Annotated in this window: 54 protein-coding genes and 6 pseudogenes (1 of these 60 cut by a window edge); 40 read left to right on the forward strand and 20 right to left on the reverse strand. The window is 52.6% G+C overall.

Going from position 1 to position 57,409, the window contains the following annotated elements:
• Positions 1-149: 149 nt before the first annotated feature.
• A complete protein-coding gene (gene rne / locus WG891_RS05495) occupies positions 150-3,422 on the reverse strand; it encodes a ribonuclease E (RefSeq protein ID WP_337261836.1) in 3,273 nt (1,090 codons plus the stop codon).
• A gap of 555 nt (positions 3,423-3,977) precedes the next feature.
• Between rne and rluC the strand changes: the two genes are divergently transcribed.
• Positions 3,978-4,937: a 23S rRNA pseudouridine(955/2504/2580) synthase RluC gene (gene rluC / locus WG891_RS05500; protein ID WP_337261837.1), complete on the forward strand. Its 960-nt coding sequence runs from the start codon at positions 3,978-3,980 to the stop codon at positions 4,935-4,937.
• A gap of 2 nt (positions 4,938-4,939) precedes the next feature.
• Here rluC and WG891_RS05505 read toward each other — a convergent pair whose 3' ends face one another.
• On the reverse strand, positions 4,940-5,521 hold the full coding sequence (locus WG891_RS05505; protein ID WP_337261838.1) for a Maf family protein: 582 nt from the start codon (positions 5,519-5,521) through the stop codon (positions 4,940-4,942).
• A gap of 141 nt (positions 5,522-5,662) precedes the next feature.
• Between WG891_RS05505 and yceD the strand changes: the two genes are divergently transcribed.
• From yceD to ptsG, 14 genes are all read left to right on the forward strand, one after another.
• A complete protein-coding gene (gene yceD, locus WG891_RS05510; protein WP_076939834.1) occupies positions 5,663-6,184 on the forward strand; it encodes a 23S rRNA accumulation protein YceD in 522 nt (173 codons plus the stop codon).
• 16 nt (positions 6,185-6,200) lie between these two features.
• Positions 6,201-6,368, forward strand: coding sequence for a 50S ribosomal protein L32 (rpmF, locus tag WG891_RS05515; protein ID WP_004943042.1), 168 nt, complete (start codon positions 6,201-6,203; stop codon positions 6,366-6,368).
• 12 nt (positions 6,369-6,380) lie between these two features.
• On the forward strand, positions 6,381-7,415 hold the full coding sequence (plsX, locus tag WG891_RS05520) for a phosphate acyltransferase PlsX (RefSeq protein ID WP_337261839.1): 1,035 nt from the start codon (positions 6,381-6,383) through the stop codon (positions 7,413-7,415).
• A gap of 7 nt (positions 7,416-7,422) precedes the next feature.
• Complete coding sequence (locus WG891_RS05525; RefSeq protein ID WP_337261840.1) at positions 7,423-8,376, forward strand: beta-ketoacyl-ACP synthase III; 954 nt, start codon at positions 7,423-7,425, stop codon at positions 8,374-8,376.
• A gap of 18 nt (positions 8,377-8,394) precedes the next feature.
• The gene (gene fabD / locus WG891_RS05530; protein WP_076939837.1) at positions 8,395-9,324 is read left to right on the forward strand and encodes an ACP S-malonyltransferase; all 930 of its coding nucleotides are present in this window, start codon (positions 8,395-8,397) and stop codon (positions 9,322-9,324) included.
• A 12-nt stretch (positions 9,325-9,336) separates the two neighbouring features.
• Positions 9,337-10,071: a 3-oxoacyl-ACP reductase FabG gene (gene fabG, locus WG891_RS05535; RefSeq protein ID WP_076939838.1), complete on the forward strand. Its 735-nt coding sequence runs from the start codon at positions 9,337-9,339 to the stop codon at positions 10,069-10,071.
• A gap of 154 nt (positions 10,072-10,225) precedes the next feature.
• Positions 10,226-10,462, forward strand: a complete 237-nt coding sequence (acpP, locus tag WG891_RS05540; RefSeq protein WP_004719003.1) for an acyl carrier protein — start codon at positions 10,226-10,228, stop codon at positions 10,460-10,462.
• A gap of 81 nt (positions 10,463-10,543) precedes the next feature.
• On the forward strand, positions 10,544-11,785 hold the full coding sequence (gene fabF, locus WG891_RS05545; protein WP_156293835.1) for a beta-ketoacyl-ACP synthase II: 1,242 nt from the start codon (positions 10,544-10,546) through the stop codon (positions 11,783-11,785).
• A 129-nt stretch (positions 11,786-11,914) separates the two neighbouring features.
• Complete coding sequence (gene pabC, locus WG891_RS05550) at positions 11,915-12,712, forward strand: aminodeoxychorismate lyase (protein WP_337261841.1); 798 nt, start codon at positions 11,915-11,917, stop codon at positions 12,710-12,712.
• A 13-nt stretch (positions 12,713-12,725) separates the two neighbouring features.
• Positions 12,726-13,751 carry an endolytic transglycosylase MltG gene (mltG, locus tag WG891_RS05555; protein WP_337261842.1) on the forward strand — a complete coding sequence of 342 codons (1,026 nt, stop codon included), beginning with the start codon at positions 12,726-12,728 and terminating at the stop codon, positions 13,749-13,751.
• Positions 13,741-14,379, forward strand: a complete 639-nt coding sequence (gene tmk, locus WG891_RS05560; protein ID WP_156293833.1) for a dTMP kinase — start codon at positions 13,741-13,743, stop codon at positions 14,377-14,379. The genes mltG and tmk overlap by 11 nt, the downstream gene beginning before the upstream one ends.
• Positions 14,379-15,386, forward strand: coding sequence for a DNA polymerase III subunit delta' (gene holB / locus WG891_RS05565; RefSeq protein ID WP_337261843.1), 1,008 nt, complete (start codon positions 14,379-14,381; stop codon positions 15,384-15,386). Before tmk ends, holB begins: the two co-directional genes overlap by 1 nt.
• Before the next feature lie 14 nt (positions 15,387-15,400).
• Positions 15,401-16,177, forward strand: coding sequence for a metal-dependent hydrolase (locus WG891_RS05570; protein WP_337261844.1), 777 nt, complete (start codon positions 15,401-15,403; stop codon positions 16,175-16,177).
• Between the two features lie 338 nt (positions 16,178-16,515).
• Positions 16,516-17,949, forward strand: a complete 1,434-nt coding sequence (gene ptsG / locus WG891_RS05575) for a PTS glucose transporter subunit IIBC (protein WP_337261845.1) — start codon at positions 16,516-16,518, stop codon at positions 17,947-17,949.
• A 78-nt stretch (positions 17,950-18,027) separates the two neighbouring features.
• Here ptsG and WG891_RS05580 read toward each other — a convergent pair whose 3' ends face one another.
• On the reverse strand, positions 18,028-18,186 hold the full coding sequence (locus WG891_RS05580; protein WP_337261846.1) for a hypothetical protein: 159 nt from the start codon (positions 18,184-18,186) through the stop codon (positions 18,028-18,030).
• A gap of 35 nt (positions 18,187-18,221) precedes the next feature.
• On the opposite strand from WG891_RS05580, the gene hinT reads away from it, so the two are divergent.
• The 8 genes from hinT (at position 18,222) to WG891_RS05620 (ending at position 24,640) form a co-directional block, all read left to right on the forward strand.
• Positions 18,222-18,572, forward strand: a complete 351-nt coding sequence (gene hinT / locus WG891_RS05585) for a purine nucleoside phosphoramidase (RefSeq protein ID WP_337261847.1) — start codon at positions 18,222-18,224, stop codon at positions 18,570-18,572.
• A gap of 13 nt (positions 18,573-18,585) precedes the next feature.
• Positions 18,586-18,975, forward strand: a complete 390-nt coding sequence (locus WG891_RS05590) for a YcfL family protein (protein WP_337261848.1) — start codon at positions 18,586-18,588, stop codon at positions 18,973-18,975.
• Between the two features lie 26 nt (positions 18,976-19,001).
• Complete coding sequence (gene lpoB / locus WG891_RS05595) at positions 19,002-19,580, forward strand: penicillin-binding protein activator LpoB (RefSeq protein ID WP_156293829.1); 579 nt, start codon at positions 19,002-19,004, stop codon at positions 19,578-19,580.
• Positions 19,561-20,430, forward strand: a complete 870-nt coding sequence (gene thiK, locus WG891_RS05600) for a thiamine kinase (protein WP_337261849.1) — start codon at positions 19,561-19,563, stop codon at positions 20,428-20,430. The genes lpoB and thiK overlap by 20 nt, the downstream gene beginning before the upstream one ends.
• Positions 20,431-20,462: 32 nt before the next feature.
• The gene (gene nagZ, locus WG891_RS05605) at positions 20,463-21,482 is read left to right on the forward strand and encodes a beta-N-acetylhexosaminidase (protein ID WP_337261850.1); all 1,020 of its coding nucleotides are present in this window, start codon (positions 20,463-20,465) and stop codon (positions 21,480-21,482) included.
• A gap of 74 nt (positions 21,483-21,556) precedes the next feature.
• On the forward strand, positions 21,557-22,099 hold the full coding sequence (gene ycfP / locus WG891_RS05610; protein WP_337261851.1) for an alpha/beta hydrolase YcfP: 543 nt from the start codon (positions 21,557-21,559) through the stop codon (positions 22,097-22,099).
• Between the two features lie 331 nt (positions 22,100-22,430).
• The gene (locus tag WG891_RS05615; protein ID WP_337261852.1) at positions 22,431-23,735 is read left to right on the forward strand and encodes an NAD(P)/FAD-dependent oxidoreductase; all 1,305 of its coding nucleotides are present in this window, start codon (positions 22,431-22,433) and stop codon (positions 23,733-23,735) included.
• Positions 23,736-24,103: 368 nt separating this feature from the next.
• Positions 24,104-24,640 carry a glycine zipper 2TM domain-containing protein gene (locus tag WG891_RS05620; protein WP_167370506.1) on the forward strand — a complete coding sequence of 179 codons (537 nt, stop codon included), beginning with the start codon at positions 24,104-24,106 and terminating at the stop codon, positions 24,638-24,640.
• 83 nt (positions 24,641-24,723) lie between these two features.
• Here the strand turns inward: WG891_RS05620 and mfd are convergent, their stop codons facing one another.
• Complete coding sequence (mfd, locus tag WG891_RS05625) at positions 24,724-28,203, reverse strand: transcription-repair coupling factor (protein ID WP_337261853.1); 3,480 nt, start codon at positions 28,201-28,203, stop codon at positions 24,724-24,726.
• A gap of 295 nt (positions 28,204-28,498) precedes the next feature.
• Here mfd and lolC point away from each other — a divergent pair, with 295 nt between their 5' ends.
• The 6 genes from lolC to pepT all read left to right on the forward strand — a co-directional run bounded on the left by lolC (position 28,499) and on the right by pepT (position 34,989).
• Positions 28,499-29,701 carry a lipoprotein-releasing ABC transporter permease subunit LolC gene (lolC, locus tag WG891_RS05630; protein ID WP_337261854.1) on the forward strand — a complete coding sequence of 401 codons (1,203 nt, stop codon included), beginning with the start codon at positions 28,499-28,501 and terminating at the stop codon, positions 29,699-29,701.
• Positions 29,694-30,398 (forward strand): lipoprotein-releasing ABC transporter ATP-binding protein LolD, encoded by a 705-nt coding sequence (lolD, locus tag WG891_RS05635; RefSeq protein WP_156293822.1) that lies wholly within the window; start codon positions 29,694-29,696, stop codon positions 30,396-30,398. The genes lolC and lolD overlap by 8 nt, the downstream gene beginning before the upstream one ends.
• Positions 30,398-31,645: a lipoprotein-releasing ABC transporter permease subunit LolE gene (gene lolE, locus WG891_RS05640; RefSeq protein ID WP_076939857.1), complete on the forward strand. Its 1,248-nt coding sequence runs from the start codon at positions 30,398-30,400 to the stop codon at positions 31,643-31,645. The genes lolD and lolE overlap by 1 nt, the downstream gene beginning before the upstream one ends.
• Before the next feature lie 184 nt (positions 31,646-31,829).
• Positions 31,830-32,744, forward strand: coding sequence for an N-acetylglucosamine kinase (gene nagK, locus WG891_RS05645; protein WP_337261855.1), 915 nt, complete (start codon positions 31,830-31,832; stop codon positions 32,742-32,744).
• A gap of 9 nt (positions 32,745-32,753) precedes the next feature.
• Entirely contained in the window at positions 32,754-33,605 is an 852-nt protein-coding gene (gene cobB / locus WG891_RS05650) for a Sir2 family NAD+-dependent deacetylase (protein WP_076939859.1), read from the forward strand.
• 148 nt (positions 33,606-33,753) lie between these two features.
• Positions 33,754-34,989, forward strand: a complete 1,236-nt coding sequence (gene pepT, locus WG891_RS05655) for a peptidase T (protein ID WP_337261856.1) — start codon at positions 33,754-33,756, stop codon at positions 34,987-34,989.
• 43 nt (positions 34,990-35,032) lie between these two features.
• Here the strand turns inward: pepT and WG891_RS05660 are convergent, their stop codons facing one another.
• The 3 genes from WG891_RS05660 to phoP form a co-directional block, all read right to left on the reverse strand.
• Positions 35,033-36,154 carry a ribosomal protein uL16 3-hydroxylase gene (locus tag WG891_RS05660; protein WP_337261857.1) on the reverse strand — a complete coding sequence of 374 codons (1,122 nt, stop codon included), beginning with the start codon at positions 36,152-36,154 and terminating at the stop codon, positions 35,033-35,035.
• Positions 36,155-36,235: 81 nt separating this feature from the next.
• The gene (gene phoQ, locus WG891_RS05665) at positions 36,236-37,693 is read right to left on the reverse strand and encodes a two-component system sensor histidine kinase PhoQ (protein ID WP_337261858.1); all 1,458 of its coding nucleotides are present in this window, start codon (positions 37,691-37,693) and stop codon (positions 36,236-36,238) included.
• A 5-nt stretch (positions 37,694-37,698) separates the two neighbouring features.
• Positions 37,699-38,370 carry a two-component system response regulator PhoP gene (phoP, locus tag WG891_RS05670; protein ID WP_337261859.1) on the reverse strand — a complete coding sequence of 224 codons (672 nt, stop codon included), beginning with the start codon at positions 38,368-38,370 and terminating at the stop codon, positions 37,699-37,701.
• A gap of 321 nt (positions 38,371-38,691) precedes the next feature.
• On the opposite strand from phoP, the gene WG891_RS05675 reads away from it, so the two are divergent.
• Positions 38,692-39,393 carry a GNAT family N-acetyltransferase gene (locus tag WG891_RS05675; protein ID WP_337261860.1) on the forward strand — a complete coding sequence of 234 codons (702 nt, stop codon included), beginning with the start codon at positions 38,692-38,694 and terminating at the stop codon, positions 39,391-39,393.
• Between the two features lie 46 nt (positions 39,394-39,439).
• Here the strand turns inward: WG891_RS05675 and purB are convergent, their stop codons facing one another.
• The 5 genes from purB to rluE all read right to left on the reverse strand — a co-directional run bounded on the left by purB (position 39,440) and on the right by rluE (position 43,844).
• A complete protein-coding gene (gene purB / locus WG891_RS05680; RefSeq protein WP_337261861.1) occupies positions 39,440-40,810 on the reverse strand; it encodes an adenylosuccinate lyase in 1,371 nt (456 codons plus the stop codon).
• 22 nt (positions 40,811-40,832) lie between these two features.
• On the reverse strand, positions 40,833-41,459 hold the full coding sequence (gene hflD, locus WG891_RS05685) for a high frequency lysogenization protein HflD (RefSeq protein ID WP_337261862.1): 627 nt from the start codon (positions 41,457-41,459) through the stop codon (positions 40,833-40,835).
• 2 nt (positions 41,460-41,461) lie between these two features.
• A complete protein-coding gene (gene mnmA, locus WG891_RS05690) occupies positions 41,462-42,565 on the reverse strand; it encodes a tRNA 2-thiouridine(34) synthase MnmA (protein ID WP_337261863.1) in 1,104 nt (367 codons plus the stop codon).
• A 188-nt stretch (positions 42,566-42,753) separates the two neighbouring features.
• Positions 42,754-43,200 carry an NUDIX hydrolase gene (locus WG891_RS05695; RefSeq protein WP_076939868.1) on the reverse strand — a complete coding sequence of 149 codons (447 nt, stop codon included), beginning with the start codon at positions 43,198-43,200 and terminating at the stop codon, positions 42,754-42,756.
• A gap of 17 nt (positions 43,201-43,217) precedes the next feature.
• Positions 43,218-43,844, reverse strand: coding sequence for a 23S rRNA pseudouridine(2457) synthase RluE (rluE, locus tag WG891_RS05700; protein ID WP_337261864.1), 627 nt, complete (start codon positions 43,842-43,844; stop codon positions 43,218-43,220).
• A 139-nt stretch (positions 43,845-43,983) separates the two neighbouring features.
• Here rluE and icd point away from each other — a divergent pair, with 139 nt between their 5' ends.
• Positions 43,984-45,237 (forward strand): NADP-dependent isocitrate dehydrogenase, encoded by a 1,254-nt coding sequence (gene icd / locus WG891_RS05705; RefSeq protein ID WP_337261865.1) that lies wholly within the window; start codon positions 43,984-43,986, stop codon positions 45,235-45,237.
• Between the two features lie 118 nt (positions 45,238-45,355).
• On the opposite strand, the gene WG891_RS05710 is transcribed toward icd, so the two are convergent.
• Complete coding sequence (locus WG891_RS05710) at positions 45,356-46,216, reverse strand: tyrosine-type recombinase/integrase (RefSeq protein ID WP_337261866.1); 861 nt, start codon at positions 46,214-46,216, stop codon at positions 45,356-45,358.
• A gap of 17 nt (positions 46,217-46,233) precedes the next feature.
• On the opposite strand from WG891_RS05710, the gene WG891_RS05715 reads away from it, so the two are divergent.
• Both WG891_RS05715 and WG891_RS05720 read left to right on the forward strand, forming a co-directional pair.
• Positions 46,234-46,665, forward strand: coding sequence for a DUF1133 family protein (locus WG891_RS05715; protein ID WP_337261867.1), 432 nt, complete (start codon positions 46,234-46,236; stop codon positions 46,663-46,665).
• A 699-nt stretch (positions 46,666-47,364) separates the two neighbouring features.
• Positions 47,365-47,565, forward strand: a complete 201-nt coding sequence (locus WG891_RS05720) for a putative holin (protein WP_337261868.1) — start codon at positions 47,365-47,367, stop codon at positions 47,563-47,565.
• 94 nt (positions 47,566-47,659) lie between these two features.
• Here the strand turns inward: WG891_RS05720 and WG891_RS05725 are convergent, their stop codons facing one another.
• The 3 genes and pseudogenes from WG891_RS05725 to WG891_RS05735 form a co-directional block, all read right to left on the reverse strand.
• Positions 47,660-49,183, reverse strand: coding sequence for an ISNCY family transposase (locus WG891_RS05725; RefSeq protein WP_337261869.1), 1,524 nt, complete (start codon positions 49,181-49,183; stop codon positions 47,660-47,662).
• A 204-nt stretch (positions 49,184-49,387) separates the two neighbouring features.
• Positions 49,388-49,567, reverse strand: a pseudogene (locus WG891_RS05730) (IS481 family transposase); the annotation flags it as partial.
• An 83-nt stretch (positions 49,568-49,650) separates the two neighbouring features.
• A pseudogene (locus WG891_RS05735) lies at positions 49,651-50,715 on the reverse strand (IS110 family transposase); the annotation flags it as partial.
• 43 nt (positions 50,716-50,758) lie between these two features.
• Between WG891_RS05735 and WG891_RS05740 the strand changes: the two are divergent.
• The 4 genes and pseudogenes from WG891_RS05740 to WG891_RS05755 all read left to right on the forward strand — a co-directional run.
• Positions 50,759-50,956 (forward strand): annotated as a pseudogene (locus tag WG891_RS05740) (transposase domain-containing protein); the annotation flags it as partial.
• 76 nt (positions 50,957-51,032) lie between these two features.
• Positions 51,033-51,167: pseudogene (locus WG891_RS05745) on the forward strand (DNA polymerase III subunit theta); the annotation flags it as partial.
• A gap of 444 nt (positions 51,168-51,611) precedes the next feature.
• The gene (locus WG891_RS05750) at positions 51,612-52,415 is read left to right on the forward strand and encodes a hypothetical protein (RefSeq protein WP_337261870.1); all 804 of its coding nucleotides are present in this window, start codon (positions 51,612-51,614) and stop codon (positions 52,413-52,415) included.
• Positions 52,416-52,976: 561 nt separating this feature from the next.
• Positions 52,977-53,156: pseudogene (locus WG891_RS05755) on the forward strand (DinB/UmuC family translesion DNA polymerase); the annotation flags it as partial.
• Here the strand turns inward: WG891_RS05755 and WG891_RS05760 are convergent.
• Positions 53,154-53,360 (reverse strand): annotated as a pseudogene (locus WG891_RS05760) (integrase); the annotation flags it as partial. The pseudogenes WG891_RS05755 and WG891_RS05760 sit on opposite strands and share 3 nt — an antisense overlap.
• An 18-nt stretch (positions 53,361-53,378) precedes the next feature.
• Between WG891_RS05760 and lysC the strand changes: the two are divergent.
• On the forward strand, positions 53,379-53,684 hold the full coding sequence (lysC, locus tag WG891_RS05765) for an Rz1-like lysis system protein LysC (protein ID WP_443006050.1): 306 nt from the start codon (positions 53,379-53,381) through the stop codon (positions 53,682-53,684).
• A gap of 69 nt (positions 53,685-53,753) precedes the next feature.
• Complete coding sequence (locus tag WG891_RS05770; RefSeq protein WP_337261871.1) at positions 53,754-54,227, forward strand: ricin-type beta-trefoil lectin domain protein; 474 nt, start codon at positions 53,754-53,756, stop codon at positions 54,225-54,227.
• A 1,641-nt stretch (positions 54,228-55,868) separates the two neighbouring features.
• On the opposite strand, the gene WG891_RS05775 is transcribed toward WG891_RS05770, so the two are convergent.
• Positions 55,869-56,246 carry a DUF4354 family protein gene (locus WG891_RS05775; RefSeq protein WP_337261872.1) on the reverse strand — a complete coding sequence of 126 codons (378 nt, stop codon included), beginning with the start codon at positions 56,244-56,246 and terminating at the stop codon, positions 55,869-55,871.
• Positions 56,247-56,517: 271 nt separating this feature from the next.
• Between WG891_RS05775 and WG891_RS05780 the strand changes: the two genes are divergently transcribed.
• Positions 56,518-56,820 (forward strand): hypothetical protein, encoded by a 303-nt coding sequence (locus WG891_RS05780; protein WP_337262006.1) that lies wholly within the window; start codon positions 56,518-56,520, stop codon positions 56,818-56,820.
• Here WG891_RS05780 and WG891_RS05785 read toward each other — a convergent pair.
• Together WG891_RS05785 and WG891_RS05790 are read right to left on the reverse strand one after the other, a co-directional pair.
• Complete coding sequence (locus WG891_RS05785) at positions 56,768-56,932, reverse strand: YnfU family zinc-binding protein (RefSeq protein ID WP_337261873.1); 165 nt, start codon at positions 56,930-56,932, stop codon at positions 56,768-56,770. The two genes, WG891_RS05780 and WG891_RS05785, sit on opposite strands and share 53 nt — an antisense overlap.
• Before the next feature lie 378 nt (positions 56,933-57,310).
• A protein-coding gene (locus WG891_RS05790) for an NAD(P)/FAD-dependent oxidoreductase (protein ID WP_337261874.1) crosses the window boundary here: on the reverse strand, positions 57,311-57,409 show its 3' end. Its footprint extends 1,182 nt past the window's final position; 99 of the gene's 1,281 nt are visible here — the last part of the coding sequence; the start codon falls outside the window, past its right edge; the stop codon is at positions 57,311-57,313.

Genomic DNA, 57,409 nt, shown 5'->3' on the forward strand with positions numbered 1-57,409 from the left:
TGATATTGCTGAGGAGAGGGTGTTTTGAGCATGGCAGTCAGTCCATTTTTTGCACTGACCTTATTAGATCAAAGTCCTGGCCTCACGGCCAGGACTTTGTCATCAATCTGAACCCGCCAGAGGCGGGTTTTTTATCGGAGCAGAGCCAGTTAATCGTTAACTGGCTGTGGCTTAGTGGCCGGGGCAGTGGCCTGATTCGCCGCTGCATGCCCACCAGCGGAACCTTTGCCTTCGAAGTTGAAGGAAGGGCGCTGCCAATCACTGTGCTTCGGTGCTTCCGGCTCGTAGCTAGGGGCTGGAGCTTTGGTCATCGGCGCGGTAGCAATATGCTTATAGAGCACTTCTGCTGCCTGTTGAACAGGAGCTGGCAGTGGCTGTTCAACCTCTGGCTTTTCCTGCTCAGCGGCTGCAACCGCTTCTTGCATCACGTAAGCAGATTCAGTGTCTACTGCTGGCTGCACGGTCAGTTCCTCTACAGGAACTTCAACGAATGCTGGTGATTCGACTTCTGCTTGAGTAGTTTCTACAACGCTAACCCACGTTTCTGCAATCGTTTCTACCGGAGCTTCTGCCGCTGGGGAAACATCTTCAACCACAGGGTTGCTGATAGCGGCCTGAACGGCGGCGATTTGCGGCGCAACATATTCAGCAACGGCTTGAGCCTCAACGACTGTCACTTGCTCCGTCACCACTGGCTGCGGTTCCTGCACTGCTTCAGCAATAACGGGTACAGCAATGCTGGCTACCGTTACGACTGCTGGAGAGGCTGCGATTTCAACCGATTCTACCGGAACTTCTGCTTGCTCAGTCGCTTGTGTTGCCTGAGTGACAGGGTAACTTATCCAAACCTTACCTGATGCCATTTCTGGTGAGGCAAAAGCACCGGCCAGCGGCATTGGCGAATGGTTAGGGTAACGCTCGTCACGGTAACGGCGGCGGCGCTGGCCGCTAACACGCAGGTGGCGCGGTGAACGGCGTGAACGGCGTGGCATGCCGTTTTCACCGTTATTACGGTCTACCTGTGCATTATCTTCAGAAGACACAGCAACAGCTTCAGGCAGCAGTTTCACGCTTTCTGCCACTGCGGCAACCTGAACCACTTCAGCTTTCACTGGGAGTGCTTTCGGTGCCAACAGTTCTTCAGCTGCGCGATGCAGTTCTTCTTCCGCAGACAGGACGCGAACCTTCTGCGCTAACGGGCGACGCTGACGGCGCTGCATTGGCTGCTGATGACGTTCTTCCTGCTCTTCATCGCTGCCGGCAACATCACTGTCGTTTTCCAGTGCTTTAACGTCTTGCGGAGCCTGGCGTTTCTCTTCCTGGCGGCGGCGTTGACGTTCAGCGCGCTGATCGCGACGTTGCTGCTGCTCATCACGTTGCGCTTTTGCAGCTTCTTCGGTTTGCACTTCATCAGCAACAGGTACCGCTTGCTGCGCGTTGCGGCGGTTGTTACGACGTTGATCGTCACGGCCTTCACGTGATTCGCGGCCCTCGCGATTTTCGCGTGGCTCACGGTTATCACGGCTTTCGCCACGTTCTTTACGATCGCCTCGTTCACCACGCTCTTTACGGCCAGAACCCTGGCGGCGTTGGCCACGGCGATCCTGACGACGGTTGTCGCTGCTTTCTGTCTGAGCAACTTCGGCTGGTTTGGCCTCAACTTTTGGCTCTTCTTCGCTGGCGAAGAAGGCTTTCAGGCCACCGAACAGACGGCTCAACAGGCCCGGTTTGGCTTCAACGGCAGCAGGAGCGGCAGGCTTAGCTGCGGCCACAGGCTTGCTAACGACAGGCTCTTCATCCGGCGGTGGAGCATCAGCAGAGAGAGAGAAGGAGGCCAGCGCCGGTTGTTCAGGACGTTTACGCTCCATCGGCGCATCTTCCTGCGGTTGTGCCATTTCCTCTTCGTGCAGCTTCGGCAACAGATAGCTCAGCGTTGGGGTTTCTTCACCCTTACGCACGCGCAGTACCGAATAATGCGGAGTTTGCATCTGATCGTTAGGCACGATGATCGCTTTCACGCCACCCTGACGCTTTTCGATCGCACTGACAGATTCACGTTTTTCGTTCAGCAGGTAAGACGCTACTTGAACAGGAACGATGGCATGAACTTCTTTGGTGTTCTCTTTCAGCGCTTCTTCTTCGATCAGGCGCAGAATAGACAGTGCCAGAGACTCGTTATCACGAATGGTCCCAGTGCCGCTACAGCGTGGGCAGACGTGATGGCTGGATTCACCCAGTGACGGGCTGAGACGTTGACGCGACATCTCCAACAGGCCAAAACGCGAGATACGGCCAATCTGAATACGGGCACGATCCTGGCGGACCGCATCACGCAGGCGGTTTTCCACTTCGCGCTGATGGCGCACTGGCGTCATGTCGATAAAGTCGATCACGATCAGGCCACCCAGATCGCGCAAGCGTAACTGGCGGGCAATTTCGTCTGCCGCTTCCAGGTTGGTATTAAATGCGGTCTCTTCGATATCGCCGCCGCGGGTTGCGCGTGCGGAGTTGATATCAATAGCGGTCAGGGCTTCGGTGGTGTCGATAACGATGGAGCCACCAGAAGGCAGACGCACTTCACGCTGGAAGGCAGATTCGATCTGCGATTCGATTTGATAATGGCTGAACAGTGGGATCTCACCGCTGTACAGCTTGATTTTGCTGCTGAAATCCGGGCGGCCCAAAGCAGCGATATGCTCTTTGGCCAGATCGAGAACTTTTGGGTTGTCGATCAGGATCTCGCCGATGTCCGGGCGCAGGTAATCGCGGAAGGCACGCACGATAACGTTACTTTCCTGATGGATCAGGAATGGCGCAGGGCGGCCTTCTGCGGCTTTTTTAATCGCTTCCCAGTGCTTCAGGCGGAAAGAGAGGTCCCATTGCAGCGCGTCAGCGGATTTACCGACGCCCGCGGTGCGGACAATCAGGCCCATGCCATCGGGTAACTGCAGTGAAGAGAGGGCTTCTTTCAGTTCGGTACGATCATCCCCCTCAATACGGCGGGAAATCCCCCCGGCGCGCGGGTTGTTTGGCATCAGCACCAGATAACTACCGGCCAGGCTGATGAAGGTGGTCAAGGCTGCGCCTTTGTTACCACGTTCTTCTTTATCAACCTGAACAATGACTTCCTGGCCTTCGCGCAGCACATCTTTGATGTTCGGGCGACCATGAGAAGAGTAATTGCTGGGGAAATATTCGCGAGCGATTTCTTTCAGAGGGAGGAAACCATGTCGTTCTGCGCCGTAGTCCACAAACGCTGCTTCAAGACTGGGTTCAATTCGGGTGATTTTGCCTTTGTAAATATTCGCTTTTTTCTGTTCGTGACCCGGGCTTTCAATATCCAGATCATACAGCCGCTGTCCATCTACAAGGGCAACACGCAACTCTTCTTGCTGAGTTGCGTTAATCAACATTCTTTTCATCTTAACTTACTCGTTATTTTTACATTATCGACAAAGCTGCGGGCAAAATAACCTCATGGCCGGGTTAAAAACCGAAAACCCCGTGTCTTCTCGCAAAGTCGTCAACCTCACGGTTGTCGCCTGCATAGGGGCGCATTATCTCGGTAAGCCTGTATTTCTTTGTGAAAACAGCGCTTTTTGACTCAGGGAATAGCCTCTGATTTACGTCGACAGATCTGATTCCATTTGCCGGCCAAGCTGCAACCCGCAGCCCGCTAATTGTTTGATTTCACATTACGTCTTACGCCATTGCTGCGTTTTTGTGCGACCAGACAAACTGTATAATTCCACACTTCTCCTTGTTTTAACGAGGATCAGCACGGAAAGTCACTTCATTATTCCATTGCTGACACCGTTATAGCAAGGTGACTTTTCCTTAACTGCGGAAGAAATCGCAAACGTTCAAACCGGCTTGCTGCCTTATTGTTCGCTGTGATTTACCCTGCAGCCAGAATCACAGTTAAGCACATAAAAAGAGGTGGCGCTATTTACTCGCTCTATTTAGAATCCCGCCTCATGAAAACGAACAATCCCGCAGTACAATTAATCACGATTTCTGACGATGAAGCCGGTCAAAGAATCGACAACTTTTTGCTGGCCCGTCTTAAAGGCGTACCAAAGAGCATGATCTATCGCATGGTGCGTAAGGGCGAGGTGCGGGTGAACAAAGGCCGTATCAAGGCCGAATATAAACTGGCCGCCGGTGATGTGGTGCGAGTGCCGCCGGTACGCGTGGCCGAACGTGAAGATGCCCCGGTTTCTGCCAAGCTGGATAAAGTCGCGGTGCTGGCCGATTGCATCCTTTATGAAGACGACCATCTGTTGCTGCTGAACAAACCCTCAGGTACCGCGGTGCACGGCGGCAGTGGCCTGAGTTTTGGCGTGATCGAGGGGTTGCGTGCGTTGCGGCCAGAGGCGCGCTTTCTGGAATTGGTACACCGTCTGGATCGCGATACCTCCGGGGTGCTGATGATCGCGAAGAAACGTTCCGCGTTGCGTTCACTGCATGAGCAACTGCGCCTTAAAGGGATGCAGAAAGATTATCTGGCCTTGGTGCGTGGCCAGTGGCAGTCGCACTGCAAGGTGGTTCAGGCACCACTACTGAAAAACATCCTGCAGAGTGGGGAGCGTATTGTACGCGTCAGCAGCGAAGGCAAACCCTCGGAAACCCGTTTTAAGGTGGAAGAGCGCTTTGAGCATGCCACGCTAGTGAAAGCCAGCCCGATTACCGGGCGTACTCACCAGATCCGCGTACATACTTTACATGCCGGGCATCCGATCGCGTTTGACGATCGTTACGGTGACCGTGAATTTGATCGTCAATTGGCCGGTACGGGTCTGAAACGCCTGTTCCTGCATGCGGCGGCATTGCGCTTCGAACACCCGGCCACTGGCGAAACGATGCGTATCGAAGCGCCGATGGACGATGAATTGCGGCATTGTTTACAGGTTTTGCGTAAACAAACCGCAAAATAACCTTATACCAGCGGGTTGATCCCTTCAGCCCGCAGCATTTCCAGCAGTGCAATTAGCGGTAAGCCAACCAGTGTATTCGGATCGCGCCCTTCAAGGCGATCAAACAGCGCAATACCCAAGCCTTCACTTTTAAAGCTGCCAGCACAGTTGAGCGGCTGTTCCAGACGCACGTAAGTGGCGATCTCGGCCTCGCTCAGTGAACGGAAATGGACATGGAATGGCTCACACAGCGCCTGCAGATGGTTGCTGTGGCTATTATAAAGCGCCAGCCCGGTATAAAAAGTCACTTTCTGGCCGCTGGCTTGGCGCAGCTGTTCGCGAGCGTTCTCCTCGGTATGCGGTTTGCCGGTGATATTTCCGTTGATGACGCAGACTTGATCGGAGCCGATAATCAGGCGATCGGGATAAGCCATGGCAAGCGCTTGGGCCTTTGCCACCGCAAGCCGTAATACTAATGCTTCGGCATTTTCACCGGGTAATGGCGTTTCATCCACTTGTGGCGCTGCGCAAATAAAAGGCAGCCGTAACTTCTCCAGCAGCATTTTGCGGTAGGTCGATGTTGAGGCAAGTAATATTCTTTGCATAATTTTTTTCGTAAACCGTAGCGTAAATAAGGCGACCATTTTAAACTGTCGGCCGCTGTGGAAGCGAATATTGGTGAAAGGTGCCGTTTTACGGCCTTTTTCTTTGACTCTATGTCGTTACAAAGTTAATATGCGCGCCCTATGCAAAAGGTAAAATTACCCTTGACCATTGATGCGGTACGTACCGCTCAGAAACGCCTGGACTATGTTGGTGTCTATACGTCTGAGCAGGTAACACGTGTTGCCGACTCCGTGGTCAGTGTGGACAGTGATGTTGAGGTTTCGTTGTCGTTTGATATCGACAACCAGCGCCTCGCGGTGATAACAGGGCAGGCAGATGTCGCGGTAACGCTGATGTGTCAACGCTGTGGAGTTCCGTTCGCGCATCACGTTCATACAACGTATTGTTTTAGCCCGGTCGTCAATGATGAGCAGGCTGAGGCATTACCGGAAGCGTACGAACCGATCGAAGTTGACGAGTTTGGCGAAGTCGATCTGTTGGCAATGATTGAAGATGAAATTATTCTCTCACTGCCTGTCGTTCCGGTACATGAATCTGAACACTGTGAAGTGTCCGAAGCGGACATGGTCTTTGGTCAACTGCCTCCCGAGGCGGAAAAACCAAACCCATTTGCCGTATTAGCCAGTTTAAAGCGTAAGTAATTGAGGAGTAAGGTCCATGGCCGTACAACAGAATAAACCAACCCGTTCCAAACGTGGCATGCGTCGTTCACATGATGCGCTGACCACCACCACTTTGTCTGTAGATGCGACTTCTGGTGAAACTCATCGTCGTCACCACATCACTGCCGACGGTTTCTACCGCGGTCGCAAGGTTATTGGCTAAGTTAGCGATACCTTGAATCGTCTAACCCTGGCGTTAGATGCTATGGGCGGGGACTTCGGTCCCTGCGTCACAGTGCCTGCTTCATTGCAGGCACTGGCCTCTAATTTACAGCTTCATCTCCTGCTCGTCGGCGATCCCGACATCATCTCTCCTTTACTTGCCAAAGCCGATCCGCTGCTGTTGGAACGTTTGCAGGTTGTGCCCGCTGAGTCGGTTATTGCCAGCAATGCCAAACCTTCACAAGCGATCCGCGCCAGCCGTGGGACTTCCATGCGCATTGCGCTGGAACTGATTAAAAGTGGTGATGCGCAGGCCTGTGTCAGCGCAGGCAACACCGGGGCTTTGATGGGGCTGGCCAAGCTGCTGATCAAGCCGCTGGCCGGCATTGAGCGCCCGGCACTGATGACGGTGCTGCCGAATCAGCGCCGCAGCAAGACCGTGGTGCTGGATCTGGGGGCCAACGTGGAGTGCGACAGCACGATGCTGGTGCAGTTTGCGGTAATGGGCGCGGTGATGGCGGAAGAGGTGTTGGGTATTGAGCAGCCCCGTGTGGCGCTGCTCAACATTGGTGAAGAAGAGACCAAAGGTCTGGATAATATCCGCGAAGCAGCGCTCGTACTAAAAAATACTCCGGCAATCAACTATATTGGTTATCTGGAAGGAAACGATCTGCTCACCGGTAAAACCGATGTCATGGTCTGCGACGGCTTTGTGGGTAACGTCACCCTAAAAACCATGGAAGGTGTGATAAGGATGTTCTTATCACTGCTGAAGTCTTCCTCTGAGGGGGGCAAGCAGGCATGGTGGTTGAAATTGTTGGGCCGATGGTTGCAAAAAAGGGTGGCAAAGCGTTTCGGTCATCTGAACCCCGACCAGTATAATGGTGCATGTCTGTTAGGATTGCGGGGCACCGTAATCAAAAGCCACGGCGCGGCGAACCAAAGTGCGTTCGCGGTTGCCATCGAACAGGCTGTGCAGGCGGTGCAGCGGCAAGTTCCCGACAGAATTGCTGCGCGCCTTGAAGCTGTATTACCCAAGAGTGACTGAATCGTTCATGTATACAAAGATTCTCGGTACGGGGAGTTATTTACCCGTACAAGTGCGCACCAACGCTGACTTAGAAAAAATGGTGGATACCTCTGACGAGTGGATCGTCACACGTACCGGTATCCGCGAGCGTCGTATTGCTGCCGCAGATGAAACTGTGGCAACCATGAGTTTCCATGCCGCAGCTCGCGCCATGGAAATGGCCGGTGTGGCTAAAGAAGATATTGGTCTGATCGTTGTGGCGACCACAACCTCAAGCCACGCGTTCCCAAGTTCTGCCTGCCAGGTACAGCAAATGTTGGGTATTGCAGATTGTGCTGCTTTCGATATTGCTGCGGCCTGCGCTGGCTTTACTTACGCGCTCAGCGTTGCCGATCAATATGTGAAAAATGGTGCGGTAAAACATGCGCTGGTGATCGGTTCAGACGTGCTGTCACGCACGCTGGATCCTGAAGATCGCGGCACTATCATCTTGTTTGGTGATGGCGCCGGTGCGGTGGTGCTGGGGGCATCCGAAGAGCCTGGGATTATCTCAACGCATCTGCATGCCGATGGTCGTTATGGCAATCTGTTGGCATTGCCGAATAAAGATCGTCAGGATCCTGAGCAACCGGCCTACGTCACCATGGCGGGTAATGAAGTCTTTAAAGTGGCAGTAACCGAACTGGCACATATCGTTGATGAAACCCTGAAAGCCAATGAGTTGGATCGCAGCGAACTGGATTGGCTGGTGCCGCACCAGGCCAATCTGCGGATCATCAGCGCAACAGCAAAAAAATTGGGTATGGGGATGGATAAAGTGGTGGTGACGCTCGATCGTCACGGTAACACCTCTGCTGCCTCTGTACCGTCGGCGCTTGATGAAGCCGTGCGCGATGGGCGTATCCAACGTGGTCAACTGGTGTTGCTGGAAGCGTTTGGCGGCGGCTTTACCTGGGGTTCGGCGCTGGTTCGTTTTTGATTTAACAGGAAGATAAAAATGACGCAATTTGCTTTTGTTTTTCCAGGTCAGGGATCGCAGACCGTTGGCATGTTGGCCGATTTGGCCGCGCAGTTTCCGATCGTGGAACAGACTTTTAGCGAAGCTTCTTCGGCTTTGGGTTACGACCTGTGGCAACTGGTGCAGCAAGGGCCGGTAGAAGAACTGAACAAGACCTGGCAGACCCAGCCAGCCCTGTTGGCCGCGTCGGTGGCGATTTTTCGCGTCTGGCAACAGCAGGGCGGTAAAGCGCCTGCAATGATGGCGGGCCATAGCCTGGGTGAATATTCAGCGCTGGTGTGTGCCGGTGTGCTGGAGTTTGCTGCCGCAATCCGCTTGGTGGAACTGCGTGGCAAACTGATGCAGGAAGCCGTGCCTGAAGGTACCGGTGCGATGTATGCCATTATCGGTTTGGATAACGAATCTATCGCCAAAGCCTGTGAAGAATCTGCCCAAGGGCAGGTGGTTTCGCCGGTAAACTTCAATTCGCCGGGGCAGGTGGTGATTGCTGGCAATAAAGAAGCGGTTGAACGCGCAGGGGCGGCCTGTAAGGCAGCCGGTGCCAAGCGTGCGCTGCCATTACCGGTAAGCGTTCCTTCGCATTGCGCACTGATGAAGCCTGCTGCCGATAAACTGGCGGTAGCGCTGCAGAGCGTGACGTTCAGTGCGCCGCAGGTGCCGGTGGTCAATAACGTCGATGTGCGTGCCGAAACAGCGCCAGAAGCTATTCGCAGTGCGCTGGTGCGCCAGCTCTACAGCCCGGTGCGCTGGACAGAAAGCGTAGAATTTATGGCGGCAGAAGGTGTGACATCGCTGCTGGAGATCGGCCCAGGGAAAGTCCTGACCGGTCTGGCTAAACGCATTGTTGATACCCTGACGGCTGCGGCTGTCAATGACACCGCCACCTTGTCAGCGGCGCTTGAGCAATAAAAGAGGAAAACAATGAGCTTCGAAGGAAAAGTTGTTCTGGTGACCGGTGCCAGCCGTGGTATTGGCCGGGCTATCGCAGAATCATTTGTTGCACGTGGTGCGAAAGTAATAGGAACAGCCACCAGCGAAAGCGGTGCGCAGGCGATCAGCCAGTACCTGGGTGAGAACGGCAAAGGGTTCATGCTGAACGTTGTTGATGCTCAATCTATCGACAGCGTACTGAAATCGATTCGTGAAGCATTTGGCGAAATCGACATTTTAGTGAATAATGCCGGCATTACGCGTGATAACCTGCTGATGCGAATGAAGGATGATGAGTGGCAGGATATCCTGGACACCAATCTGACCTCAGTATTCCGTCTGTCAAAAGCGGTAATGCGAGCTATGATGAAAAAGCGGTTTGGCCGTATCATCACCATAGGTTCTGTTGTAGGTACCATGGGTAATGCAGGGCAGGCTAACTACGCGGCGGCTAAAGCCGGTCTGATAGGTTTTAGTAAGTCTTTGGCACGTGAAGTTGCTTCACGTGGCATTACGGTCAACGTCGTGGCACCTGGCTTTATTGAGACGGACATGACACGGGCGTTGACAGAAGATCAACGCGCAGGCATTTTGGCCCAGGTTCCGGCTAGCCGGCTTGGGGATGCTAAAGAAATCGCCAGCGCTGTTGCATTTTTAGCCTCTGATGAGGCTGGCTACATCACCGGTGAAACGTTACATGTCAATGGCGGCATGTACATGATTTAAAAAATGTGAAAACCATTTGCGTTATTTGCGGTAAAAACCGCAAAATAGCGTAAAATCGTGGTTTGACCAGCCGGGATTTAGTTGCATCTTTTTCAACATTTTATACACTACGAAAACCATCGCGAAAGCGAGTTTTGATAGGAAATTTAAGAGTATGAGCACTATCGAAGAACGCGTTAAGAAAATCATTGTTGAGCAACTGGGTGTTAAACAGGAAGAAGTTTTAAATAACGCTTCTTTCGTTGAAGATTTGGGCGCTGATTCTCTTGACACCGTTGAGCTGGTAATGGCTCTGGAAGAAGAATTCGACACCGAAATTCCAGACGAAGAAGCTGAGAAAATCACTACTGTTCAGGCAGCTATTGATTTCATCAACGCTAGCCAGCAGTAAGCGAACATATCTAGGCGGTCACTCGACCGCCTAAGTTTTTTCTATTCCTAGTGTCATATTTTCCCTCCTTGGAGGACAAACGTGTCTAAGCGTCGAGTAGTTGTGACCGGACTGGGCATGTTGTCTCCTGTCGGCAATACGGTAGAGTCCACATGGAACGCTCTTCTTGCCGGTCAGAGTGGCATCAGCCTGATCGACCATTTCGATACCACTGCCTATGCAACCCGTTTTGCAGGCTTGGTAAAGAATTTTAATTCTGAAGATTTCATCTCGCGCAAAGATGCGCGCAAGATGGACGCCTTCATTCAATATGGCATCGCCGCCGGCATGCAGGCCATGCAGGATGCGGGGCTGGAAATCAACGAGCTCAATGCCACCCGCATTGGCGCTGCTATCGGCTCCGGTATCGGTGGCTTGGGTCTGATCGAAGAGAACCACAGCTCACTGGTTAACGGTGGCCCACGTAAAATCAGCCCGTTCTTTGTGCCTTCCACCATTGTGAACATGATTGCCGGCCATCTGACCATCATGTACGGCATGCGTGGCCCAAGTATTTCTATTGCCACCGCTTGTACTTCGGGTGTGCATAACATCGGCCATGCGGCGCGTATCATTGCCTACAATGATGCTGACGTGATGCTGGCCGGTGGGGCAGAAAAAGCCAGTACCCCGCTGGGCGTAGGCGGCTTTGGTGCTGCTCGTGCACTCTCAACCCGCAATGATAACCCGCAGGCGGCAAGCCGCCCATGGGACCGAGACCGTGATGGTTTTGTGCTGGGTGATGGTGCCGGTATGATGGTGCTGGAAGAGTACGAGCACGCGAAAAAGCGCGGCGCGAAGATTTACGCAGAAGTCGTTGGCTTTGGTATGAGCAGCGATGCCTACCATATGACGTCACCACCAGAAAACGGTGCGGGCGCTGCGTTGGCGATGGAAAATGCGCTGCTTGACGCAGGCGTGACGGCGTCACAAATTGGTTATATCAATGCGCATGGCACTTCGACGCCTGCCGGTGATAAAGCCGAAGCCGAAGCGGTGAAATCCGTGTTTGGCAGCGATGCCAAAAGCGTGATGGTCAGTTCCACCAAATCGATGACCGGCCACCTATTGGGTGCTGCGGGGGCGATTGAGTCGATCTTTACCGTACTGGCATTGCGCGATCAGGCCGTGCCACCAACCATCAACCTGGATAATCCGGATGAAGGTTGCGATCTGGATTTTGTGCCGCACGAAGCACGCCAGACAAAAAATATGGAGTACACCCTGTGTAACTCCTTCGGCTTTGGTGGAACTAACGGTTCGCTGATTTTCCGTCGCGTGTAGTGAATTCACTGTAAAGCTGATGAAGCCCGGTTTAATCACCGGGCTTTTTTTATCGTACTGACGCATTCGGCATGTGCGCTCTGCTGTTATCGTTTTATGCTGTGGTGCAACTCAGCGGGAGGGGAGACTATGTACTGGATCAATGGGCAGCAGCATGATGCTTTGGCACCGAGCGATCGCGGTTTGCAGTTTGGTGATGGCTGTTTCACCACGGCAAGGATCGTGGAAGGGAAAATCGATCTTTTACCCTGGCATATTGAGCGGATGCAGCAGGCGGCTCAACGTTTGCTTATGCCCGCCGTTGACTGGTTGGCGCTTGAACGTGAAATGGTGCATGCGGCAGAATCTATCACGCTGGGCGTAGTCAAAGCGATACTCACGCGCGGCAGCGGTGGGCGCGGATACAGCCCGCACGGTTGTGAGCATCCTACCCGTATTATTTCGCGCAGCACTTACCCGCAGCACTACCTGCAGTGGCGTGAACAGGGGATCCGTCTGGCTGTGAGCCCCGTGGCGTTAGCTCGCAATCCGCTATTGGCCGGGTTAAAACACCTTAACCGTTTGGAGCAGGTGCTGATCCGTGCGCATCTTGACCAGACTGATGCCGAGGAGGCGCTGGTGCTTGACACCACCGGCATGCTGGTGGAATGCTGTGCGGCTAATTTATTCTGGCGTAAGGGAAAAGAGGTTTTTACGCCAAGTTTGGCGCAGGCGGGTGTTGCCGGGTTAATGCGCAGGCGGGTGATTGAGTTACTGGCAGGCAGTGAATATCAGCTGCATTCTGTCAGTGAACCGCTGGAAACGCTGGCTGACGCCGATGAAGTGCTGGTGAGCAATGCGCTAATGCCATTGCTGCCGGTGAACGAGGCCCACTCATGGCGCTATCACTCGCGTCAGATGTATGACTTTTTGCGTCCACATTGTTAATGATGACTGATTGATGAAGAGAAAAAAGCTCAAGATTATTTTGCTGGTTACAGCTCTGCTTGTCGCTCTGCCGTTTTGGGGGCACCAGCGCGTTGAACGCTTCGCCGATACGCCATTGGCGATCCAGCAGGAAACCCTCTTCAAGCTGCCCGCCGGTACCGGACGGGTGGCACTGGAAGGGCTATTGGTGCGCGATAAACTGATCCACAACGGCAGATGGTTCCCTTGGTTGCTGCGGTTGGAACCGGAACTGGCGGAGTTCAAGGCGGGTACTTACCGTTTTACACCGGGGATGACGGTACGTGAAATGCTGAAACTGCTGGCAAGCGGTAAAGAAGCGCAGTTCAGCGCACGCTTTATCGAAGGCGCGCGCCTGAGTGATGGGCTGCAGGTGCTACAGCAAGCCAAATATGTCAAACACACCCTGGCGGGGAAAAGTGAAGCTGAGATTGCGCTGGCGCTGGGGCTACCCGCTGGTAGCAGTCTTGAAGGGCGCTTGTATCCTGATACTTATCTTTATACCGCCGGAACCAGCGATCTGGCGCTGTTGAAACGTTCACACCTGCGCATGAACAAAACCCTGCAAGAGATCTGGGATGCGCGAGATACCACTCTGCCGTATAAAACGCCGGATGAGTTGCTGATCATGGCGTCGATCGTCGAGAAAGAGACTGGCGTAGCGGAAGAGCGTGGCAAGGTCGCTTCGGTGTTTGTTAACCGGCTACGTTTGGGAATGCGTTTACAGACTGACCCCACGGTGATTTATGGCATGAAGGATAGCTATACTGGCAACATCAGCCGTAAAGATCTGGAAACCCCGACGCCCTATAACACGTATGTGATCAGCGGCCTGCCGCCAACGCCGATTGCGATGCCTAGCCGGGCTTCATTAGAGGCAGCGGCCAATCCAGAAAAAACGTCTTATCTTTATTTTGTTGCCGACGGTAAGGGTGGGCATACGTTTACCACTAATCTGGCCAGCCACAATGAGGCGGTGCGCACTTACCGCCAGGTGTTAAAGGAAAAGAATGAAAAGTAAATTCGTGGTTATCGAAGGGCTGGAAGGCGCAGGCAAGACCACTGCACGTAATACGATCGTCAGCGTACTGAATGAGCGGGGTATCAATGATATCGTTTTCACCCGCGAGCCTGGTGGCACGCCGCTGGCGGAAAAACTCCGCGATCTGTTTAAACGCGGGACTGATGGTGAACTGCCCACCATCAAAGCAGAAGTACTGATGCTGTACGCCGCCCGTGTCCAGTTAGTTGAAACCGTGATTAAACCGGCGTTAGCACGCGGTGCCTGGGTGGTGGGCGATCGCCACGATCTCTCGTCACAAGCCTATCAGGGCGGTGGAAGAGGGGTTGATCCGCAGTTGATGGCGTCGCTGCGCGATATCGTCCTGGGTGATTTTCGTCCCGACTTGACCGTGTATCTCGATCTGCCACCGCTGGTTGGATTACAGCGCGCGCGGGCACGTGGTGAGCTGGATCGCATTGAACAGGAGGCGTTACCGTTCTTCGAACGCACCCGTGAGCGTTATCTGCAACTGGTGGCGCAAGACAATTCCATTGTGACCGTTGATGCGGCACAGCCTTTGGAGCAGGTGACCGCCGATATTCGCCGGGTGGTTGCGCTGTGGTTGCAACAGCAGGAAGAAGCGTAATGAACTGGTATCCGTGGCTCAACGCCCCTTATCGCCAACTGGTGGGGCAGTATGCGGCTGGTCGCGGCCATCATGCCTTGCTCGTGCATGCTTCACCGGGCAATGGTGACGAGGCGTTACTTTATGCATTAAGCCGCTGGCTGATTTGCCAACAGCGCAACGGTGAGAAAAGCTGCGGGGAATGCCATAGCTGCCGGCTGATGCTGGCGGGTAACCATCCGGATTATCACGTGCTGACGCCGGAAAAAGGCAAAAGCAGTTTGGGCATTGAACCTATTCGCCAGGTGATAGAGACCCTCTATTCACACGCCCAGCAGGGCGGAGCGAAGGTGGTTTGGCTGCCGCAGGCCGAACTGCTGACCGAGGCCGCTGCCAATGCGTTGCTGAAAACCTTGGAGGAGCCGCTTGCCAATACCTTTTTTCTATTGGCTTGCAATGAACCTTCGCGCCTGATGGCAACGCTGCGTAGCCGTTGTTTCTACTGGCACTTAGCCAGCCCTGACGAAGCGCTTAGCCTGCAATGGCTGAATCGCCAGGCACCGGGTAACCCGGTCGATCGTCTTACGGCCCTGCGCCTGCATGACGGTGCGCCAATTGCCGCCGAGCGGTTACTGCAACCGCAGCTCTGGCAGCAGCGTAGCGCGCTGTGTACGGCGCTGAATAACGCTTTACCGCAGCGCGATATGCTGGCGTTACTCCCGGTTCTTAATCATGACGACGTCGCTGAGCGGCTGCACTGGCTGTGCGCTTTGCTGGTCGATGCGATGAAATGGCAACAGGGGGCGGCAGGTTATGTTTTGAATCAGGATCAGCAACCGCTGATACAGCAACTGGCCAGTCGCCTGAGCAGCACTTCATTGCAGCAGATCGTGCAACAATGGCTGAAGTGCCGCCAACAGTTGGTCAATATTGCTGGTGTCAACCGCGAGCTATTGCTCACCGAACAGTTACTTAGCTGGGAGCAGATGTTAGGTTCCACTGGCTATTCACAATCTCACTCGTTGTAAAAGAGTTTATTACTATGTTGTTAGTTGATTCGCATTGCCACCTCGATAGCCTGGATTTTGATGCCCTGCATCAGAACGTTGATGATGCCTTGGCAAAAGCCAAAGCGCGCGATGTGGGCTATGTGTTGGCGGTGGCTACCACACTGCCGGGCTATCAGGCCATGACCCAACTGATCGGCTCGCGTGCCGATGTGGCTTTCTCCTGCGGCGTTCACCCGCTGAACCTGGAAGGGGGGTACGATTATGCGGAACTGCGCCGTCTGGCGGCGGCAGAACAAGTGGTCGCATTAGGGGAAACCGGGCTGGATTATTTCTACCAGAAAGACAATATCCCACTGCAGCAGGCTTCTTTCCGCGAGCATATCCGTATTGGCTGCGAGCTTAACAAACCGGTGATTGTGCACACCCGCGATGCCCGCGCAGATACGTTAGCTATTCTGCGTGAAGAGAATGCGCAGGAGTGTGGCGGGGTGCTGCACTGTTTCACCGAAGATCTGGCTACCGCTCAGGCGCTGCTGGATCTCGGTTTCTACATTTCGTTCTCCGGAATTGTCACCTTCCGCAATGCAGAATCATTACGTGAGGTGGCACGCTATGTGCCGCTGGATCGCATGCTGGTGGAAACCGACTCTCCTTACCTTGCGCCAGTGCCACACCGGGGCAAAGAAAACCAACCTGCTTATGTACGTGATGTTGCTGAATATCTTGCCGTCTTAAAAGGTGTAAACCTGGAAACGTTGGCAGAGGCGACCACGAGCAACTTTTCACGTTTATTTCATCTCAAACTCTGATCTTTCGCCTAGGCTTAGGGGGCGGTCGATAAGAGTATAATTCTTTTTAAGCTCGTAATTAATCGCTGAAACGGGTATTGTTCGCCCCCGTTTTATGGCGGTGGTGGGTCTCTTTTTCATCGAAAAATACAAAAAGTAGACGATTTAGAGAAAAACCCGCGCTCTTATTCATTGAAACGTGACTGCCATCAAACATTACCCAGGGTATTTATTTTACTCTGCGTAAAAATTCAAGGGGTGCTCAGACACCCCGAATTGTAAGGGTTTTTCTCCCCCCCTTGCAGCGCGAAAATTCGCGAGAAGTAGCAAAGCACCATTACTCAGGAGCACACTCAACTATGTTCAAGAACGCATTTGCAAACCTGCAGAAAGTAGGTAAATCGCTGATGCTGCCGGTATCCGTATTGCCTATCGCAGGTATTCTGCTGGGCGTCGGTTCCGCCAACTTTAGCTGGCTGCCGATGGTAGTCTCCCACGTGATGGCAGAAGCTGGCGGGTCAGTCTTCGCCAATATGCCGTTAATTTTCGCCATTGGTGTGGCCCTCGGCTTCACTAACAATGACGGTGTTTCTGCATTGGCCGCTGTAGTGGCTTACGGCATTATGGTGAAAACCATGGCTGTGGTTGCTCCGCTGGTGTTGCATCTGCCAGCCGAAGAGATTGCAGCGAAACATTTGGCCGATACCGGTGTGCTCGGGGGGATTATCTCCGGCTCCATCGCTGCCTATATGTTCAACCGCTTCTTCCGCATCCAACTGCCAGAATATCTGGGCTTCTTTGCCGGTAAGCGTTTTGTGCCGATCATCTCCGGCCTAGCCGCGATCATGATGGGCGTGGTCTTGTCATTTATCTGGCCACCTATCGGTACCGCTATTCAGACCTTCTCACAGTGGGCTGCGTACCAGAACCCAGTATTGGCATTCTTTATTTATGGCGTCGTTGAGCGTGCTCTAGTGCCGTTTGGTCTGCACCATATCTGGAACGTACCATTCCAAATGCAAATCGGTGAATTCACCAACGCAGCGGGCCAAGTGTTCCATGGTGACATTCCTCGCTATATGGCGGGTGACCCAACTGCAGGTATGCTGTCTGGTGGTTTCCTGTTCAAGATGTATGGTCTACCCGCCGCTGCGATTGCCATCTGGCATTCGGCTAAGCCGGAAAACCGCGCCAAAGTTGGCGGTATCATGATCTCCGCTGCGTTGACCTCGTTCCTGACCGGTATTACCGAGCCAATTGAATTCTCATTCATGTTCGTTGCACCGATCCTGTACGCGATTCATGCGCTCCTGGCGGGCCTGGCATTCCCAATCTGTATTCTGTTGGGCATGCGTGACGGTACCAGCTTCTCACACGGTCTGATCGACTTCATCGTACTGAGCGGTAACAGCAGCAAAATCTGGCTGTTCCCAATCGTCGGGGTTATCTACGGTCTGGTGTACTACACCATCTTCCGTGTGCTGATCGCGAAACTGGATCTGAAAACGCCTGGTCGTGAAGATACGAGTGCTGATCAGGTTACTCAGGGCGGTTCTGAAATGTCTGCAGCCTTGGTTCAGGCATTTGGTGGTAAGGAAAACATCACTAACCTGGATGCTTGTATTACACGTCTACGCGTCAGCGTGGCCGACGTATCCAAGGTTGACCAGGCTGGGCTGAAGAAACTGGGTGCTGCGGGGGTGGTAGTTGCAGGCTCTGGTGTTCAGGCCATCTTTGGTACCAAATCCGATAACCTGAAAACAGATATGGATGAGTACATCCGTAACAACTGATTCAGGCTGGGGAGCTTGTAAGGGAGGCGATAGCCTCCCTTTTTTTATGGTTTTCGGTAACGCGTTGAGCTGCTGCTATTACAGGTGCTTTATCGTGAAGCGTTTGTCACTGCGGCGGTGAATGGTGAATTTAGAGGGGGAGGCGGGCGTGTTAATCTTGTCATGGCTGAATAATTCTGCATCACTCAATGCGGAAAATGCGCAATCCGGTTGAAAACGGTAGAATTTGTCACTCATACTGCTAAATCTTTTATGTACACAAGGAGCTCGAGATGGCCGAAGAAACTATTTTCAGTAAAATTATCCGCCGTGAAATCCCTGCTGATGTGGTTTATCAGGATGAGTTGGTCACCGCATTTCGTGATATCTCTCCGCAGGCACCCATCCATGTCCTGATTGTGCCGAATGTGTTGATCCCCACCGTGAATGATGTCACCTCCGCCCATGAAGCGGCGTTGGGGCGTATGATCACCGTGGCGGCTAAAATTGCCGAGCAGGAAGGGATTGCGGAAGATGGCTATCGCCTGATCGTCAATTGCAATCGCCACGGTGGGCAAGAGGTTTACCATATTCATATGCATTTGGTCGGTGGGCGTGTCTTGGGCCCGCTGCTGCCACGTTAATTGGAGGAGCTCCATGCGCTATCCCCAAACCTTGCGTTGCCTGATGGCGCTGGTTTTACCTGCCGTGATGCTGATGGGGTGCAGCAGCCCACAAGGCATTGCGGTGAATGAAAGGCAAACGGTGGTGATGGATTCGTCGCTGCTGACTGCGGGCATTGTGGCCGATCACCCGTCAATAACCACAACTTCAGCAGGCGTGCGGGCGGCTTCGGTAGTAAGCAATAGCCAAAAGACCCCGGTGACGATCCATTACCGCTTCTATTGGTACGATCCGCAGGGGCTTGATATCCTGCCTGTCGAACAACCCCGCACCGTCACTATTGCAGCGAATTCAGGCGTTGAGGTCTATTCATTGAATGGTAACTTTGATGCTAAACGTGCGCGTCTGTATCTATTCTTATAAGCCTTGGGTTCCGTTGGAGAGGGATAATGAAAAAGTATCTATTTGTGGCGTTGGCCGCGTTAGTGTTAACCGGCTGTCCGTCCCGCCCACCAGAGCCGCAGCAGCCACCGGTGATCGTTGAACCGGTTCCGCAGCCAGAACCGAAACCGCAGCCACCGGCTCCCGAGCCAGTGCCACAGCCACCGAAACTGCAGCAGCTTGATTGGCTGGGCAGCGTGCAGCCGTTAGTCAACGACATGTTGAAAACGGATGGCGTGAGCACGGGCAGCGTACTGCTGCTGGACAGTGTCAAAAATAACACCAACGGCGCGCTGCAGATATCGCAGGCCACCGCCGCCTTGCACCAGGCGTTGGCGTCGAATCAAACCTTCAGCATCGTGCCGGAAGCGCAGTTGGCCAGCGCCAAGCAAACGCTCGGCTTGTCTGCCGAGGATAGCCTGGGTTCACGCAGCAAAGCCATCGGTCTGGCACGCATCGTCAATGCTCAGTATGTGCTGTATAGCGATGTCAGCGGCGACGTAAAGACCCCGGTGATGGATATGCAACTGATGCTGGTACAAAGCGGCGAAATCGTCTGGTCGGGTAATGGCAACGTTAAGCAGTGAGGCCCAGCTTCGGCGATTAATCAGTAACAGGCTGCCGGCGGTAAATACCGCCGGTTGTCATTTCCGCCCCGTGCAAGGGTTAACCGGTGAGAGCTGGCTGATAGAGGGGGCGGGAATACGTCTGTTGGCTCGCCAGCAGATGCCGGATAAGTATGTGCTCGGCGTCAGCCGCCGCCGTGAAGCGCGGGTGCTGAAGCGTTGTGGTGCGGGGCTCGGGCCGCAGGTGTTGCTGCAAACTTCCGCTTGGCTGATTGTCGAATGGCTTACTGGTGACAACATCAGTGAAGCCGCTTTTCGCGCATTAATTGAAAATGGCGAATTGGCGGCGTTGATAGCGGAACTGCATCATCGGCCACTGAGCGGCTATCGGTTAAATCTGCAGCAACAGCTTGCCCGTTACTGGCAACGGATCGATCGGCGGCGCATGACCCCTGCCTGGCTAAGTTGGCAGCATACATTTATGCGCAGCGTGCCACCGCAGCCGCTGAAGTTAGCGCCGCTGCATATGGATATCCACTGCGGTAATCTGTTGCTGCAGGGCGAGCGGCTAAGGCTGATTGACTGGGAATATGCCGCCGACGGTGATATTGCCTTGGAACTGGCCGCACTGTTCCGTTTTAATCAGTTCTCATCGGCTACCCAGCACAATTTTTTACGCCACTATGCGCAGCACGGCTATTCAGACTGCGGGCAACTGGCTGCTCAGTTACAACGTTGGCTACCTTGGGTGGATTACCTGATGCTGATGTGGTTTGAAGTCCGCTGGCAGCAGAGTGGGGATCGTGAGTTTTTGCGCTGGAGCGCAGCGCTATACCAGCGCTTTTGTTTATCATCCTGCTGTTCTCAATGAATTAATGAAGTGAGGTGGCCGTGGGCCCAGTAATGCTAGATGTCGTCGGCTACGAGCTGGACGCAGAAGAACGAGAGATTTTAAAGCATCCTTTGGTGGGTGGCTTGATCCTGTTTACCCGTAATTTCCACGATGCTGAACAGCTGCGTGAGCTGGTGCGGCAGATTCGCGCAGCATCCCACGATCGGCTGGTGGTAGCGGTGGATCAGGAAGGGGGGCGCGTGCAGCGTTTCCGCGAAGGGTTTACCCGCTTACCGGCCGCACAGTCGTTCGCCGCGCTCAACGATGCACAGGAAGGCGGGCGGCTCGCCCAAGAGGCCGGGTGGCTGATGGCCGCGGAAATGATCGCCCAGGATATTGACATCAGTTTTGCTCCGGTGCTGGATTTGGGGCATGCCAGTGCGGCGATCGGCGAGCGCTCATTCCACAGCGATCCACAGCAGGCGTTGGCGATGGCCGAGCGCTTTATTCAGGGGATGCGCAGCGTGGGCATGAAGACCACCGGCAAGCATTTCCCCGGGCATGGCGCGGTCACGGCGGATTCGCATAAAGAAACCCCGCGCGACCCGCGCCCGTTGGCGCAAATTCGTGAGCAGGATATGTCGATCTTCCGCGAGCTGATTGGCCGCAGCTTGCTCGACGCCGTGATGCCTGCCCACGTCATCTATACTGAAGCAGATGCGCGCCCGGCCAGCGGTTCGCCCTACTGGCTGAAACAGATTCTGCGCCAGGAACTGGGTTTTGACGGTATTATTTTCTCAGACGATCTGTCGATGGAAGGAGCAGCGATCATGGGCAGCTACGCCGAGCGCGGTCAGGCGGCGCTGGATGCCGGTTGCGATATGATTCTGGTGTGTAATAACCGTGCGGGCGCGGTCAGCGTGCTGGATAACCTGTTCCCGGTCAAAGTAGAAAAACTGAGACAGTTATATCATCGCGGTCAGTTCACCCGTCAGGAACTGCGTGATTCCGAGCGCTGGCAGTTGGCGCACAAGCAGTTGAGTGCGTTGAGCGAACGCTGGGAAGAACATAAACAGCGTTGTGCACGGTGAATGAGTAGGGCGTCGTAATGCGGCGTTAATGATGGGGATTGCACGGCGATCCCCAGCTTGTTGCGAGGATCCACATGATTATCTATTTACATGGCTTCGATTCTAACAGTCCCGGCAATCATGAAAAGGTTTTGCAGTTACAGTTCATCGATCCGGACGTGCGTTTCATCAGTTACAGCACTTTGCATCCACGCCATGACATGCAGCATTTGCTAAAAGAGGTGGATAAAGCGGTTCAGCAGGAAGGGGATAACAGCCCGCTGATCTGCGGTGTGGGCCTGGGGGGCTTTTGGGCCGAGCGCATTGGCTTCTTGTGCGGTATCCGCCAGGTGATCTTTAATCCGAACCTGTACCCGGAAGAAAACATGCTCGGCAAGATCGATCGGCCGGAAGAATATCGCGATATCGCCACCAAGTGTGTGGAGGATTTTCGTGAGAAGAACCGCGATCGCTGTCTGGTGGTGCTTTCCCGTCATGATGAGATGTTAGACAATCAGCGCAGCGCAGATCTGCTGCATAAGTACTATGAGATCGTTTGGGACGAACAGCAGACGCACAAGTTCAAAAATATCTCGCCACATCTGCAACGCATCAAGGCGTTCAAGACTCTCGCGTAACAATTTTATAACGCTATTCCAGGCCACCATGGCGGCTCCAAAAGGGCGGTGATGGTGGCTTCACGGGTTCTTAGTGGCCTTTTTTGCTTTGCCAGAAATAAAAAGCGAAACTGTGATCGGGTGCTAACTATTTGAATCACAATCCCCAAAAAATCCCTTCGTCCAGCCTTTAACCAAAAAAGTTTGACCTACATCAATTTTGGTATGACCAAATAACCTCTCATGCTATTCTGGCCTTAGATAGCAGGTTTAATTTACGCGAACTTCATGTATTCTAAGGATATTATTCTTTACCCTTAGATAACAATAGGTTCACATTTAGGGGGTTATTTTGACAACGCCAAAGAAAAAAATTGTGATTGTCGGCGGTGGTGCCGGTGGCTTAGAGCTGGCAACCAGCCTCGGGCACAAATTGGGCCACAAGAACAAAGCTGAGGTCACGTTGGTCGATCGCAACCACAGTCACCTGTGGAAACCGTTATTGCATGAAGTGGCTACCGGATCGCTGGATGATGGCGTTGACGCGCTGAGTTACCTGGCACATGCCCGTAATCATCACTTCAATTTCCAACTCGGTTCGCTGGTCAATATAGACCGTGAAAAACAGACGCTGCAACTGACGCAGATTTGTGATGAGCAGGGGATTGAGCTGGTTCCTGCGCGCGAACTGAGTTACGACATTCTGGTGATGGCGCTGGGCAGTACGTCAAATGATTTTGGTACCCCAGGGGTGAGAGACAACTGCATCTTCCTGGATAACCCGCATCAGGCGCACCGTTTCCACAATGAAATGCTGAACCTGTTCCTCAAGTTTTCGGCTAAGCCGGGCGAGAAGGAAAGCGTTAATATCGCCATCGTGGGTGGGGGGGCTACCGGTGTGGAGCTGTCTGCCGAGCTGCATAATGCGGTAAAACAGTTGCACAGCTATGGGTTTGAAGGGTTGGACAACAGTGCGCTGAAAGTTACCTTGGTTGAAGCCGGTGAACGCATTCTGCCTGCCTTACCACCGCGCATTTCTTCCGCTGCTCACCAGGAACTGAATAACCTGGGGGTGCGCGTGCTAACCAATACCATGGTGACCAGTGCTGATGAGAATGGCCTGAATACCAAAGGCGGCGAGTTTATCAATGCCGATCTGATGGTGTGGGCAGCAGGCATCAAGGCCCCGGACTTTATGAAAGACATTGCCGGGCTGGAAACCAACCGTATCAACCAGCTAGTGGTGGAACCTACGCTGCAAACCACGCGTGACCCCAATATCTTCGCCATCGGTGACTGTGCCTCTTGCCCACGTGAGGGCGGCGGTTTTGTGCCACCACGAGCGCAGTCTGCGCATCAGATGGCATCGCGCTGTTTTACCAATATACTGGCATTGATGAATGGGCAGCCTTTGAAGCCTTATGTGTATAAAGATCACGGCTCACTGGTCTCGCTTTCGCGTTTTAGTACCGTTGGTAGCCTGATGGGCAACCTGATGCGCGGTTCGATGATGATCGAAGGGCGTGTGGCGCGCGTGGTGTATATTTCACTGTACCGCATGCACCAGGTGGCGCTGCACGGCTACACCAAAACCGGGCTGATGATGCTGGTGGGTGGGATTAACCGAGTGATTCGTCCGCGCTTGAAAATGCACTGATACCGTTTCGCCGTTACGGCAATAAAAACCCACGCAGGCTCGCCCGTGTGGGTTTTTTATTGCTCAGCTTCCTGATGTATCACGGATATAGCGTGAAATAGGCTGCATAAAAGTTATTGGTCAGATGAAAACGCTAAAATAAAAGTGAAACCATTAAGACTCATCCTAAAAGATAAGCCTTGGCGCGATTTATGGCCTTTTTAGGGAAATCGTCTTATTGCAGGGCTTAGGGTTATTACGCAGACTTTATCGCGTTTACAGACGGCGCGTCGCGCACGCCGTGAACCGCGAGCCACCGGTGCGCAGTCGGCAACGGCGGTGGATTTTCCGGTACAAAATGCGTGGTAATACATTCAAGAGGATTTCCTGTGAACAAGTCAATGTTAGCCGGTGTTGGAATTGGTATTGCCGCCGCTCTGGGGATTGCGGCCGTGGCCAGTATGGACGTGTTTTCTGCCGGCCCGCAGTACGCGCAGGTTCTCACTGCAACACCCATTAAAGAGACCATCAAAACGCCACGGCAGGAGTGCCGTAACGTCACCGTGACCCATCGCGCGCCCGTACAGGATGAAAACCGCATCGCCGGTTCGGTGCTCGGAGCCGTTGCTGGCGGCGTGATTGGCCATCAGTTCGGCGGGGGCAGAGGCCGCGATGTGGCGACCGTGGTGGGTGCCTTAGGGGGCGGCTATGCCGGTAATCAGGTTCAGGGAAGCCTGCAGAATAACGATACCACCACCAGCACACAGCAGCGCTGCAAAACGGTTTATGATAAATCGCAGAAAACGCTGGGGTACGACGTCACTTATCAGATCGGCAACCAGCAGGGCAAAATCCGCATGGATCACGACCCAGGTACCCAGATCCCGCTGGATAAACGTGGGCAACTGGTGCTGAATAAGGCGTGAGTTAAGCGGTGAGAGTCTCAAGCCGCGCGGGGTGAGAGGAAGATCATCGTACGATAAACCCCTCGCCCTGGCTGGCTAGGCCATCAGGCTGCCAGCGTATGTTCCCTGAAGGCGGCCAACAGCTCTTCAATAAACTTCAGCCTGGCTGGGCGATCGGTGAGATCCAGCATAAACTTCAGCTTAGCCGGGCCGTCGAGGCGATAGACCTGCGGTTTGCTTTGCAACAGACCGATCAGATAGCCAGGGTCAACACGGTTTTTTTCGCCAAATTCGATAAATCCACCGCGTTCGTTGCCTTCAATACGTTTGATACCTAGCTTCTGCGCCTGCTGACGCATCGCGGCGCTTTGCAGCAGATGACGGGCCGCATCCGGCAACAGCCCGAAGCGGTCAATCAACTCCACCTTCAGTTCTTCCAGTTCGCCCGCATTTTTGGCGCTGGCGATGCGCTTGTAGAAGGACAAGCGGGTATTCACATCAGGAATAAAATCATCCGGCAGCAGGGCTGGCATGCGCAGTTCCACTTCGGTCTGATTGCTGGTGAGATCTTCCAGCGAAGGTTCGCGCCCGTTCTTCAAGGCATCAACCGCGCTTTCCAACAGTTCCATGTACAACGAGAAACCGACGGTGGTCATTTGCCCGCTCTGATCTTCACCCAACAGTTCGCCTGCACCGCGAATCTCCAAGTCGTGCGTTGCCAGTGCGAAACCTGCGCCCAAATCTTCCAGCGCGGCGATCGCCTCCAGGCGTTTATGCGCGTCGGCGCTCATGGTTTTTGGATGTGGCGTAAGCAGGTAGGCGTAGGCCTGGTGGTGGGAGCGCCCAACGCGACCACGAAGTTGATGTAACTGCGCCAGGCCAAAGCGATCGGCACGCTCGATAACAATGGTATTGGCACTCGGAATATCGATACCGGTTTCGATAATGGTGGTACAGACCAGCACGTTGAAGCGTTGGTGGTGGAAATCGTTCATCACCCGCTCCAGATCGCGCTCGCGCATCTGGCCGTGGCCGATAGCAATACGCGCCTCAGGCACCAGTTCCGCCAGCCTTTCTGCTGCTTTGTCGATGTTTTCCACATCGTTGTACAGGTAATACACCTGCCCACCGCGCAGCACCTCACGCAGAATGGCTTCGCGCACCACCAGGCTGTCGTATTCGCGCACGAAGGTTTTTACCGCCAACCGGCGTGCCGGTGGGGTGGCGATGATCGACAGATCGCGCATGCCGCTCATCGCCATATTCAAGGTGCGTGGAATCGGCGTGGCGGTGAGCGTCAGAATATCCACGTCCGCGCGCATCGCTTTAATGCGCTCTTTGTGGCGCACGCCGAAGCGATGTTCTTCATCGACGATCAGCAACCCCAAATCCTTCCAGCGCAGATCGCTCTGTAACAGTTTATGGGTGCCGATCAGGATATCGACTTTGCCTTCGGCGGTTTGTTCCAGCACCTGCTGTTGCTCTTTGGCGCTGCGGAAACGTGACATCATCTCAATGCGGATCGGCCAGGTGGCAAAACGATCGCGGAAGTTATCGAAGTGCTGCTGTGCCAGCAGGGTGGTCGGCACCAATACCGCCACCTGTTTATTGTTCTCCACCGCCAGGAACGCGGCGCGCATCGCCACTTCGGTTTTACCAAAGCCGACATCGCCACAAACCAAGCGATCCATCGCCAGCGGTTGGCACATATCGCTCAACACGGCATTGATGGCCTGTTCCTGATCGGGCGTGGTCTCAAACGGGAAGGTTTGGCAGAACAACTGATATTGCTCGCGGTTGTGCTTGAAGGCAAAGCCGGATTTGGCAGCGCGCTGCGCGTAAATATCCAGCAGCTCTGCGGCCACGTCGCGCACGCGTTCGGCTGCTTTCTGCCGCGCTCGCGACCAGGCATCGCCGCCCAGTTTGTGCAGCGGCGCATGCTCGTCAGAGCCCCCGGCGTAGCGGCTGATCAGGTGCAGGGAGGAGACTGGCACGTACAGCTTGTCCTCGCCCGCGTAAGAGAGGATCAGGTATTCCGCCTTGATACCACCGGCTTCCAGCGTGGTCAGGCCGACATAGCGCCCGACGCCGTGTTCCAGATGCACCACCGGTTGGCCAGGATGCAGCTCCGCCAGGTTACGGATCAGGGTATCGGTATTGATAGTGCGACGATTATCCTGCCGACGGCGGCTGACGCGTTCACCCAGCAAATCGCTTTCGCAGATCAGCGCCCGGTTGCGCAGGCTATCCAGAAAGCCGCGCTCGGAAGCACCAATCATCATATAACGGCCCGGCGCCTGAGCCTCATCAAGGTGATGAATCAGGTGGGTACTTAGCTTGATGCGGCCCAGCAAATCCTGCAATGTTTCACGGCGGCCCTCGCTCTCGACGGAGAAAATAACGCTGCCGCTGAAGCTTTCGGTAAATCGACGCAGGTTATCCAGCGGGGCTTTCTGCTGCGCCTGTACGGACAAATCAGGCAAGGTCTGATAACCCAGATTAGTGCTGCCTGCCTTGGCGGGCAGATCGTCGGTTTTCAGCGCCATGCGCGGCCAGGCTTTCAGTTCGGCGAACAGGGCATCCACACGCAGCCACAGCGTATCGGGGGCGAGCAACGGGCGCATTGGATCGATCCGGCGGCTTTCAAACCGCTGGTTGACATCCAGCCAGAAACGCTCGGCGGCGCTCTCCAGGTTGCCAGTGTTAACGACCAGCGTGTTGGCGGGCAGATAGCTGAATAAAGAAGGCAATGGCTGGCTGAAGAACAGCGGTTGCCAGTATTCGATACCGGCAGGCCAGGTGCCTTTGCTCACCTGCTGATAAATATGTTCGGCGTCGCGGCGCACTTCAAACTGTTCCCGCCATTGGCTGCGGAACAGTTCAATGGCGGTTTTATCGGTGGGGAATTCATGGGCGGGCAGCAGGTTGATGGCATCCACTTCGCTTAGCGTGCGCTGCGTATCCACATCGAAAATGCGCAGGCTGTCGATGTCATCATCAAAGAAGTCGATACGATAAGGCTCTTCGCTGCCCATCGGATACAGGTCGAGCAGCGCGCCACGGGTGGCGAACTCGCCGTGCTCCATCACCTGATCGACGCTGCGGTAGCCAGCCTGCTCCAACTGAGCACGCAGCCGATCCCGTGACAGCCGCTGGCCTTTTTTCATCACCAGCGCATGGCCGTGCAGGAACTCATGCGGGCAAACACGCTGCATCAGGGTATTGACCGGCAGGATAATAATGCCGCGCGCCATGCTTGGCAGATGATATAAGCTGGACAGACGCGCTGAAATGATCTCCTGATGCGGTGAGAAGCTGTCGTACGGCAGCGTTTCCCAGTCGGAAAGGGTGGTTACCTTCTGGTCGGTGAACTGCTGGATCTCGTCACGCAGCCGCAGCGCATTTTGCATATCCGGGGCGATGAGCATCACCGGGCCGTGATGACGCTCGGCGATCTCGGCGCATTCCACCGCGCAGGCAGAGCCGGTCAGTTGCCCCAGTTGACGTAAATCACCCGCGCGGTCAGGGAGAGAGTAACGGGAAGATGATGATGCGGAACGGCGGCTATTATCAGAAGTGCTCATTCAGTTATCTTTAATCAATGAATTGAATAACAGTTTTTGTGGTGTTCACCGTGCGCTTGACGCGTGAATACCACAAAATCCTGTTTGCCTGGCGCAAATAACGGCGCGCCTCTACCTCAGTTATACTAGCCCAGCGTTTAAGAAACTGACACAGGTAAAGCGTAGGCAAGGCTGCCGTTGGGCGTTATTTAACCGCCGTTAAGAGAATAAAACCCGCCGGGTGGTTCCATAAACCGGGTGGAGCCATTATTATCCATGCTCACTGTGCTTAAGCTACGGCAACTAAACGGATTTCATGTATCAACCTGTCGCGTTATTCATTGGCCTGCGTTATATGCGCGGGCGAGCCTCAGACCGCTTCGGGCGGTTTGTCTCCTGGCTGTCCACCATCGGTATTACGCTGGGTGTGATGGCATTGGTCACCGTGCTTTCGGTGATGAACGGTTTCGAAAAAGATCTCGAAAACAACATTCTGGGTTTAATGCCGCAGGCGCTGATTAGCGCTAAGCAGGGCTCGATCAATCCTGAACAACTCCCGGCGTCGGCGGTGCAGGGGCTGCAAGGGGTAACCCGCGTGGCTGCGCTGACCACCGGCGATGTGGTATTGCAAAGCGCGCGCAGCGTCGCCGTGGGGGTGATTCTTGGGGTGGATCCCAACGAAGCCGATCCGCTGTCACCCTATCTCATCAACGTCAAGCTGCAGCAATTGCAGCCGGGTGAGTACAACCTGATCATCGGTGAACAGCTCGCTGGGCAGTTGGGCGTCAAACGTGGCGATCAGCTTCGCCTGATGGTGCCGAGCGCCAGCCAGTTCACCCCAATGGGGCGCATTCCCAGCCAGCGTTTGTTTACTATTATCGGCACTTTCCATGCCAACAGTGAGGTGGATGGCTACCAACTGTTGGCCAATCAGCAGGATGCCTCGCGCCTGATGCGCTATCCGGCGGGGAATATCACCGGTTGGCGCCTGTTCCTGCAACAACCACTGCAGGTGGATACCCTCAGCCAGCAAACGCTGCCGGAAGGCACCGTATGGAAAGACTGGCGCGAGCGCAAGGGCGAGCTGTTCCAGGCGGTGCGTATGGAGAAAAACATGATGGGGCTGCTGCTCAGCCTGATCGTCGCGGTGGCGGCATTCAACATCATTACTTCTCTGAGCCTGCTGGTGATGGAGAAGCAGGGGGAAGTTGCGATCCTGCAAACCCAGGGCCTGACGCGGCGCCAGATTATGTTGGTCTTTATCGTACAGGGTGCCAGTGCGGGTATTATCGGTTCGCTGCTCGGCACGCTGCTCGGCGTGTTGTTGGCCAGCAATCTGAACAACCTGATGCCGATCTTGGGCGCTTTGATTGACGGCGCTTCGCTGCCGGTGGCGGTTGATCCGCTACAGGTCGCGATCATTGCCGTGGCGGCGATGGCGGTTTCCCTGTTGTCCACGCTTTACCCTTCATGGCGCGCTGCCGCCGTACAACCCGCTGAGGCTTTACGTTATGAGTAATCATCCTTTATTGCAGTGTGACAACCTGTGCAAGACCTATCAGGAAGGCAATCTGCATACCGATGTGCTGCGCAATGTCAGTTTTGCCATGCAACCGGGCGAGATGATGGCGATCGTCGGCAGTTCGGGTTCCGGTAAAAGTACCTTGCTGCACCTGCTGGGCGGGCTGGATTCCCCCACTTCTGGCGAAGTGATCTACAAGGGCCAGTCATTGAATACGCTGTCTTCTGCCGCCAAGGCCGAGTTGCGTAACCGTCAGCTTGGCTTTATTTATCAGTTTCACCACCTGCTGCCGGACTTTACCGCGCTGGAAAACGCCGCCATGCCGCTATTGATTGGCGGGGTGAAACCGGCGCTGGCGCAGGAAAAGGCGCTGGAAATGCTGGCGGCGGTTGGGTTGGAAAAACGCAGCAAACATCGCCCCTCTGAGCTTTCTGGCGGCGAGCGCCAGCGTGTGGCAATCGCCCGAGCGCTGGTGAACAACCCATCGCTGGTGTTGGCGGATGAACCGACAGGTAACCTGGATAAACGCACCGCCGACAGCATTTTCGATTTGCTGGGCGAACTGAATGTGCGCCAGGGCACCGCGTTTCTGGTAGTGACCCACGATTTGCAACTTGCCAAACGCCTGAGCCGCCAGCTGGAAATGGCCGATGGCCATCTGCAGGCTCACCTGACCCTGATGGGGGCTGAGTAATGAGCGCTTCGCCACTCTCCTTGCTGATGGCGCTGCGCTTCAGCCGTGGCCGGCGGCGCGGTGGTATGGTTTCGCTGATTTCGGTGATTTCCACCATTGGCATTGCGCTAGGGGTGGCGGTGCTGATCGTCGGCCTGAGTGCAATGAACGGTTTCGAACGTGAACTGCAGAACCGCATTCTGGCGGTGGTGCCGCACGGTGAGATCGAACCGGTTAATCAGCCGTTCGAAGGCTGGCCGGAGATCCAGCAGCGGGTGGAAAAAGTGCCGGGCATTTTGGCCGCGGCACCTTATATCAACTTTACCGGCCTGATGGAAAATGGCACTCAACTGCGTGCGGTGCAGGTTAAAGGGGTTGATCCTGCCCAGGAGAACCAGCTCAGCGCATTGCCAAAATACGTGCAGGGCGATGCTTGGGCCAATTTCAAAAGCGGTGAACAGCAGGTGATTCTGGGCAAAGGCGTTGCCGAAGCGCTGGGGGTGAAAGCAGGTTCCTATGTCACGGTGATGATCCCAAACAGCGACCCGGAAATGAAACTGCTGCAACCGAAGCGGATCCGTCTGCAGGTGGCCGGTATTCTGCAACTCAGCGGCCAGCTTGATCACAGCCTGGCGCTGGTGCCGCTGGCCGACGCGCAACAGTATCTGGATATGGGTGACAGTGTCACCGGTCTTGCGATCAAAGTGAATGACGTGTTCGCGGCGAACAAGCTGGTGCGAGATGCCGGGGAAGTCACTAACGCCTACGTCTATATCAAAAGCTGGATCGGCACCTACGGCTATATGTATCGCGATATTCAGATGATCCGCGCCATTATGTATCTGGCGATGGTGCTGGTGATCGGGGTGGCCTGCTTCAACATCGTTTCCACGCTGGTGATGGCCGTGAAGGACAAAAGCGGTGATATCGCGGTGCTGCGGACTCTTGGTGCCAAAGATGGGTTTATCCGCGCGATCTTTATCTGGTATGGCTTGCTGGCCGGGCTGGTGGGTAGCCTCAGCGGCGTGGTGGTTGGTGTTATCGCCTCGCTGCAACTGACCAATCTGATCAAAGGCATCGAAAAGCTGATGGGACACTCTTTCCTTTCCGGCGATATCTATTTTATCGACTTCCTGCCGTCCGAGCTGCACTGGCTGGATGTGTTGATCGTGCTGGCAACCGCCATTGTGCTCAGCCTGTTGGCCAGTTGGTATCCGGCCCGGCGTGCCAGCCGGATCGATCCTGCGCGCGTATTGAGCGGACAATAATAAAAACCTGGGGCTGATATGCAATGCCAGTCAGTTAAGGCTAACCAGTTCCCTCTCCCTTGGGGAGAGGGTTAGGGAGAGGGGGCGACGTCTTGAGCCATTGATGCATGATTATGCCGCTTTGCGCTTAACTGATTGGCATTAGGGGCTGATATGCCCCATTTTTTTAGCCGGAGGCTGAGTTATGTACTACGGTTTCGATATGGGTGGCACCAAGATTGAACTGGGGGTATTCGATGCCAATCTGCAGCGTATCTGGCAAAAACGGGTGCCAACGCCGCGCGACGATTACCGGCAATTGCTGGCCGTGCTGCGCGATCTCACCCATGAGGCCGATGCGCTGTGTGGTTCGCCAGGCTCGGTGGGGATAGGTATTCCCGGCCTGCCGAATGAAGATGGCACCCTGTTTACTGCCAACGTACCAGCCGCCATGGGGCAAGCGCTGCCGCGCGATCTGGGCACGCTGATTGGCCGTGAGGTCAGGGTCGATAACGATGCCAACTGCTTCGCTTTGTCAGAAGCCTGGGATGATGAATTCCGTCACTATCCTACCGTGTTGGGCATTATTCTTGGTACTGGCGTGGGCGGCGGGTTGATCGTCGATGGCAACGTGCTGTCTGGGCGTAATTATATCGCTGGCGAATTCGGCCATTTTCGTTTGCCGGTGGATGCGCTGGAGGTGTTGGGGCGTGATATACCTCGCGTAGCCTGCGGTTGCGGCCATAACGGTTGCATTGAAAATTACATATCGGGCCGCGGTTTTGAGTGGATGTACCACCACTTTTATCAGCAGCACTTGCCTGCGCAGCAGATTATTGCGCATTATCTGGCGAGTGAGCCACAGGCCGTGGCGCATGTTGATCGTTTTCTGGACGTGTTGGCGATATGCCTCGGTAATTTGCTGACCATCGTTGATCCGCATCTGGTGGTGATTGGCGGTGGCCTATCGAATTTCGACGCGATCTACCAGGCGTTGCCGCAGCGCCTGCCAGCACATCTGCTGCGTGTGGCTAAGCTGCCACGCATCGAGAAGGCGCGTTACGGCGATGCAGGCGGGGTTCGTGGGGCTGCATTTCTCAATTTGGTGCGTAATAAATAAGGAGAGTTCATGCACACTCGCCATCGGTTGTGTCGGTTTCGCAAGAATAAGCATGTATTGCATCAGCGTTTTCGTTCACGGATTTTCCACCGAGACACTATGGCGGCGGCAGAGTTGAAGAAGCCTTTTGTTGTGGTGCTGACGGGGGCCGGGATCTCTGCTGAGTCGGGCATCCGCACCTTCCGCGCGGACGACGGGTTATGGGAAGAACATCAGGTAGAAGATGTCGCTACCCCCGAAGGCTATAGGCGCGATCCGGCGCTGGTGCAGGCGTTTTATAACGCGCGCCGTCAGCAGCTTCAGCAACCGGGCATCGCCCCTAATGCCGCTCATCGCGTGCTGGCGGAGCTTGAAGAGTGGCTGGGGGATAACTTCCTGCTGGTAACGCAAAATATTGATAATCTGCATGAGCGCGCCGGCAGTAAGCGGGTGCTGCATATGCACGGTGAGTTGCTGAAAGTGCGTTGCACCAACTCCGGGCAGGTATTCAACTGGCCTGGCGATCTGAGCGTGGACGATCGTTGCCACTGCTGCCAGTTTCCGGCACCGTTGCGCCCGCACGTGGTGTGGTTTGGTGAAATGCCGCTAAGGATGACCGAAATCTATGAAGCGCTGGCCAAAGCCGATTTCTTCGTGGCAATCGGTACTTCCGGCCATGTATATCCGGCGGCAGGTTTTGTTCATGAGGCGCGATCGGCGGGGGCCTATACCATTGAGCTGAACCTGGAACCTAGCCAGGTGGAAAGCCAGTTTGATGAGAAGCACTATGGCCCGGCCAGTGAAGTGGTGCCACGTTTCGTGCACAAGCTGCTGATGGGTAAGATCGAACGTGCGGATATCCCCTATAACGGCGCAGGCTAACGCTGTTGCCGGGGGCATCGAGCTACCCCGGTGTAAAATCGTTATTGATTCTAATGATTTCAGGTAAATCTGATTATTAATGACCTGTCTCAATATTTGATCCGAATCGGTTCCGCATAATGAAACGCGAAATTCTGAGGGCGGAACCATGGATAAACTACTTGATCGCTTTTTTAACTACGTCTCTTTCGACACACAGGCTAAAGCGAACGTCAAACATGTGCCGAGTACCGATGGGCAACTGAAGCTGGCGCGTGCGTTGCGACAGGAAATGATTGAGCTGGGGTTTGAACAGGTATCGCTCAGCGAGCATGGCTGTGTGATGGGAACGTTGCCCGGTAATGTCGCCTGGCCGGTACCCACGATTGGATTTATTTCCCACCTGGATACTTCACCGGATTTTTCCGGTAAGAACGTGACGCCGCAGATTGTGGAAAATTACCGCGGGGGCGATATTGCCTTGGGCATTGGTGATGAGGTGCTTTCACCGGTCATGTTCCCGATCCTGCATCAGATGCTGGGGCAAACGTTGATCACTACCGACGGTAAAACGCTGCTGGGTGCCGATGACAAAGCGGGGATTGCCGAAATCCTTACCGCGATGATGCGCTTGAAACAGCAAAAAATCCCCCATGGCGATATCCGCGTTGCCTTTACTCCCGATGAAGAGGTGGGCAAAGGGGCACAGGTGTTTGATGTTGCCGCTTTCAATGCCGAGTGGGCCTACACCGTTGATGGCGGCGGCGTGGGTGAACTGGAGTGTGAAAATTTCAATGCGGCGACGGTGACGGTGAAGATCGTTGGCAACAACGTGCACCCCGGCACCGCCAAGGGGGTGATGGTGAATGCGCTGTCGCTGGCGACGCGTTTCCATCATGCGCTGCCGGCGGATGAAACGCCGGAGAATACCGAAGGTTATCAAGGCTTTTATCACCTGAGCAGCATCAAAGGGCACGTTGAGCGCGCCGAGATGCATTACATCCTGCGTGATTTTGAGCGTGAAGGTTTTGAGGCGCGCAAGCGTAAAATGATCGAAGTGGCGCAAACCGTGGGGCGCGGTTTGCCGCGAGACTGCTATATCGAAGTGGCGATCGAGGACAGCTATTACAACATGCGCGATCAGGTTGCCCACCATCCGCATGTGATTGCGCTGGCGCAACAGGCAATGCGCGATTGCGATATAGAGCCGATGATGAAACCGATTCGCGGCGGCACAGACGGTGCACAGCTGTCATTCAAAGGGTTGCCTTGTCCGAACCTGTTTACCGGCGGTTATAATTTTCACGGCAAGCACGAGTTCATCACCCTTGAGGGTATGGAGCAGGCCGTGGGGGTGATTATGCGTATTGCGGCTTTGACGGCGGCGCGCGCCAAGAGTAGATAACCGTGTTTACCGGGCGCAGCGTGCTGCGCCCGCTGAACGCCGTTTAGTCGTTAAAATACCAGTAGCCGCTGTTGACCAGTGTGGTCAGCAAAGCCAGGAAGGAAGGATCGTCCATCGCTTCACCCAGCAGGGCTGCATCAACGCTGAAATGTTGGCACAGTGCATCAGCCGCCTGCAGGTGGTTGGTATCAATCAACTCACCGTTAACAAAGCACTGCTCGCCAATGCGCAGCACACGCAGGCCGCCCAGGCGCTGTAGCGCTTCACCCTGTTGCAGCAGTTCGTAGATTTCACCCGCTTGATACGGTGGTTCCGGTGGTGCAATGTCCAATTCGTGGCGCGATTGCGAAATAAACTCACCGAACCAGCCTTGGAAATGTTCCGGCTGCTGCACCAGGTCCAGAATCATCTGGCGCAGGGCATCCACTTCCTGAGGTAACACAGTGGCCGGGCGATCGCGCAAGGCAATGTCCGGATCGCTGTAACGCTGGCTGCCCAGATCGCGCGCCAAGACATAATCGGCAAAGCCGCTGACCAGTTCGCGGCCATTCGGGGCGCGGAAACCTACGGAATAGTTGAGTGAGTTCTCCAGCGAATACCCCTCATGCGGGAAGCCCGGCGGAATATACAGAATATCTCCCGGCTCCATCTCTTCATCAATAATGGCGTCGAAAGGTTCGACTTGCAGCAGGTCTGGATGCGGGCTGTGCTGCTTCATCGGCACTTTTTCGCCCACGCGCCAGCGGCGATGGCCGGTTCCCTGAATAATAAAAACATCGTACTGATCGAGATGTGGGCCTACGCCGCCGCCCGGCACAGAGAACGAAATCATCAGATCGTCCATACGCCAGTCTGGCAGTTTGCGGAACGGGTGCATCAGCGCACAGGAGGGTTCGTGCCAGTGATCGACGGCCTGCACCAGCAGCGACCAGTTGGTTTCACCCAAGTGATCGTAACTTTCGAAGGGGCCATGTGCAACCTGCCAACGGCCGTCCTGGTGGCTGACCAAACGGCTGTCCACTTCATTTTCCATCGCGAGTCCGGCCAGCTCATCCGGGGAGATTGGATCGATAAAATTTTTAAAACCGCGCTTCAGAATTACCGGGCGCTTTTGCCAATAACGTTGCAAAAAGTCGTTCCAGTCCAGATCTAATTGATAATCCATCTTCTATTCCAGGATTGAGTGAGCTTGAGGGTGATTATAACGGAAGTTGGGCCCCGTGGGTTGGGGCCTGAACGGCAGAATTTACTCGTGATGGTGGGAATCATGCTGACGGGCGAAGGTGACCTCCATCCGGGCTCCTCCCAGCGGGCTGTCGCTGATGGTAATGTGCCCGTCATACTGCTCGATAATCTCGGCCGCCACCGACAGCCCCAGGCCTTGCCCCGGGCGCAGGGTATCGACACGCTGGCCACGCTGAAAGATCAGTTCTCGCTTGCTTTCAGGGATGCCAGGGCCATCGTCATCGATCACAATGGTGAGATACTTGTCCGAGTGCAGCGAGGTGATTTCCACAAACTCCAGGCAGTATTTGCAGGCATTTTCCAAGACGTTGCCCATCACTTCCATAAAATCGTTTTTCTCACCCATAAAAGTCACTTCTGGTGAGATATCCAGCGTGATCGCCACCCCTTTGCGCTGGTAGACCTTGTTCAGCGCCAGAACCAGGCTATCGAGCAGGGCCGAGACCGAATGAACCTCGCGCGCCAGCACGGTCTGCCCTGAATTGATACTGGCCCGGTGCAGGTAATAGCCAATCTGCTGTGAAATACGGCTGATCTGCTCAAGCATGATCGGCTCCGCTTCTTCGATAGTGGTTTGGTTGCCGGAGCGTAGTGAGCGCAGGGTGGTTTGCAGCACCGCCAACGGTGTTTTCAGGCTGTGGGTCAGGTCCGACAGCGTGGTGCGGTATTTGGTGTAACGCTGGCGTTCGTTGCGCAGCAGAATATTGAGATTACGCACTAATCCACGCAGCTCACTGGGGGGATTTTCGTCCAGTTGCTCGCGTTCACCATTTTCCAATTCGCCGACCTGGTTCACCAACGCCTTGATCGGCCGCAGGCTCCAATACGCCGCCAGCCACAGCAGGGGCACCACTAACAGCAGATTGGCCAGCAAAACATAGCTGAACCATTCCCACACCACGTCTGAACGTTGCAGTTCCTGTGGAATACTGTCAACCACCACAATGCTCAAGGCCGGTAAACGCGAGGTGGCGGCATAGGTGTTGACGGCCACCGAGTGGGTCAGGGCGTTCTGATCGGTTTCATCGTAATCTTTCAGCTGATTCTGGGCCTTAGGGTTATCCCCCAGCACTTCGCTACTGATACGGGTATCGGTATCAATTTCATAAAAGCCGGACTCTTCCAGCCACTCTTTTTTTATCAGCTTTTCCAATTCCGGGACTTTGCGCTGGCTCCACAGCAACTTGCCTTTATCGTCGTAGATAAACACCAAAGTAGGGGAGTTGATATCAAGATCCGGGGGAATGGCAATGGTTAATTTTTGCTCTTTCCATTGCGCCAGGCTGAAAAACAGGTTGCTTTCACCGCGCAGCAGGCGGAAGGAGGTTTTGTCGAAGCTGACGATATACCCGACGATCGCAACTAACCCATAGGAAAGTGACAGCGCCAGGATCACCCCGGCGGTTGCCATCAGAAAACGGGCTCGTAGCGAGAAAGGCTTTTTATCTTTTCTGAACATGATGTTCACTTAGCGTCAAAACGATAGCCCTGGCCACGCACGGTGGTGATTACGTCCTGTGGATGTTCAGCCTGCAATTTTTTACGCAGGCGGCCCATCAGTACATCGATGGTATGGCTCTCGCGCAGTTCGGCATCCGGGTAAAGCTGCAGCATCAACGAATCTTTGCTGACCACTTTACCGGCATTGCGGATCAGCGTTTCAATGATGGTGTACTCAAACGCCGTCAGCTTGATTTGCTGGTCATTGACGCTCAACTCGCGGCGCGAAAGGTCGATCTGAAAGGGCTGCAAGACGATCACTTGTGAAGCCAGGCCGCTGTTGCGGCGCATCAGTGCCTGCATACGGGCAATCACTTCTTCCAGATGGAAGGGCTTAGTGACGTAATCGTCAGCACCGGCCTCCAGCACCGCCACTTTATCCTGCCAGCTTTCGCGGGCGGTCAGCACCAGGATGGGCAATTTCATCTGCTGGGCGCGCCAGCGGCGAATCAGGCTCAGGCCGTCTTCGCCTGGCAGGCCGAGATCGACAATGGCGATATCTGGCGCATGTTCCTGCAAGAAATAATCCGCCTCTTTGGCATCTTCCGCCGCATCCACCTGATGTCCCATTTCGCGCATCTGTACCGACAGGTGGTGGCGTAACAGACCATTATCTTCAACAACCAGTATTCGCATGGAGCAGACTCCTGTAGATCGGGGGGTGAAGTTCTGGCCACCCACGCTCGATAGGTAACACATTTTCAGCACGTATTGGGGCTACCCTGATCGCGCTAAGTTATGGTAGGTATAACACGTTGATGCCGCAAGCTGGCGCTGTGAAATCAGTGTTATCACATAGTTGGATGCGGCAATTATCGACAGTCGGTTATAAACGCAGGATAAACAGTGTGTAAACAAAGCTAAACCAAACCTAAACGGGGAGGGATACTTTACCTGGCAGTGGCGACGTATTCTGTTGAGTTATTCAATTTTGCAGCAATCAGATGGAATAAATTTATGGCGATCAATCAATATGGCCAGCCCGTGGGGGAACCATTACCGGCATGGCAACCACGGCCACGGCCGACGGGTGTAACGCTGAGCGGTCAGTTTTGCCGCCTTGTTGCGTTGGATGCCGAACGAGATTTCGTTGCGCTGTTTAATGCTTATCAGCAAGCGCCAGATGGCCGCGACTGGACCTATCTCATGGGTGAACTGCCAGAAAACCCGGCAGCAATGCGGGCGCATCTGGAAAAGCTCCAGGCCAATACGGGGCTGGTGAATTTGCTGGTGCTCGACTCGCGTCATCAAACGCCGGTGGGAACGGTCGCCTTGATGCGTATTGAAGAGGCCAGCGGCGTGCTGGAGATTGGCCATGTTAACTGGTCGCCGTTGATGAAACAGCGCTCTTGCGCCACCGAGGCGATCTTTCTTCTGCTGCGCTACACCTTTGATGAGCTAGGCTATCGCCGCTGTGAATGGAAGTGTGACAGCCTGAATGAACCCTCCCGCCAGGCTGCGCGGCGTTTCGGTTTCAGCTACGAAGGGCGGTTTATGAAAGCCCTGGTGACCAAAGGGCGTAGCCGGGACACCGACTGGTTTGCGATGACCGAAGATCGCTGGCCCGCTGTGCGCACTGCGTTTGCGCAGTGGCTGGATGAGGATAATTTTACCGCCGACGGGCAACAGAAACAGCGCTTGCAGGCGTTTATGCCGTAAAAAAGTGAGGCGACTGAACCGTCGCCTCGTTAGTCTTGCTTCAAGCTTATTTTAGCTCATCAACCATGCTGGCGGCGCGACCAATGTAGTTAGCCGGGGTCATGGCCTTCAGGCGCGTTTTCTCTGCTTCCGGCAGTTCCAGGCTATCGATAAACGCCTGCATACCGGCCGCATCTACGCGCTTGCCGCGGGTCAGCTCTTTCAGCTTCTCGTAAGGTTTCTCAATGCCGTAACGGCGCATTACCGTCTGGATGGGTTCAGCCAGCACTTCCCAGTTGTGATCCAGTTCGTCCAGCAGGTGAGCCTGATTCACTTCCAGCTTGCTGATGCCCTTCAGCGTGGCCTGATAGGCAATCAAAGCATAACCCAGGCCGACGCCCAGGTTGCGCAGCACGGTGGAATCGGTCAAGTCGCGCTGCCAGCGGGAAACCGGCAATTTGCTTGCCAAGTGGCCCATCACGGCATTGGCCAGGCCCAGGTTGCCTTCGGAGTTCTCGAAGTCGATCGGGTTGACCTTATGCGGCATGGTGGAAGAACCGATTTCACCGGCAATGGTTTTCTGCTTGAAGTGATTGAGGGCGATGTAACCCCAGATATCACGGTCAAAGTCGATCAGAATGGTGTTGAAGCGCGCGACGCAGTCGAACAGTTCGGCGATATAGTCGTGCGGCTCGATCTGGGTGGTGTACGGGTTCCAGGTAATGCCCAGCGAAGTGACAAACTCTTCGCTGAAACGGTGCCAGTCCACTTCCGGATAAGCCACGATATGGGCGTTGTAGTTGCCCACGGCACCGTTGATTTTGCCCAGGATTTCAACGCGTTCCAACTGAAGGAGCTGGCGCTCCATACGGTAGGCGACGTTGGCGAACTCTTTACCGACGGTGGACGGGGTCGCAGGTTGACCGTGGGTGCGCGACAGTAGCGGAATGTCGCGGTACTCCAGCGCCAACCCTTTGATCGCATCTATGATTTGGCGCCAGAACGGTAGCACCACCTCTTTGCGCGCCGTTTGCAGCATCAGCGCGTGCGACAGGTTGTTGATATCTTCTGAGGTACAGGCGAAGTGGATAAACTCCGACACCGCATGCAGGGCAGGGATGGCTTCCACCTTTTCTTTCAGGAAGTATTCAACCGCTTTCACATCGTGGTTGGTGGTGCGCTCAATGGTTTTGATGCGTTGTGCGTCTTGTTCGCTGAATTCGGCGACGATCTTATCAAGGTAAGCGTTTGCGTCGGCGTCAAAAGCCGGAACTTCCTGGATTTCTGCGCAGGCGGCCAGTTTTTGCAGCCAACGTACTTCAACCTGCACGCGGAATTTCAGCAGACCGTATTCGCTGAAAATGGGGCGCAGTGCGCTGACTTTATCACCGTAGCGTCCGTCAACGGGGGAAACGGCGGTCAGTGAGGATAATTCCATCGGTAGCAACTCCTGGGATCGATTAACAATGAGCAACGATATTTTGCGCCTGTTTGAACAGACGATTACGAGAAAACATTAATTGCAGGCGGCTGCCGCCGACCTGTTGCCACAGCACGGCAGCACGGATGCCCGCGAGCAGCGTAGCGCGTACTTTGGCCTGAACCTGTGGGTTCTGCAGAATGGCCGGTGAACCTGTAACCTGAATACGCGGCCCCAGCGGAGCCACAACATCGACATAAATCCCAGCCAGTGCGCTGATAATGGTGTCTGACTCCAGCTCGAAATGTGCCAGTTGGCGTTCTAGCTGGCTCAGGCGCTCGCCAAGGGTATTCATCGCCGACTTGTTGGCGTGCAGTTTGCGCTCCAGCACCATCAGGCTGATGGTGTAGCGAGTCAGTTCTGCGGCCAGGCCCTTATTGTTGGCGTTGAGCACGCCCATCAGCGTCTCCAGGCCCATTTTCAGGTTACGTTCCTCACCGCCAAATACCGCCAGCGTAGAAGGTGGGTCCATCTGCAACAGGCTGTTCAGCGAGGTGTGGAACGCTTCGCGATCGGCTTGCCCTTCGTGCGCCAACTGTTGAACCAAGCGCGCTGACTGGCTGATTCCAGCCATTGCTAGCGTGATGTCGTAATAATTCTTCGCCACGATTACTCCTGTAAGCGTTGTTCGATAATGCCGCCGCCCAGGCAGATATCGCCCAGATAGAACACGGCGGACTGGCCTGGGGTCACGGCAGCCACCGGCTCGTCGAAGCGCACTTCAATGCGTTCTGCGTCGAGCGGTGTAACGGTGCAGGGAATATCCTGTTGGCGATAACGGGTTTTTACCGTACAGCGCAGGGTTGCTGTCAAAGGCTGGCGATCGACCCAGTGCAGTTGTTGAGCGATCAGGCCTGTGGACATCAGGCGTGGATGATCGTGGCCTTGGGCGACGATCAGAATATTGTTGGCGACGTCTTTATCCACCACGTACCACGGATCTTCGCTGCTGTCTTTCATCCCGCCAATGCCCAGCCCTTTGCGTTGGCCGAGGGTGTGATACATCAGCCCTTGGTGTTCACCGATGGTCTGGCCGTCAACGCTGACGATCGGACCAGGCTGTGCGGGCAGGTAGCGGCCAAGGAAGTCGCGGAATTTACGCTCGCCGATAAAACAGATGCCGGTAGAGTCTTTTTTCTTGGCGGTAACCAGTTCCAACTGCTCTGCAATGTGGCGCACCTGTGGTTTTTCCAGCTCGCCTACCGGGAACAGGCTTTGTGCCACCTGCTCGTGGCTGAGGGTGTAGAGGAAATAGCTCTGGTCTTTGTTGCCGTCGATACCGCGCAGCAGGCGGCTTTTGCCGTCAACGTCCTGGCGGCGCACATAGTGGCCGGTGGCGATGTAGTCGGCCCCCAGATCTTCGGCGGCGAACTCCAGGAACGCTTTGAATTTGATTTCTTTATTACACAGGATATCCGGGTTTGGCGTGCGGCCGGCTTTATACTCTTCGAGGAACAGCTCGAACACGTTATCCCAGTATTCGGCCGCGAAATTCACCGTGTGCAATTCAATGCCGAGTTTGTCGCAGACCGCTTGCGCGTCGGCCAAATCGGTGGCGGCAGAGCAGTACTCTTCGTCATCGTCCTCTTCCCAGTTCTTCATGAACAGCCCAGCGACCTGATAGCCCTGTTGCTGTAACAGATAGGCAGTAACGGAAGAGTCGACACCGCCGGACATCCCGACGATTACTTTTTTCTGGCTGTTGTCTGACATGGGGATCTCACGAACTTGAACATAGACTGCAATAAAAACAAGCGCAGTACTTTACCACGTTGGCCGCCGGTGCGCACGGCACTTATACCCTTATTACTTGAAGCAGCAGCGTTGTTGGTTGCGGGCAGTGGCTCGGCCCGTTGCCTTTGGGGCCGCTGCAATTCCAAGTAAGGCGGGTATATATGCCATCAAAATGGCCAGTTGAAGCTGGCAACCAGCGACAGCGGATAACGCTCCGGCTGCTGATAGCAGCGAATGCTCTCGGCAACCAGCGGAGAGCGCAGGTTGTTGGCCGCAAAGATTTGCTCGGCGCTCAGCCACAGACAACGATCGATATCACGATCATGGGGTTCGGTGGGCAACGGGGTTTCCAGCTCAATCACGAAGCTGAAACGCAGAAACGGCGTGCCGTCTGGTGCCAGCCACTGATGCATGCGCAAGAACGCCTGCGGTGTGGCGCGAATACCGGTTTCTTCCCACAGTTCGCGCTCAGCGGCCTGGATCAGCGTTTCATCCGCTTCCAAATGGCCCGCGGGCTGATTCCACAAGGCTTTGTGATTGATGGTTTCTTCAACGATCAAAAACTTACCGGCGGCATGAACCACGCAGGCAACGGTAACGTGTGGTTTGAACATGGTGGCTCCTCTGGCGGTTAAAGCGAATCAAGCGTTTGCCATTCGCCGGGCTGCAGCGTGCCCAAGGAAAGGTTTCCCATACTGTAGCGAATCAGGCGCAGAGTAGGGAAGCCGATATGCGCCGTCATGCGCCGCACTTGGCGGTTGCGGCCCTCATACAAGGTGATTCGCAACCAACTGGTCAGTATGGATTTGCGCTCGCGGATTGGCGGGTTGCGTGGCCAAAGCCATTGCGGTTCCTCCACCCGTTCCACGCCAGCGGGCAAGGTTGGGCCATCTTTTAGCGTGACGCCGTGGCGCAATGGGGCCAGATCGCTTTCTTGCGGTTTGCCCTCCACCTGTACGTAATACACCTTGCCGGTACGTTTACCGGGCTGTGTCAGTTGTGCCTGCAATTTGCCGTCGTTGGTCAGCACCAGCAATCCTTCACTGTCGCGATCGAGGCGCCCTGCGGCATAGACGTCGGTAAAGGGAATAAATTCTTTCAGCGTGGTGCGCCCGGCTTCGTCGGTAAACTGCGGCAATACATCAAAGGGTTTGTTGAATAACACCACCCGGCGCGGCTCCTGCGGCGCTGTACGCGCGGCGGGCCTGGTTGAGCTGAATCGTTTAACTTGGTGATTTTTAACAGGGAATTTATTCATAGTCGTTGATATTACGGATGATAGGCGCATTATAACCGAATCCGTTTCGGATTGGCGCGGACTGAATATTCAAGTAGTATTGACACGCATCTTACAAAGCATTAACAAAAATTGCGCTTGAAGAATGAAGGAGAGGTTGATGGAAAGCAAAGTAGTTGTTCCGGCAGAAGGTAAAAAGATTACGGTTGATGCCCAGGGTAAACTGGTTGTTCCGCCTAACCCGATCATCCCGTTCATCGAAGGTGACGGGATTGGCGTCGATGTTACCCCTGCTATGATTCACGTGGTTGATGCAGCAGTTAAAAAAGCCTACCACGGCGAACGTAAAATCTCCTGGATGGAAATCTATACCGGTGAAAAATCCACCCACGTTTACGGGAAAGACGTGTGGCTGCCGGATGAAACACTGGATCTTATTCGTGACTACCGCGTTGCTATCAAAGGCCCACTGACCACTCCGGTGGGTGGCGGTATCCGCTCCCTGAACGTTGCCCTGCGTCAGCAGCTCGATCTGTACGTGTGTCTGCGCCCGGTGCGTTACTACCAAGGTACGCCAAGCCCGGTTAAGCACCCGGAACTGACCGATATGGTGATCTTCCGTGAAAACGCCGAAGACATCTACGCCGGTATTGAATGGAAAGCCGGTTCAGCAGAAGCTGATAAAGTGATCAAGTTCCTGCGCGAAGAAATGGGCGTGAAGAAAATTCGCTTCCCAGAGCAGTGCGGCATCGGCGTGAAGCCATGTTCTGAAGAGGGCACCAAGCGCCTGGTGCGTGCGGCGATCGAATATGCGATTGCCAACGATCGTGATTCAGTGACCCTGGTTCACAAAGGCAACATCATGAAGTTCACCGAAGGTGCCTTCAAGGATTGGGGCTACGAACTGGCGCGTGAAGAGTTTGGCGGTGAGCTGATCGACGGTGGCCCATGGCTGAAGATCAAGAACCCGAATACGGGCAAAGAGATCGTGGTTAAAGACGTGATCGCCGACGCATTCCTGCAGCAAATCCTGCTGCGCCCAGCGGAATATGACGTGATTGCCTGTATGAACCTGAACGGTGACTACATTTCTGACGCCTTGGCCGCACAGGTTGGTGGTATCGGTATCGCCCCAGGTGCCAACATCGGTGACGACTGCGCGCTGTTTGAAGCCACTCACGGTACCGCGCCTAAGTATGCCGGCCAGGATAAAGTGAACCCAGGTTCTGTGATCCTGTCGGCTGAGATGATGCTGCGTCATATGGGTTGGTTCGAAGCGGCTGACCTGATTGTTAAGGGAATGGAAGGTGCCATCGCTGCCAAGACCGTGACCTATGACTTTGAACGCCTGATGGAAGGCGCTAAGCTGCTGAAATGCTCAGAGTTTGGCGACGCTATCGTTAAACACATGTAAGCCTGTTTTAGCGTTGAATGATTACGGGAGCTTATGGCTCCCGTTTGTTTTTTCCCCTCAAAAAATTCTTCTGCAAAACCCCTGCAAAACTCTTCTGCAAAACTGTACATAAAATAGGCTATTTTTCCCCTCCAACGACCTTCCAATCTTTCCCTCGATCATCGTTATAACGGTCAGTTTGATGCTGGTTTTTATGCCCTAATAAATCCTTGGTATTCACTTTTTGTTCCCTGTACAGGCGTTCGGCCAGTGAGCGGATTTCGTGAAAGGTTGGGGGAGTACCTTTTTCCCAAGACAGGCCAGAAAGATCGCGAATTTTTTTGAAACTGCTACTTAACGTGTTGGGTTGAACCAATCCGCCACGCCTTGCCATTGATGTATTGTGCGTGTAATGCACCAGGTATGGGCTGACGATATTATCCCGGCACTGGATGATCACTTGTTCTAGTGACATGTCGATTGCATCACAGTGAAGAGAAAGTGGGATCGCAACTTTGGATCCGGTTTTCGCTTGCTCAATATGCAAGTGTTCATCCCAGATGTCGGAAAACTTCATTTTGCTGATGTCACCGACACGTTGAGCAGTTACCAGCCCCAACAACATAGCATTCCTCATATACTCAAATGGTGGCTCAATAACGGCCAGGATGGCATTAAACTCATCTAATATCATACGTTCACGTCCGATTCTGTTGTGCGGGTTTTTAGTTGCCTCTGCAGGGTTGTAGCCCGGAGGAACCTCGCCAGCGTGCTGAGCCTCCTTGAACACATCGATAAGCGTGGTTCGAACGACTTGGGCCATTCTGGAGTAGCCCCGATTTTTGTAATCATCGAGAATATCGGCAATATCACGTGTATCAACATCCCTGATCGGTTTTGTCGCCAGTGCGGCACGCATGGCCTTCACAGGTGCCAGTTTCTGTTTTACTGTATTTTCGGTGATTTCTTTCGCTGCTTTGCGTTCGTCTTGGATTTTCAAGTAACGGTCGAGCCACGTTGATAAGCTTAACAAAGACGGCGATTACTCAGGCCCTCCGCCAACTCAAAAAGGCTGGCTGTGAAAAAGGGGAGTTGTACGCTTACCTGCTCGACATTCTCGAAGGTCGGCAAAAAAGCAGCTTGGCGTTCTGCACTGACAGAGAGGCGGCCACAATAGACCAGGTGATTGGCTCCGTGCTGCTGGAGCACCCCGGGCTAAAATTCATCATCCATGAGCGCTATCTCGGCTGGGGCAAAAGTAAAAAGGCCATGGCCGCCGATCTGCATGATAAGCGTCCTGATTGGTGCCTACGTACGTGCGAAACCCGTATTGATGTTTGGCTCAGGACTGCGGAATTCATGCTTTATCTGCCGATGAGCGACGCATTCAATTCAAACATTGATCGATTTGACGTTGACTTTGTGCGAAAATCGGCTAAATTCATATAAGCTTCGCGAAGTTGTATCCGCAGCGACAAATTCAAAAAAAACCCGCACAATTGGCGGGTTTTTTTCTGTGGATTTATAGGGTTGTCAGTAAAAGGCATGGATGGCGTACAATGATTTTTTTCGACTCGCGTGACCCTTTGATCTGGGTCCTATACATAATGTTTGGTCCTGTGCATTACTGGCCCATTCCTGTCTTATTCGCTATAGGCTTTATTTTTGCGGGATTTAAACAGAAAAAATGGTTAATGTGGGTTTTTGCTTTCCCGTTTATTTTATGGGTTCTTTGCGTCATTATCTTCATTTTTTTGGCGGTGATTTAAGTTTTCTTAGCGTTTAAGTGTTCAACATATGTACGATGACGCATAAGAAATAGATTATGCAAAATGCTAACCATCCCAGCGGAAGGTACGCGCAAAAAATCACAGGTCTTTTCTTCTCAAAAAAGCCATATAAAAGCATTAACGCAGATGGTATGGCGAGATATGGCCACGAGAGAAGTGTATAAAGAACCCAAGAATCCAGATTAAACGACTTAAATGAAAATCCATATTTCACCTGAAGTAATGTTAATTCTAGGCATTGTCTAAGTTTTCTCATCTACATACAAACATATTTGGCTGCGCTAACGCGTGGCCTTTTTTATTTCTGCGCCCGGCGTTTGCTGAGCGATACAGCAAACCAGCAAACAAAGGAGCAATTATGAGTGAGCCGATCTCTGGTACCGGGGCGGTGGCAACAGCGGTTACTGGTGTGACAATTGTCGGTGTGTTTTCCAATCTTGATCCTGCTGTAGTAGTTGGAGCATTCGCAGGTGCGGCGGTTTTCGTTCTGTCTTCGAGTGACCTTCCAAACTTCAAGAAAATATGGATGTTGTCAACAACACCGCCTAATGTGTACTAGTGTGATTACCAAGGGATACTGACGGTATAATTACCAAGCGATTTTGACGCAACCAGAGTACCAACTCCTCATAGATCTATCAATCAAACGCCTATCAGGCCATTTGGTGTAATGATTTTGCTCTGGCGACACGTAAAGCCGTCGTGTTCATGTTTTGGCGAAGCCAGATACTGCGAACGCCTCCGGGACTGATGTCCATACCGTGCTCAGCCTTCACCTTTAGGGCGACTTTTTGCTGACCAAGATGAGGATGCTCGATGGAGAATTGCACAACCGTATTCTCAATGCTGAGCGCTGTGCAGTTTTTATGCCTCAGATTAGGCGTCTCTTGCCGTTTAAGTGCGTTGCTCCCACCTTCTTTAAGAAGTCGCCTGTGGCGGTAAATTGTATCGCGGGATACGCCGCTTAGGCGTGATGCTTCCGCGACATTACCAAGCTTGTCAGCCAGGGCCAGTACATCGAGTTTTTTCTGGACGTCGGTATCTTCCATTGACGCTTTGACGGGCTCCGTAACCTCTGACACCTGTAATTGTCTGCCTGCGAAGTGGGCACTGAACTGCTCATTTTTCCCTTTTCTGATTTCGATCTTTTGGTGCGCGATGGAGTGTTTTATCGGTGATTCGATGAAGTAGAATTTGTTGCCGTAGCTGAACGTATGGTCATTACGGATCTTGCGGTAAACCTTGGTGATACAGATATCGTCAAGGTTAGTGTGCCTGGACAGCGGGGTATATTCGGAGGCAGGTGTTCTTGCTTTGACCGTCAGTTTTTTGCGCCAGAACTGCGGTATAAACACATGCTGAAGGTAGCTGTTGGCACCCGCCATATCAATAATATTGTGCAGCCTCAGCTCTGGTATGAGCCGGTCTTGCAAGGTATCGAAGGCACGTTCAATACGCCCTTTACCCTGTGGTGAGCTGGCAAAGATGATTTCGATACCCAATTCCTCACAAGCCCGCTGCATCTGGGAGAAGTTGCAACGTTTGGGGCCACCGAAGATACCCGCCCGGTCAACGTACAACGTCTTAAACACGCCGTACTTCTCAATAACTGAGCGCATAACTTTCAGGCAGCCTGCGGTGGTTTCTGACGGGAAGAATTCAGCGTGTATATCGCTGTTGGCATCATCGATCATCGCAATCAGGCAGGATTTATTATTGCCAAACCAACGGTGCGTACTGCCGTCCATTTGCAGCATCAACCCTGGCGCTTCCATTCGCTCCCTGCGTTTGTGAACCCGACTTCGCCTGCGCTTTGCGCGTTTTACATGATGAATATCGTGTGCCCATTTTCTCAGTGTTTCACGCTTCACAACGATGTGTTCATTGGTTTGCAGCATTTCAGCGAGATGCTGCAAATTCAGGTCATAGTATTTTTCACGGATAAGCGCCTGAACTTGCTGTTTTAAAATATCCGGCGTTTTATTCGCCGGTTCACTCCCGGCGTTGCCATGAACAACAAACTGAAGTCCCTTATCTCGATAACGCTGGAGATAGCGTTCAATGGTACGTCTGGATTTATTGAGGAGCTTAGCGGCATTGGCAATAGTGATTTTATGCCCAGCCACTTTTGCAATGACATCCACGGTCAATTGGGCTTTGGAGTTCAACGTGATCATCCTTAGCGTTCCTCGAATGTACAAACAAAACATTCAAAGAACACGGTTACTAATTAACCGTCAATTTCCCTTGGTAATTCGCGACTACGACAGAATCGCGTGGTAGTTAAAGTACGACAAAATCGCTTGGTGTTAACAGCCTAATGTGTACTAGCTCAGACCTGATCTGACAGTTACCGGTTATTTATACAGGTATCTGTCAGATTACATCTGGTTTAAATTCTTCTCTGCCCAGATGCGCTTTCCATCAAGCAACGTTTCCATTGGCGTTCTTCCACAGCACATTTTCCCCTGATGAGTTCGCTCATTATTATAGTGAGCCAGCCATTCATCAAGATCCGATTGTAATGTATCGAGCTCACCATACAGCTTTTTACGGAACGTGAATCGGGCTTTACGCATGGTGAAATCAGTATGTCAGAAGATCTCTAAAAGTGAATGGTTCGTTTTGCAGGGATATTTACAAACTCACGGGCTACGGCGGTAATAGCAACCTGCGACTTTTTTCCTTTCTGAAGAAGGGTGTTATAACGGGCACACAGGCGTTGCTGAGCTTTCCACGTGATATCTATGGATACCTGCGTAGCAGTGGAAGGTCGGTAAGTTATCAACCAACTGCCTACTTTTGCTCGTGAGCGATATGACCAGGCAGCTTCGTATAACAAACGCCTAAGCTCACTGTTACTAATTTTGGTTATGCCTCGGGAGCGGACTTTGCTGCCACTGGAGTATTCTCCAGGTATCAACCCCAGGTAAGCCATTATTTGTTTCGGGTTAGGGAAACGGGCAAAATCACCCAGTTCAGAAGCCAGCGAAATGGCAATGGTTTTTCCGACACCTTTCAGCGCCTGGAGTTGGCAGACTAGATTGTAAAGAGGCCATTCGGGTAGCAGACGGTCAATCTCTTGATCCAGTTGCGTTATTCGATTTTCAATTTGTTCAAGGCTTTGGCAATAATGTTGAAACGCAATCTGCTGTGAAGGCAGTGGAAAGGTTTGATTTGCCAGCCACATCCGATGTCGGTATCCCCATGGTTTCTTGTCATAGCGTCTATCAGTGCGCAACAACATGCTCTGGATACGCTGACGAGCAATCCTGCAATCCTGTTTGGCGGATGCGCGTGCACGAACCAAATCTCGCATAGCCTCATGTACAATGTCAGGGCTCCAGACAGGTATCAGTTCACCTGCCCGTAACAACCGGGCTAGACCAACCGCATCCCTGTGATCATTTTTGATCCGGTCTGTTGGTGATTTCGGTATCCGAGAGGGTGCAACGACAATGCATTTAACGCTCATCGCCATTAACTGGTGATAAATACCATACCCACAGGGACCCTCTTCATAACAAGCCATCACTGACGGATATTGTTTCTGTAACTTTAGAAACAAATGATGAATACTTTGCTGTTGATTGGGAATATTGCCATAAAAGCGTATTTCACCACCACGCTCTGGGTTGGCAATAGCGACGGCCAGAGACTCTTTATTAACATCCAGACCGACATAAACTGAAGGGGAATTCTGTAACATAATGACCTCCAATAATGCACTAATGCTGAAGTGATTATATCAAGGTCATACCATCTGGCTCTTTGCCGGGTCGTTACGGGCTGGGCAAAGGATGGCGGCTATCCTGAGTCTGCTGGAAACCGCCAAACTCAACGGCCACGACCCGTATATCTGGTTGCGCGTTGTGCTGACCCGTTTACCTACCTGGCCGAACAGCCAGATCAGCGAGCTATTACCCTACGCCGAAAACAGCTTCAGTTAATATCCGCCAGCTTATTACATTATTTTAATCACACAACGCGAGTTCGCCGTACGCTTACCTCCAAACAGGAGGATCTATGACTCAATCGTACAATTTGGGTGATTTTCCCAAAGATGAGATGGACAAGGTAAACGTCGATCTGGCGGCGTCCGGCGTTGCGTACAAAAAGTGGCTTAATCTGCCTGTGCTCCCTATACATGTGGAGGCTGAATAGCCGAAGCATCTGCAGGAGTATTTCAGGGAACGGCTGGCTCATTACCGCAAGCTAAAGTGAAAGCCTACCACACGGTAATGATCTGGTGTATCAGCAGATGGCTGAGTCTAACGGCGAGAAATAGCTAAAGCTTGGGCGTTCGAGGAGTTAAGAGTGACGCCGATATAATCTTTGTACTGGTTCGGTAGCTGATAGTGCGGAGATCGCATGTTCGAAATCTGCCCTTGCTCTATTTGTCTAAAAATTTGTATTTTGATGCCAAAAATGGATAAATGCATTGAATCATGGCTGTTATTTACTCGCTTTATAGGGCTATGGATTGAAAACTTCATAAAAGCTAAACATTTAGCTGTTAATTTAACATTTGAAATGTATTGCGGTTAATGGGGATATTGTAATATCTTTCATGAATTAATTTCATTAACAGGATTGTGGTAGGTAATGATGGCTAAAGGTACTAACAAGTATGGACTTAAACGTGATCCTGGCGAAGAAATCAGACGTCAAATCAGGCAACGATGTGGATTTGGATGCGTAATATGTGGGCTTGCATTTTATGATTATGAACATTTTGCTCCCGATTTTGCTGATGCAAAGGAACACAACCCTAAAGGGATGACGTTATTGTGTGCGCAATGTAATCAGAAGAGAGCTAGGGGCAGGCTGTCTGCAGATACTGTTGCTAGAGCGAATGCAAGTCCTAAGTGCCTTCAGCAAGGGTTTTCACAAGAGATGTTTGATTTTGGCATTGAACCTATAACAGTTAAATTTGCCGGTTCAACATTCCGAAATTGTCAGCATTTAATCGCAGTAAATGACTTGCCTCTGCTGTCAATTACACCACCTAAATATGAAGGGCAGCCAGTATTAGTGTCTGGACTTTTCACTAATGCTGATGGTCAGATAACTTTATCTATTAAAGACAATGAGTTCTATATTGGACCGGAAAGTTGGGATGTGCAATGTGTAGGCCCATTATTAACATTCAGGAATGGTTTGGGCGATATATCTCTTATTATAAGGTTACATACACCGTCTGGTTTGTCGATTGAACGATTGGTTATGAAATATCAAGGTATTGTGCTGAATGGTACGGAAAATAATCTGAGGTATAGCCTGGATAATGGCATTCATTGGGGTGAGATGAAAAATAGTTTATTCGAAAGTTGTCATGCGGGAATTGTGTTAAAAAATGGCCCTCCTTCTGCGAATGACCAAGTATATGACCCGCGAAACCTATTTTAAATACGTTGCTGCGCATTTATGGGCGAGAAAATGCATTGTCGATATTTGCGATTGAATTAATGGCTAACAACAAGGAAATACTATAATGAATGATTGCCGCTAGCACAGGATGAATATAAGAGACTTAAGGAAACTATGTATCCTTAAGTGTGTATTCCAATACTATTCCCTCTTAACAACTGAGCATCAGCCAATTGATGGTTATCAGGAGGAAAAGTTTCGGATGGATGGAGATACATTGATAACGTAACTCAATGGAAGTTCACGCTTATACCATTAGAGTGAGTGGCTTAGTGGAATAAATAGAATTTAGGTGGCTGAGACCGTTTATTTATTGCATAACAGAACAGCTTCCCAATTGAGGCTGCTGCGTTATGCGCAAGCAAAACCACCTGCAGATCCTGCCTGGTCGCCCTGACCGTTATCTGCTGGTGGTTTTTTTATTGAGTAAGATGGGCGGCCGTCGGTAGTTGGAGCTACAGGTGCCATTCATACCCATAAACGCCGTCATGATGAGTACGAACCAAGGCCCACCCGCTCTTGAGAGCAAGGCCATATTAAGATACCCGCGACATTATTGCCACATCCATACGCTGCCTTGACGCGATTTGGCAACCGGGTTATCGGTACCAGAAAGGAGGCGTGATGTTACAAGATTTTTCCAGCCAAGGCGTGGCACAGTTGGGACTGTTTGATGAATGCAAACCCCAGCCTAATAGCGAACGGCTGATGGTGGCTGTATAAACGTTCTGAAAGAGAGCGCTGCTTATGAAATGTTGCTGGCGTTCCCGATCTCCAATTGATGTTTGCGAGATCTCTGGCTTTACTGAAACTCATGGTTAACGTGTTTGCAGATACCTGAGCTCCGCGCTCCGCCATCGAAGTACTACGAAAGTAATGAACCTGGTACTGGCTGACCACATGATCTCGGCTGCGGGCCACCACTTTGTTTTTCAGCTCGGTATGGTTTGTAATGCCCCACTTCTGTTTCAACTGCTCAACCTGGGCCCGAGCCGCGCTGTAAGTTTAGCTTGTTCTATCGCTGCCTGGATTTCGACGGCGATACCTTCACCATCAACCAGTGGTGCACTGTCCTGCAATTGGTTGGCTACCTCGTCTTATGTCCTACCACCGATAGCACTGTTGCAAAAGCGTGAAAGTTCGCCGTTTGAAGGTATAACGTTTGGTGACGCAGTAGAGGCTTTGCAGATTAAGCAAGGTGAAATGGATATATGTGCCTCACGCATTGAAGCGTTGACTAAATGGTAATTGACTGCGGCAATAAAGTAATAAATTCACATTATTTATTTTTATCAATAAGTTAAAAGGAATCGAGAGATGAAAACACATTTAGCGGTATTAGTTGTGACTGTCGCAGCATCATTTTCGGCTATGGCGGTTTCAACATCAGATATTCAGAGTGCAAAGGTTATCACTGTCACCACAAAGACGACTGCTGGTTATCTGAATGTTGCCAATGGGCGTAATTGCTTGGCAGAGAAGACCCTGGGTGAGCCTGCGTTGCTGGCCTGTGACGACACAACGCCAGTCACCCCGGAAGAAGAGTCGTCCACACTTCACTATATTGTACTGAACAGCGGTCAATGCCTGTCTGATGAAGGCAGTACACTGGGGGTTGCAACGTGTGATTATCAGAATACAAAACAGCAGTGGAAAGCGTTTCAGGATATTCAGACTGAGGTGCGTAATATAGCATCAAATAAATGCCTGACGACGGCAGGATTAAATAAACCAGTAAAGATGCTTGCATGTAGCGGCCTGCCTGCACAAAACTGGAAACTGCCCCAATAAAAGTGCAATCGTCATTCCTGATGGCATTCACTGAGCGTCATCAAGTGATGCACAACAACCAAGAGCCTCGGCATAATCCGGGGTTTTTCTGTTTGGACTATCCGCAGCGATCACATCCTCAAGTGTGATAATCATATGTGCCAGAACTGACCGAGTAACTTTTGGGCTGGCGTGCAAGCAAATCAATAAAAATCGCAGGCAAAAAAAACCACCACTCTCCGTCGAGTGGTGGGGGTCATTTGACCAACACCAGGGAAATAAATATTCTTCATGCTAGACATTAAACGGAATATTTAATTATCTTAATGTGAAGAATAGCTAATGTTTGCTTGGTAAATCAATGCTTATTGCATCATTATTTGATGCGCTTCAAAAAAAGAGACAACTGTCTTTCGACAGCGCATGGATGGTTAACTCATAAGGTGTAGCGTACATCGAGTGGGAGTTTAAATAAGTATTCTTGGTATGAATGCTTTTATCTGATTAATACTAATTAGTTGGGTGAATATTAAATTATTTTTCATTGTTTTGTATGGAAATTGATCTCTTTGTGGGTGCGATGGGTTGCTACCATCGTTCTGGTTTCTGCCACACCTCATAGATATATCGTGACTAAATCCAAAAGTTGCCCATACAGCCTTTTACTCAGTAATCGCCACGTGCAGAATCAACGACGGATACTGGAACCCACCCCAATAGTCGCACTTGAATTACCTGAGCTACCGACAGAACCCGCTACCCAAGCTGAAGAGCAGCCAACTAGCAAGGTGACTAAAACGGTGCAAACGATGATTTTCATAGGACCTTCTTGAGTTTTTGATGGGTGGTACACCTTAAGTAAAGGTGGTTGACGACATTTGTGCAATACCGCGAGGGGGCAAGAACGTGTAATCACGAAGAATCTCGGCGCTGGCGAGGGCTTTTGTGCACGATAGAAGCTGCGCGGTCTTCATTGGAATTTAATTCTAAATTTTTCGTTAAATTCAGCTGATAAAACCAATTTTTGGATTAAAAACCAAGTCGGGTTAAAAAATTCTCGAAGTTATAGAAAACATAACAGCAGGAAATGCTAAGTAACAAACTGAATGTGCACCCTGCAAGTAGCAATGTCGCGCTTGTACAAGAAGAGAACGACGCTGCTACTTTATCAAGGCTTAAATAGGCTGATTTATAACCAGCTGGTATTCTTCCATCCGTTATTTTCCATGCAGGATGAGAAGGCTTCTCGCCTACTCTGTTTGTTAACGTCAAGGGGATAGCTTTCAACGCCTAATTTCTTTTCATACCGATAACCGCTACTGTCGCAATTCTCGCCAGCTTTACATTTTATGGAAATTTGTTTCTCAACACTTCTGGTAGCGACTTCATTCTTAATTGGAAATTGGGATAATGAGAGACTCTGGCAAATATTCTGTGCATTTTGCAGAGTTACTGGCGGATTTCCAATCGGTTCCCATGAGGCAGAACAGCCCGATAAGACAAGGGGAAAAATTATAATAGAGGCTTTGCTTTTCACTGTAAATATCCTGCGATGGTGTCGAGCTTTCTAAATCAGAAAATGGAATATTATGTTCAGGCGTCTTTTCGCGTGTTGGCGCTAATCAACCTGACCCGAACAGGTTATTATTACGGTTGTCGGTGTTAACATTGATCCGTTATTTTAACTAAAGAGGCTTGATAGACACTGTTATCAGAAGACGAGAATGTGGCTAATCCTTTAACCAACGCCTTGGGCTTTAAGATACCTACGGTGAGTGTTTCATCCACAGTGTCAAGCTTAAATTTTTTGTCATCTGGAGCAAATGCTTGAAGGCATAGCTTATTCAGGTCAATATTTTTGTCAGACAGGTTCGCTAGCGAAACGGTAAAATCCTTGGTATGAAAACTATGGTTGCCAATAGAGGCTGAGCCTTGCTGTTGCTGAGTCGCATAAACGGCCACGGAAGCAGTAGTGGTCGCTAGAACAGGCAGGCTACAAACGCTGAGTGCAGAGGCAATAATTAAGTGAGATAGTTGCATTTTTTAATTCCAATAAGTGGGTTTTAACAGGGGCGCAAATTGATAGTAGTGTATTAAGTCTAAATGCTTGATAAACAGATCATGGTCAAGGATAATCGCCGCTCTCTGCCCTGGTGCGCTATGAGAACAGTATATTACGCAATATTATTTTTCAGGGCATTAAGCCCTTCGCCTCTGGTTATAATATCATCTTGTGCTGAATGCTTGGCCGTCATATTTACTTGCCTACATCGGGGCTATTCAAATCGTAATCCATCTTTGCGGGTTAGGTGTGTCTATCTCTATCAATGGCAATATCATTAAAGTGCATAAGGGTGAACGGTTAATGTTTATTGGGATAGGGCTCGTTCACATTAACCAATCAGCGCCTAAGATGCTGCCAACAGTTACCGTTCTTGCACGACTGTCGGTGGCATCACATTGGCTGCTTTATTTCAACTTTCAGCTTGGGCAACAGCATTTTGGAAATATGACTGCGGAGGATAAAGGACTATTCTCGGCAAAAAACGTGCAACAATGTTTTAGTCTTCATTCTTACGGAAATAATGCCCGCAGTGAGGGCAGATCATCGTGATATTTTTGTTCAGCTTCTGGCGGTTTTGCGGCGAAACTTTATTGCATTTTGGGCAGGTGACATTGGCTGATGATGTATCACTGAACATCTTGAGGGCATCGAGGAGAGACATATCTTTCACCGGGTAGATGTGTGGTGAAGGCAGTGTACTCCGTTCGAGAGGGGATAGCTCACTATTGTTCAACGCACGGATTGGAATCGTGAAGCTTGCCTGATTCTGCTGAAATCGAAGGGAATGGCAATCCGCCAGGAAGAAGAAAAAAGCCCCTGCAAAGAGTGAGGGGCAAGTACAACAACACCAGGGAAATCGGTGATCCTTGATATGTGCTTACTATATGATTTTTGAGACGACAGTACATCAAAATATCGATGCAATATTGCATCACAATGATGAGTTTTTTTGTATAAAAGCTCCCTAAGCCATCATTAAGATCAATTATTGATCATAATGTCGATTGTTTAATCAGGCTAATGTCAGGAGCTCCTCGGCTTAAACACCAATGCGATCGCGCAACGTATAGTAGGCGGCGCCGATGGCGGTGAACGGGATCTGCAAGTTACGTCCACCAAAGAATGGCAGGTGCGGCAA

Origin of the sequence: Serratia sp. MMO-28, assembly GCF_037199905.1 — a bacterium.
In the GTDB taxonomy this organism is placed as follows: Bacteria; Pseudomonadota; Gammaproteobacteria; order Enterobacterales; family Enterobacteriaceae; genus Chania; species Chania oryzae.

Excerpts from the sequence above, each read along its gene's own strand:
- nagZ (WP_337261850.1), top strand. The coding sequence starts at position 20,463 with ATGCTAGATGTCGTCGGCTACGAGCTGGACGCAGAAGAACGAGAGATT.
- pepT (WP_337261856.1), top strand. The coding sequence starts at position 33,754 with ATGGATAAACTACTTGATCGCTTTTTTAACTACGTCTCTTTCGACACA.
- WG891_RS05775 (WP_337261872.1), bottom strand. The coding sequence starts at position 56,246 with ATGCAACTATCTCACTTAATTATTGCCTCTGCACTCAGCGTTTGTAGC.
- WG891_RS05590 (WP_337261848.1), top strand. The coding sequence starts at position 18,586 with ATGCGCTATCCCCAAACCTTGCGTTGCCTGATGGCGCTGGTTTTACCT.
- cobB (WP_076939859.1), top strand. The coding sequence starts at position 32,754 with ATGCACACTCGCCATCGGTTGTGTCGGTTTCGCAAGAATAAGCATGTA.
- phoQ (WP_337261858.1), bottom strand. The coding sequence starts at position 37,693 with ATGTTCAGAAAAGATAAAAAGCCTTTCTCGCTACGAGCCCGTTTTCTG.
- rpmF (WP_004943042.1), top strand. The coding sequence starts at position 6,201 with ATGGCCGTACAACAGAATAAACCAACCCGTTCCAAACGTGGCATGCGT.
- lolE (WP_076939857.1), top strand. The coding sequence starts at position 30,398 with ATGAGCGCTTCGCCACTCTCCTTGCTGATGGCGCTGCGCTTCAGCCGT.
- nagK (WP_337261855.1), top strand. The coding sequence starts at position 31,830 with ATGTACTACGGTTTCGATATGGGTGGCACCAAGATTGAACTGGGGGTA.
- WG891_RS05695 (WP_076939868.1), bottom strand. The coding sequence starts at position 43,200 with ATGTTCAAACCACACGTTACCGTTGCCTGCGTGGTTCATGCCGCCGGT.
- rluC (WP_337261837.1), top strand. The coding sequence starts at position 3,978 with ATGAAAACGAACAATCCCGCAGTACAATTAATCACGATTTCTGACGAT.
- mnmA (WP_337261863.1), bottom strand. The coding sequence starts at position 42,565 with ATGTCAGACAACAGCCAGAAAAAAGTAATCGTCGGGATGTCCGGCGGT.
- lolD (WP_156293822.1), top strand. The coding sequence starts at position 29,694 with ATGAGTAATCATCCTTTATTGCAGTGTGACAACCTGTGCAAGACCTAT.
- acpP (WP_004719003.1), top strand. The coding sequence starts at position 10,226 with ATGAGCACTATCGAAGAACGCGTTAAGAAAATCATTGTTGAGCAACTG.
- rne (WP_337261836.1), bottom strand. The coding sequence starts at position 3,422 with ATGAAAAGAATGTTGATTAACGCAACTCAGCAAGAAGAGTTGCGTGTT.
- rluE (WP_337261864.1), bottom strand. The coding sequence starts at position 43,844 with ATGAATAAATTCCCTGTTAAAAATCACCAAGTTAAACGATTCAGCTCA.
- phoP (WP_337261859.1), bottom strand. The coding sequence starts at position 38,370 with ATGCGAATACTGGTTGTTGAAGATAATGGTCTGTTACGCCACCACCTG.
- holB (WP_337261843.1), top strand. The coding sequence starts at position 14,379 with ATGAACTGGTATCCGTGGCTCAACGCCCCTTATCGCCAACTGGTGGGG.
- WG891_RS05525 (WP_337261840.1), top strand. The coding sequence starts at position 7,423 with ATGTATACAAAGATTCTCGGTACGGGGAGTTATTTACCCGTACAAGTG.
- WG891_RS05660 (WP_337261857.1), bottom strand. The coding sequence starts at position 36,154 with ATGGATTATCAATTAGATCTGGACTGGAACGACTTTTTGCAACGTTAT.
- fabD (WP_076939837.1), top strand. The coding sequence starts at position 8,395 with ATGACGCAATTTGCTTTTGTTTTTCCAGGTCAGGGATCGCAGACCGTT.
- tmk (WP_156293833.1), top strand. The coding sequence starts at position 13,741 with ATGAAAAGTAAATTCGTGGTTATCGAAGGGCTGGAAGGCGCAGGCAAG.
- WG891_RS05675 (WP_337261860.1), top strand. The coding sequence starts at position 38,692 with ATGGCGATCAATCAATATGGCCAGCCCGTGGGGGAACCATTACCGGCA.
- WG891_RS05720 (WP_337261868.1), top strand. The coding sequence starts at position 47,365 with ATGAGTGAGCCGATCTCTGGTACCGGGGCGGTGGCAACAGCGGTTACT.
- hinT (WP_337261847.1), top strand. The coding sequence starts at position 18,222 with ATGGCCGAAGAAACTATTTTCAGTAAAATTATCCGCCGTGAAATCCCT.
- WG891_RS05750 (WP_337261870.1), top strand. The coding sequence starts at position 51,612 with ATGATGGCTAAAGGTACTAACAAGTATGGACTTAAACGTGATCCTGGC.
- pabC (WP_337261841.1), top strand. The coding sequence starts at position 11,915 with ATGTACTGGATCAATGGGCAGCAGCATGATGCTTTGGCACCGAGCGAT.
- mltG (WP_337261842.1), top strand. The coding sequence starts at position 12,726 with ATGAAGAGAAAAAAGCTCAAGATTATTTTGCTGGTTACAGCTCTGCTT.
- WG891_RS05725 (WP_337261869.1), bottom strand. The coding sequence starts at position 49,183 with ATGATCACGTTGAACTCCAAAGCCCAATTGACCGTGGATGTCATTGCA.
- lolC (WP_337261854.1), top strand. The coding sequence starts at position 28,499 with ATGTATCAACCTGTCGCGTTATTCATTGGCCTGCGTTATATGCGCGGG.
- lysC (WP_443006050.1), top strand. The coding sequence starts at position 53,379 with ATGGTTTGTAATGCCCCACTTCTGTTTCAACTGCTCAACCTGGGCCCG.
- WG891_RS05770 (WP_337261871.1), top strand. The coding sequence starts at position 53,754 with ATGAAAACACATTTAGCGGTATTAGTTGTGACTGTCGCAGCATCATTT.
- WG891_RS05505 (WP_337261838.1), bottom strand. The coding sequence starts at position 5,521 with ATGCAAAGAATATTACTTGCCTCAACATCGACCTACCGCAAAATGCTG.
- yceD (WP_076939834.1), top strand. The coding sequence starts at position 5,663 with ATGCAAAAGGTAAAATTACCCTTGACCATTGATGCGGTACGTACCGCT.
- thiK (WP_337261849.1), top strand. The coding sequence starts at position 19,561 with ATGGCAACGTTAAGCAGTGAGGCCCAGCTTCGGCGATTAATCAGTAAC.
- lpoB (WP_156293829.1), top strand. The coding sequence starts at position 19,002 with ATGAAAAAGTATCTATTTGTGGCGTTGGCCGCGTTAGTGTTAACCGGC.
- ycfP (WP_337261851.1), top strand. The coding sequence starts at position 21,557 with ATGATTATCTATTTACATGGCTTCGATTCTAACAGTCCCGGCAATCAT.
- icd (WP_337261865.1), top strand. The coding sequence starts at position 43,984 with ATGGAAAGCAAAGTAGTTGTTCCGGCAGAAGGTAAAAAGATTACGGTT.
- fabG (WP_076939838.1), top strand. The coding sequence starts at position 9,337 with ATGAGCTTCGAAGGAAAAGTTGTTCTGGTGACCGGTGCCAGCCGTGGT.
- ptsG (WP_337261845.1), top strand. The coding sequence starts at position 16,516 with ATGTTCAAGAACGCATTTGCAAACCTGCAGAAAGTAGGTAAATCGCTG.
- WG891_RS05570 (WP_337261844.1), top strand. The coding sequence starts at position 15,401 with ATGTTGTTAGTTGATTCGCATTGCCACCTCGATAGCCTGGATTTTGAT.
- purB (WP_337261861.1), bottom strand. The coding sequence starts at position 40,810 with ATGGAATTATCCTCACTGACCGCCGTTTCCCCCGTTGACGGACGCTAC.
- mfd (WP_337261853.1), bottom strand. The coding sequence starts at position 28,203 with ATGAGCACTTCTGATAATAGCCGCCGTTCCGCATCATCATCTTCCCGT.
- WG891_RS05785 (WP_337261873.1), bottom strand. The coding sequence starts at position 56,932 with ATGTCTCTCCTCGATGCCCTCAAGATGTTCAGTGATACATCATCAGCC.
- WG891_RS05580 (WP_337261846.1), bottom strand. The coding sequence starts at position 18,186 with ATGAGTGACAAATTCTACCGTTTTCAACCGGATTGCGCATTTTCCGCA.